The sequence below is a fragment of the Streptomyces luteogriseus genome, from assembly GCF_014205055.1.
Taxonomy (GTDB): Bacteria; Actinomycetota; Actinomycetes; order Streptomycetales; family Streptomycetaceae; genus Streptomyces; species Streptomyces luteogriseus.
This window is the reverse complement of record NZ_JACHMS010000001.1, coordinates 2509215-2566214: the sequence shown is the minus strand read 5'-3', so window position 1 is coordinate 2566214 and position 57000 is coordinate 2509215. Positions and strand designations below refer to the sequence as shown.

Annotated in this window: 51 protein-coding genes and 5 tRNA genes (2 of these 56 running past the window's edge); 38 read left to right on the top strand and 18 right to left on the bottom strand. The window is 71.2% G+C overall.

Translation table 11 applies throughout. The features are described from left to right. The 3 genes from BJ965_RS11160 to BJ965_RS11150 form a co-directional block, all read right to left on the bottom strand. Positions 1-314: the 5' portion of a DUF742 domain-containing protein gene (locus tag BJ965_RS11160; RefSeq protein ID WP_030851927.1), read on the bottom strand. The gene continues 82 nt to the left of window position 1, outside the view; the window shows 314 of its 396 coding nt (coding positions 1-314); the start codon lies at positions 312-314; the stop codon falls past the left edge of the window. Between the two features lie 110 nt (positions 315-424). Continuing rightward, positions 425-838, bottom strand: a complete 414-nt coding sequence (locus BJ965_RS11155) for a roadblock/LC7 domain-containing protein (protein WP_030851929.1) — start codon at positions 836-838, stop codon at positions 425-427. Between the two features lie 9 nt (positions 839-847). Then, positions 848-4729, bottom strand: a complete 3882-nt coding sequence (locus BJ965_RS11150) for a nitrate- and nitrite sensing domain-containing protein (RefSeq protein ID WP_184908509.1) — start codon at positions 4727-4729, stop codon at positions 848-850. A gap of 602 nt (positions 4730-5331) precedes the next feature. Between BJ965_RS11150 and BJ965_RS11145 the strand changes: the two genes are divergently transcribed. The 9 genes from BJ965_RS11145 (at position 5332) to BJ965_RS11105 (ending at position 9483) form a co-directional block, all read left to right on the top strand. After that, entirely contained in the window at positions 5332-5523 is a 192-nt protein-coding gene (locus tag BJ965_RS11145; RefSeq protein WP_030851933.1) for a hypothetical protein, read from the top strand. 172 nt (positions 5524-5695) lie between these two features. After that, entirely contained in the window at positions 5696-6472 is a 777-nt protein-coding gene (locus BJ965_RS11140; RefSeq protein WP_184908508.1) for a fumarylacetoacetate hydrolase family protein, read from the top strand. Beyond that, positions 6465-7949, top strand: coding sequence for a glutamate--tRNA ligase (gene gltX / locus BJ965_RS11135; RefSeq protein WP_184908507.1), 1485 nt, complete (start codon positions 6465-6467; stop codon positions 7947-7949). Before BJ965_RS11140 ends, gltX begins: the two co-directional genes overlap by 8 nt. A gap of 241 nt (positions 7950-8190) precedes the next feature. Beyond that, positions 8191-8922 carry an HAD family hydrolase gene (locus BJ965_RS11130; RefSeq protein ID WP_184908506.1) on the top strand — a complete coding sequence of 244 codons (732 nt, stop codon included), beginning with the start codon at positions 8191-8193 and terminating at the stop codon, positions 8920-8922. 89 nt (positions 8923-9011) lie between these two features. Continuing rightward, positions 9012-9083 (top strand) — tRNA-Gln (locus tag BJ965_RS11125). 21 nt (positions 9084-9104) lie between these two features. Continuing rightward, positions 9105-9177, top strand: a tRNA-Glu gene (locus tag BJ965_RS11120). A gap of 40 nt (positions 9178-9217) precedes the next feature. Beyond that, a tRNA-Glu gene (locus BJ965_RS11115) sits at positions 9218-9290 on the top strand. Positions 9291-9310: 20 nt separating this feature from the next. After that, a tRNA-Gln gene (locus tag BJ965_RS11110) sits at positions 9311-9382 on the top strand. Positions 9383-9410: 28 nt separating this feature from the next. Beyond that, positions 9411-9483: transfer RNA gene (locus BJ965_RS11105), tRNA-Glu, on the top strand. A gap of 184 nt (positions 9484-9667) precedes the next feature. Here BJ965_RS11105 and ndgR read toward each other — a convergent pair. Continuing rightward, complete coding sequence (ndgR, locus tag BJ965_RS11100) at positions 9668-10384, bottom strand: IclR family transcriptional regulator NdgR (protein WP_003993203.1); 717 nt, start codon at positions 10382-10384, stop codon at positions 9668-9670. Between the two features lie 195 nt (positions 10385-10579). Between ndgR and leuC the strand changes: the two genes are divergently transcribed. The 4 genes from leuC (at position 10580) to BJ965_RS11080 (ending at position 13892) form a co-directional block, all read left to right on the top strand. Beyond that, positions 10580-12007 (top strand): 3-isopropylmalate dehydratase large subunit, encoded by a 1428-nt coding sequence (leuC, locus tag BJ965_RS11095; RefSeq protein WP_184908505.1) that lies wholly within the window; start codon positions 10580-10582, stop codon positions 12005-12007. A 6-nt stretch (positions 12008-12013) separates the two neighbouring features. Further along, the gene (leuD, locus tag BJ965_RS11090) at positions 12014-12607 is read left to right on the top strand and encodes a 3-isopropylmalate dehydratase small subunit (RefSeq protein ID WP_184908504.1); all 594 of its coding nucleotides are present in this window, start codon (positions 12014-12016) and stop codon (positions 12605-12607) included. 276 nt (positions 12608-12883) lie between these two features. Continuing rightward, a complete protein-coding gene (locus tag BJ965_RS11085) occupies positions 12884-13114 on the top strand; it encodes an SCO5555 family protein (protein ID WP_030851947.1) in 231 nt (76 codons plus the stop codon). A gap of 136 nt (positions 13115-13250) precedes the next feature. Then, a complete protein-coding gene (locus BJ965_RS11080; protein WP_030851950.1) occupies positions 13251-13892 on the top strand; it encodes an HU family DNA-binding protein in 642 nt (213 codons plus the stop codon). Positions 13893-13964: 72 nt separating this feature from the next. On the opposite strand, the gene BJ965_RS11075 is transcribed toward BJ965_RS11080, so the two are convergent. Further along, entirely contained in the window at positions 13965-14168 is a 204-nt protein-coding gene (locus BJ965_RS11075; RefSeq protein WP_184908503.1) for a hypothetical protein, read from the bottom strand. Between the two features lie 9 nt (positions 14169-14177). Next, positions 14178-14816, bottom strand: a complete 639-nt coding sequence (gene cofC / locus BJ965_RS11070) for a 2-phospho-L-lactate guanylyltransferase (protein ID WP_184908502.1) — start codon at positions 14814-14816, stop codon at positions 14178-14180. 157 nt (positions 14817-14973) lie between these two features. Here cofC and BJ965_RS11065 point away from each other — a divergent pair, with 157 nt between their 5' ends. From BJ965_RS11065 to BJ965_RS11055, 3 genes are read left to right on the top strand one after another with little or no spacing between them, the layout of a single operon-like run. Further along, the gene (locus tag BJ965_RS11065; protein WP_184908501.1) at positions 14974-15771 is read left to right on the top strand and encodes a lysophospholipid acyltransferase family protein; all 798 of its coding nucleotides are present in this window, start codon (positions 14974-14976) and stop codon (positions 15769-15771) included. Then, a complete protein-coding gene (locus BJ965_RS11060; RefSeq protein WP_030851962.1) occupies positions 15768-16778 on the top strand; it encodes an NAD(P)H-dependent glycerol-3-phosphate dehydrogenase in 1011 nt (336 codons plus the stop codon). Before BJ965_RS11065 ends, BJ965_RS11060 begins: the two co-directional genes overlap by 4 nt. Positions 16779-16837: 59 nt before the next feature. Next, positions 16838-17995 (top strand): D-alanine--D-alanine ligase family protein, encoded by a 1158-nt coding sequence (locus BJ965_RS11055; protein ID WP_184908500.1) that lies wholly within the window; start codon positions 16838-16840, stop codon positions 17993-17995. A gap of 18 nt (positions 17996-18013) precedes the next feature. On the opposite strand, the gene BJ965_RS11050 is transcribed toward BJ965_RS11055, so the two are convergent. Both BJ965_RS11050 and BJ965_RS11045 read right to left on the bottom strand, forming a co-directional pair. After that, entirely contained in the window at positions 18014-18532 is a 519-nt protein-coding gene (locus tag BJ965_RS11050) for a DUF3515 domain-containing protein (protein WP_313666792.1), read from the bottom strand. A 20-nt stretch (positions 18533-18552) separates the two neighbouring features. Further along, entirely contained in the window at positions 18553-18786 is a 234-nt protein-coding gene (locus tag BJ965_RS11045) for an Lrp/AsnC family transcriptional regulator (protein ID WP_031106939.1), read from the bottom strand. A 206-nt stretch (positions 18787-18992) separates the two neighbouring features. Between BJ965_RS11045 and BJ965_RS11040 the strand changes: the two genes are divergently transcribed. Both BJ965_RS11040 and thiD read left to right on the top strand, forming a co-directional pair. After that, the gene (locus BJ965_RS11040; RefSeq protein ID WP_030851970.1) at positions 18993-19958 is read left to right on the top strand and encodes a thiamine-phosphate kinase; all 966 of its coding nucleotides are present in this window, start codon (positions 18993-18995) and stop codon (positions 19956-19958) included. Continuing rightward, positions 19955-20746 (top strand): bifunctional hydroxymethylpyrimidine kinase/phosphomethylpyrimidine kinase, encoded by a 792-nt coding sequence (gene thiD, locus BJ965_RS11035; RefSeq protein ID WP_184908499.1) that lies wholly within the window; start codon positions 19955-19957, stop codon positions 20744-20746. Before BJ965_RS11040 ends, thiD begins: the two co-directional genes overlap by 4 nt. A gap of 153 nt (positions 20747-20899) precedes the next feature. Here the strand turns inward: thiD and rpmB are convergent, their stop codons facing one another. After that, positions 20900-21085, bottom strand: a complete 186-nt coding sequence (rpmB, locus tag BJ965_RS11030) for a 50S ribosomal protein L28 (RefSeq protein ID WP_004924906.1) — start codon at positions 21083-21085, stop codon at positions 20900-20902. 267 nt (positions 21086-21352) lie between these two features. Here rpmB and BJ965_RS11025 point away from each other — a divergent pair, with 267 nt between their 5' ends. After that, positions 21353-23110, top strand: a complete 1758-nt coding sequence (locus BJ965_RS11025) for a DAK2 domain-containing protein (protein ID WP_184908498.1) — start codon at positions 21353-21355, stop codon at positions 23108-23110. Between the two features lie 10 nt (positions 23111-23120). Here the strand turns inward: BJ965_RS11025 and BJ965_RS11020 are convergent, their stop codons facing one another. Together BJ965_RS11020 and BJ965_RS11015 are read right to left on the bottom strand one after the other, a co-directional pair. Continuing rightward, entirely contained in the window at positions 23121-26066 is a 2946-nt protein-coding gene (locus BJ965_RS11020) for a tetratricopeptide repeat protein (protein ID WP_184908497.1), read from the bottom strand. Continuing rightward, entirely contained in the window at positions 26063-27901 is a 1839-nt protein-coding gene (locus tag BJ965_RS11015; RefSeq protein ID WP_184908496.1) for an HSP90 family protein, read from the bottom strand. Before BJ965_RS11015 ends, BJ965_RS11020 begins: the two co-directional genes overlap by 4 nt. Positions 27902-28088: 187 nt before the next feature. On the opposite strand from BJ965_RS11015, the gene recG reads away from it, so the two are divergent. From recG to mutM, 8 genes are all read left to right on the top strand, one after another. Continuing rightward, a complete protein-coding gene (gene recG / locus BJ965_RS11010) occupies positions 28089-30308 on the top strand; it encodes an ATP-dependent DNA helicase RecG (protein ID WP_184908495.1) in 2220 nt (739 codons plus the stop codon). Between the two features lie 105 nt (positions 30309-30413). Next, on the top strand, positions 30414-31001 hold the full coding sequence (gene rsmD, locus BJ965_RS11005; protein ID WP_184908494.1) for a 16S rRNA (guanine(966)-N(2))-methyltransferase RsmD: 588 nt from the start codon (positions 30414-30416) through the stop codon (positions 30999-31001). Positions 31002-31027: 26 nt separating this feature from the next. Further along, the gene (gene coaD, locus BJ965_RS11000; protein WP_184908493.1) at positions 31028-31507 is read left to right on the top strand and encodes a pantetheine-phosphate adenylyltransferase; all 480 of its coding nucleotides are present in this window, start codon (positions 31028-31030) and stop codon (positions 31505-31507) included. Positions 31508-31628: 121 nt separating this feature from the next. Beyond that, a complete protein-coding gene (locus BJ965_RS10995) occupies positions 31629-32726 on the top strand; it encodes a cell division initiation protein (protein WP_184908492.1) in 1098 nt (365 codons plus the stop codon). A gap of 128 nt (positions 32727-32854) precedes the next feature. Beyond that, entirely contained in the window at positions 32855-33505 is a 651-nt protein-coding gene (locus BJ965_RS10990) for a YceD family protein (RefSeq protein ID WP_184908491.1), read from the top strand. 2 nt (positions 33506-33507) lie between these two features. Beyond that, on the top strand, positions 33508-33681 hold the full coding sequence (gene rpmF / locus BJ965_RS10985; protein ID WP_003951102.1) for a 50S ribosomal protein L32: 174 nt from the start codon (positions 33508-33510) through the stop codon (positions 33679-33681). A 7-nt stretch (positions 33682-33688) separates the two neighbouring features. Next, a complete protein-coding gene (gene rnc / locus BJ965_RS10980; RefSeq protein WP_184908490.1) occupies positions 33689-34537 on the top strand; it encodes a ribonuclease III in 849 nt (282 codons plus the stop codon). A 105-nt stretch (positions 34538-34642) separates the two neighbouring features. Next, a complete protein-coding gene (gene mutM, locus BJ965_RS10975; RefSeq protein ID WP_184908489.1) occupies positions 34643-35503 on the top strand; it encodes a bifunctional DNA-formamidopyrimidine glycosylase/DNA-(apurinic or apyrimidinic site) lyase in 861 nt (286 codons plus the stop codon). Here mutM and BJ965_RS10970 read toward each other — a convergent pair. Further along, entirely contained in the window at positions 35493-35891 is a 399-nt protein-coding gene (locus BJ965_RS10970) for a winged helix-turn-helix transcriptional regulator (RefSeq protein WP_184908488.1), read from the bottom strand. The two genes, mutM and BJ965_RS10970, sit on opposite strands and share 11 nt — an antisense overlap. Positions 35892-35998: 107 nt before the next feature. On the opposite strand from BJ965_RS10970, the gene BJ965_RS10965 reads away from it, so the two are divergent. Beyond that, positions 35999-36583 (top strand): flavodoxin family protein, encoded by a 585-nt coding sequence (locus BJ965_RS10965; RefSeq protein ID WP_184908487.1) that lies wholly within the window; start codon positions 35999-36001, stop codon positions 36581-36583. Positions 36584-36599: 16 nt separating this feature from the next. Here BJ965_RS10965 and BJ965_RS10960 read toward each other — a convergent pair whose 3' ends face one another. After that, positions 36600-37757 (bottom strand): CAP domain-containing protein, encoded by a 1158-nt coding sequence (locus BJ965_RS10960; protein ID WP_184908486.1) that lies wholly within the window; start codon positions 37755-37757, stop codon positions 36600-36602. 161 nt (positions 37758-37918) lie between these two features. Between BJ965_RS10960 and BJ965_RS10955 the strand changes: the two genes are divergently transcribed. The 4 genes from BJ965_RS10955 to BJ965_RS10940 all read left to right on the top strand — a co-directional run bounded on the left by BJ965_RS10955 (position 37919) and on the right by BJ965_RS10940 (position 44213). Further along, entirely contained in the window at positions 37919-38200 is a 282-nt protein-coding gene (locus BJ965_RS10955; RefSeq protein ID WP_031108009.1) for an acylphosphatase, read from the top strand. A gap of 377 nt (positions 38201-38577) precedes the next feature. Further along, a complete protein-coding gene (locus BJ965_RS10950) occupies positions 38578-38781 on the top strand; it encodes a hypothetical protein (RefSeq protein WP_030852030.1) in 204 nt (67 codons plus the stop codon). Between the two features lie 212 nt (positions 38782-38993). After that, positions 38994-42572 (top strand): chromosome segregation protein SMC, encoded by a 3579-nt coding sequence (gene smc / locus BJ965_RS10945; RefSeq protein ID WP_184908485.1) that lies wholly within the window; start codon positions 38994-38996, stop codon positions 42570-42572. A 222-nt stretch (positions 42573-42794) separates the two neighbouring features. After that, on the top strand, positions 42795-44213 hold the full coding sequence (locus BJ965_RS10940; protein ID WP_030852037.1) for a sugar porter family MFS transporter: 1419 nt from the start codon (positions 42795-42797) through the stop codon (positions 44211-44213). A 111-nt stretch (positions 44214-44324) separates the two neighbouring features. On the opposite strand, the gene BJ965_RS10935 is transcribed toward BJ965_RS10940, so the two are convergent. After that, positions 44325-44570 (bottom strand): hypothetical protein, encoded by a 246-nt coding sequence (locus BJ965_RS10935; protein ID WP_246545879.1) that lies wholly within the window; start codon positions 44568-44570, stop codon positions 44325-44327. Between the two features lie 181 nt (positions 44571-44751). Further along, the gene (locus BJ965_RS10930; protein WP_184908484.1) at positions 44752-45723 is read right to left on the bottom strand and encodes an LLM class flavin-dependent oxidoreductase; all 972 of its coding nucleotides are present in this window, start codon (positions 45721-45723) and stop codon (positions 44752-44754) included. Between the two features lie 151 nt (positions 45724-45874). Here BJ965_RS10930 and ftsY point away from each other — a divergent pair, with 151 nt between their 5' ends. Beyond that, positions 45875-47074, top strand: a complete 1200-nt coding sequence (gene ftsY / locus BJ965_RS10925) for a signal recognition particle-docking protein FtsY (RefSeq protein WP_030852043.1) — start codon at positions 45875-45877, stop codon at positions 47072-47074. Between the two features lie 111 nt (positions 47075-47185). Here the strand turns inward: ftsY and BJ965_RS10920 are convergent, their stop codons facing one another. Next, the gene (locus tag BJ965_RS10920; RefSeq protein ID WP_184908483.1) at positions 47186-47851 is read right to left on the bottom strand and encodes a bifunctional DNA primase/polymerase; all 666 of its coding nucleotides are present in this window, start codon (positions 47849-47851) and stop codon (positions 47186-47188) included. A 445-nt stretch (positions 47852-48296) separates the two neighbouring features. Here BJ965_RS10920 and nsdA point away from each other — a divergent pair, with 445 nt between their 5' ends. From nsdA to ffh, 5 genes are all read left to right on the top strand, one after another. Beyond that, entirely contained in the window at positions 48297-49793 is a 1497-nt protein-coding gene (nsdA, locus tag BJ965_RS10915; RefSeq protein ID WP_184908482.1) for a transcriptional repressor NsdA, read from the top strand. A 338-nt stretch (positions 49794-50131) separates the two neighbouring features. Next, positions 50132-51475, top strand: a complete 1344-nt coding sequence (locus BJ965_RS10910) for an ammonium transporter (RefSeq protein WP_184908481.1) — start codon at positions 50132-50134, stop codon at positions 51473-51475. Then, complete coding sequence (locus tag BJ965_RS10905) at positions 51472-51810, top strand: P-II family nitrogen regulator (RefSeq protein ID WP_030231663.1); 339 nt, start codon at positions 51472-51474, stop codon at positions 51808-51810. The genes BJ965_RS10910 and BJ965_RS10905 overlap by 4 nt, the downstream gene beginning before the upstream one ends. A 38-nt stretch (positions 51811-51848) precedes the next feature. Next, positions 51849-54296 (top strand): [protein-PII] uridylyltransferase, encoded by a 2448-nt coding sequence (locus tag BJ965_RS10900; protein WP_184908480.1) that lies wholly within the window; start codon positions 51849-51851, stop codon positions 54294-54296. Between the two features lie 81 nt (positions 54297-54377). Then, positions 54378-55928 carry a signal recognition particle protein gene (gene ffh, locus BJ965_RS10895; protein WP_030852054.1) on the top strand — a complete coding sequence of 517 codons (1551 nt, stop codon included), beginning with the start codon at positions 54378-54380 and terminating at the stop codon, positions 55926-55928. Positions 55929-56003: 75 nt separating this feature from the next. Here the strand turns inward: ffh and BJ965_RS10890 are convergent, their stop codons facing one another. Together BJ965_RS10890 and BJ965_RS10885 are read right to left on the bottom strand one after the other, a co-directional pair. Then, positions 56004-56606 (bottom strand): hypothetical protein, encoded by a 603-nt coding sequence (locus BJ965_RS10890; protein ID WP_184908479.1) that lies wholly within the window; start codon positions 56604-56606, stop codon positions 56004-56006. Between the two features lie 136 nt (positions 56607-56742). Further along, positions 56743-57000, bottom strand: partial view of a methyltransferase domain-containing protein gene (locus BJ965_RS10885; RefSeq protein WP_184908478.1) — the end only. It continues 597 nt past the right edge of the window; the window shows 258 of its 855 coding nt (coding positions 598-855); the start codon falls outside the window, past its right edge; it ends in the stop codon at positions 56743-56745.

Here is a 57000-nt window from a genome sequence, read left to right as displayed (position 1 = left end):
TGGATCGCGACGAGACCGGCCTCGGCGAGGTCCGCGACCAGGATCCGGGCCACGCCCAGCGGCATGTTGAGCAGCGCCGAGACCTCGGCCACCGACTTCACCTCACGGCACAGGTGGCAGATCCGCTGGTGCTCCGGGAGCAGTCCCATGAGCGCGGCGGGGTCCGCGGTCGTGCTGATCAGTGCCTCGATGGCCAGCTGGTAGCGCGGCCGGGTCCGGCCACCGGTCATGGCGTACGGCCGTACCAGTGGCTGGTCGCCCTCGTCCTCGTACGGCTCCGCGTACGGATCATGAGAGGCGGTGGGCGGGGTCATGGGTCCTCCGGGCGGGACAGCAAGTCGGTCAGCAAGCCGTCTGACGGGGCCTGTGTGGGGTGTGTGGCGGCCGGACGGTGATGTGGTGAGACGGGTGGTGCCGGGGCCGATCAGTGGAGCAGACTGCCTTGGAGCTCAGCGCGCAGGTCCGGGGTGAGGACCGCTCCCGCGCGGTCGACCAGGAGCGCCATCTCGTAGCCGACGAGGCCGATGTCGCACTCGGGGTGGGCGAGTACCGCGAGGGACGAGCCGTCCGAGACGGACATCAGGAAGAGGAAGCCCCGCTCCATCTCCACGACCGTCTGCGCCACCTCACCGCCCTCGAAGATCCGGGAGGCGCCCGCCGTCAGCGACGTCAGGCCCGAGGCGACGGCCGCGAGCTGGTCGGCGCGGTCGCGCGGGAAGCCCTCGGACATCGCCAGAAGGAGACCGTCGGCGGACACGACGACGGTGTGGGACACCCCGGGGGTGTTGTCCACGAAGTTGGTGATCAACCAGTTGAGATTTTGTGCCGCCTGGCTCATCGGACTCAACTAACGCTCCTGCTGGTGAGTGGGCCGTGGGTGGCTGCCGGTCTGGGTGGACCCGGCCTGACGACCCTGTGCGATTCCCCGACGGAGATTGGTCAGCCGGCCGCGCACGTCATCGGGCGCACGCGAGATCTGCGGACCACTCTGGTGGGTTTGCTGCTGAGCCGTGCCCGGGACGAGGTTCGCCCGGGGCACCCGGCGCGGCAGGCCGGAGGTGGTGATACCACCCGCGGCGGGCTGGCGGACTCGCTCGGCCTGGCGGACGAGGTCGTCGTTCGGCGAGGTGCGCCAGCCGGCCGGGGCGGACCGCTGCGGACCGGTGGGTCCCTGCGGTTGCTGCGGGGCGGCCGGAGCGGAGCCGTTGTTCTGCGGCTGCTGCTCCTGCTGGCCGTGGAACCAGTTGGTCTCCAGCGTGTCGTACAGCGGCGTACGACCGTCGCCGGGACCGGACGCCGGCGGCAGGGCCTCGGGCTCCTGCCGGACCGGGCGGGCCTGCGGGGCGGGCGGACGCGGGGCACCGAAGTCGGCCGGGCCCCGGCCACCATTCGCCTGCGGCCCCTCGAACCGGCCCGTGCCCGCCGGGTCGGCCTGCGTGGCCGGACCGGGGAGGGTGGGCCGCCCGGAGCCGTTGTCCTGGCGGGGTGCCGGGTACTGGCCGGTGGAACCGTTGTCCTGGCGGGGCGCGGGGTACTGGCCCGTGGAGCCGTTGTCGTAGGACTGTGGTGCCGGGTACTGACCCGTGGAGCCGTTGTCGTAGGACTGCGGCGCGGGGTACTGGCCCGTGGAGCCGTTGTCGTAGGACTGCGGTGCCGGGTACTGGCTCGACGTGGACGACGGGTCGGGGCGGCCGCCCGGGGTGCCGAAGACGTCCGGGCGGACGAACGAGCCCTGGCCCTGCGGAGCGTTCGCGCCGGGGCCGAACGGGTCCGCCTGCTGAGCGGCGCCGAAGTCGGACGGCGAGCCGAGGCCCTGCCGGTCGTTGTCGCGCGGCACGGCCGGCATCTCGGTCGTCGCGCCCGGGCCCTGCCGGTCGTCGATGCGCGGGAGGGACGACGTGCGGGAGACGTCCTGCTCCTCGTGGCCGCGCGGGGCGTCCAGCGAGGCGCGCGGCACCGGCGGCTGAGCGTTCTCGTCGCTCCAGCTCGGCACGCGGGACGGGGTGTCGCCACCGGGCAGCTCGGCCCGGGGGCCACCGCGCGGCGGAAGCTGCGGCCGGCGGCCCTTGCCCTGCTCGCCGTTGCCGCCCTGCTTCTTCCGGCTGCGGCCACCGCCGAAGGCGTCCTGGCCCTGCGGTCCGTTGGTGCCCGCGGCCTGCAGACCCTGCGGGGCACCCGGAGCCTGCTGGCCCTGCGGGGCGCCCGGCGCCTGCTGACCGAATGCACCGGTGCCGCCCTGAGCCGGACGGCCCTGCGAGGGACCACCCTGCTCGAACGGCGACGTGCCGGGACCCTGCGGTCCGCGTGCACCGCCCGGCGCTCCCGGACGGCCACCGTCCGCGTCGCGCCCGGGCAGCGCGGCCCGCGGGCCCTGACCGGGACCGAGCCGGCCACCGCCGGACGCACCGGCACCGAGAGCACCGCCACCGAAGGCACCACCGGACGCGCCGGCCCCGAGGGCACCGGCGCCCTGGCCGGCCCCGGCGGCACGCCGGGCCGCGGCCGCACCGGCGGCGGCCTGCGCGGCGGCGGGACCGCCGCCACCGACCGGCGGCTGACCGGGCTGCTTGGGCTGGGGCTTGCGGCCGCCCTGGGCGACGTCGACGGGCAGCATGACCAGCGCGGTCGTACCACCGGAGTCGGACGGGCGCAGCTGGATGCGGATGCCGTGCCGCTGGGACAGCCGGCCGACCACGAAGAGGCCCATGCGGCGGGAGACGGAGACGTCCACCGTCGGGGGAGAGGCGAGGCGCTCGTTGATCGCCGCCAGGTCCTCCGGCGACAGGCCGATACCGGTGTCGTGGATCTCGATCAGCACCCGGCCGTCGGGCAGGGCGTGACCGGTGACCTTGACCTTGGTCTGCGGCGAGGAGAACGAGGTCGCGTTCTCCAGGAGCTCGGCGAGCAGGTGCACGAGGTCGTTGACCACGCGGCCGGCCACTTCGGTGGTCGGCACCGAGGCCAGCTCGATGCGCTCGTACTGCTCCACCTCGGACGCGGCGGCGCGGAGCACGTCGACCAGCGGCACCGGACGGGTCCAGCGGCGGCCGGGCTCCTCACCCGCGAGGACGAGGAGGTTCTCACCGTTACGGCGCATACGCGTCGCGAGGTGGTCGAGCTTGAACAGCGAGGACAGCTGGTCCGGGTCGGCCTCGCGGGACTCCAGTTCGGAGATGAGCGACAGCTGGCGCTGGATCAGACCCTGGGAGCGGCGCGAGAGGTTGGTGAACATCGCGTTGACGTTGCCCCGCAGCAGGGCCTGCTCGGCGGCGAGGCGGACCGCCTCGCGGTGCACGTCGTCGAAGGCCGCGGCCACTCGGCCGATCTCGTCCCGGGAGTGCACGCCGACCGACTCCACGGACGTGTCGACGTCCTGCGGGTCGGACTCGGACAGCTGCTTGACCAGCTCGGGCAGACGGTCGGAGGCGACCTTGGTCGCGGTGTCCTCCAGCCGGCGCAGCGAGCGGATCATGGACCGGGCCACGACGAAGGCGCCGACCAGCGACACACCGAGCACGATCAGGATCAGGGCACCGGAGATGATCGCGTCGCGCTCGGTGGCGCTGCGCAGCTCGCGGGCCTTCTGTTCCATCTCCTCGAGCAGCGTGTGCTCGATGTTCTTCATCTGCTGGATCTTGGTGGAGCTGTCGTCCAGCCAGTCGCGGTAGGACCGCTTGTCCTGCTGGGCGAGACCGCTCGCGGAGACCAGGGCGCGACCCGCGTAGGTGTCGGTCGCCTTGATCGTGGAGTTGCCGCCGTCCTCGATCGGCTTCAGCAGCTCGGCGGCGGAGTCCTCGCCGTAGATGCTCTTGAAGCTGCGGAGCTCGGAGTTCTGGCTCTCCAGGGCCGACTCGGCGTAGAGCCGGTCGTTCGGCGAGAGCTTGCCGGTCGTGGTGTTGCTCGCGGGCAGCGCCGCCGCCAGGGCCGCGCGCTGGATCGAGGAGTACTCCTTGGCGGAGGAGAACGCCGCGAGCGCACGCGTGCGCTGGATCATGTCCGGGTTGCTGGTCGCCTCGGCCATGTCCTGGGAGAGGTCGATCAGGTTCTCGATCAGACGGTGGTACGCCTCGATCGTCTGCGTGGAGTTGTCCTCGGTGGCGTAGGCGCCCTTGCGGATCTGCTCCAGGTCGCCCAGCTCGCCGGCGAGCTGGACGAGGTACTCGCGGACGCCCTTGAGGTTGCCGTCCTTGCTGGTGCTGTCGATCTCCTCGGAACTGTCGAGGAAGTTCTTCCTGGCCCGGTCGGTCTTCTCGCGAAGTCCCTTGACCGTGAAGTCGGTGGCCTTGCCGCCGTGGGCCAGCGGGCCGGCGGACTGGTCGCGCTCCTCCTGGAGCGCGGCCGACAGCTCGGTGGCCTGCTTGGTCAGATCCGTCAGCAGCTTCATGTTGTCCAGCTGCTGGATGTTGTCCATGGAGTCGTTGATGCGCAGCGCGCCCAGCGACGTGGCGGCGACCACCGGGAGCGCGAGCAGCGACACCAGGCGGGTGGAGATGCGCCAGTTCCGCAGGGCTATTCGCGGACCGGGGCCCACCGGACCCACCGGCGGCTTCAGACCCTTGGCCGGGCTCGCGGAACCGGAAGCGGTCGGCCCGGAGCGCTCGCCGCCGTCACCGGCAGGGCCCTGGTTCTGGGCGTGCTGGGGCGAGGAGCCGCCATTCATGGGGCCAGTCCCGCCGTGCGGCTCCGGCTCCGCCGAAGCGCTGCCATCCCTCTTGAAACGTCCCTGCACTAGCGTCGCAACCTCTGGACCAGGCACCCCGTCGCCTGAACGGCGGGGCACGGTGTCGGCGTTCTGGGGACGCCCTGAAAAACGCCCCCGTGGTGGTCGTGAGTGACCGGCGCTGGCTCCCCCTTCTCACCGCCGCTCGGCGCGTCTGTGCGCCCCCTGTGCGCCGGCTCGATCCCGCGGCGGTCCGTGAGATTCCAGCACAGCACAGGATCTCCAACAAGGCCCGTAGGCCGACCCGTGATGTAGGTGACACCACGTGAGTGCCGGATCACCGGTCGTAGAAAGAGAGTTCGCCCATTTCGGGCGTAAGTCCGCGAGTCGCCGAGGGTGGTCGGGTGTCCTAGTCGCCATGATCAGGAGCGGAATGATGGCTTCAGTAAGCCAATGTCCGTTTCGTTGGGGTGGGGCGAGGGTCCGAATTGACCGATTCGCCCTCGGATTCGTGAGGAAACTCACATGCCGATCATGGCCCCTGAGCGACCGGGCCGGGGAATCGGATGTTTAGCCTGACGCTTTACAGCGATGGCACAACCGACAACCCGCGCCCGTACGGGGGTTCACACCTCGCCCGGCGCCCGTCACAGGACAGGGTCAAGTAAACAGTGAAGACGACGACGATGTTCCACAAGATCGCCAACCCGCGACGCACGACGCTGGCACACCTGGAAGACGCCGACGAACTGCGGACGCCGGAGCAGCCGGAGCACCCCGTCGACCTGCCGGCCCAGACCGCAAACCCCAAGCGCACCATCCTCATGGAGATCCCCGTCGCGGCCGCCGCGGCCGCGGAGTGACACCAGCAAGTACGCGTGCCGGCCGCCGGATGCTCACGGCGGCAGGACACGGATTTTCCAGGGGCGCCCCCCGTGACGGGGCGCCCCTTCACAATGCGCGGGGCGGGAACACCTCCCCGCGTTAGCCTGGACCGTCAGACTCCAGCCGCTCAGTCAAGGGGCCAAGCAACCCGTGCGCATCGCCAGATTCTCCATCGACGGGAACGTCGCCTTCGGTGCCATCGAGGGCGACCAGCAGGACGAACTCGTCCTGGACATCATCAAGGGCATCCCGTTCGCGGACTTCGAGCTCTCCGGCACCAAGGTGCCGGTGAGCAAGGTCAGGCTGCTGCCGCCGGTGCTCCCCAACAAGGTCGTGGCCTTCGGCCGCAACTACGCCGAGCACGCGAAGGAACTGGGCAACGAGGTCCCCGACGCCCCCTTCGCCTTCTTCAAGCCGTCGACCTCGGTGATCGGCCCCGGCGACGAGATCCAGTACCCCTCCTTCTCCGAGGAGGTGCACCACGAGGCCGAGCTGGCCGTGGTGATCGGCCGGATGTGCCGCGAGGTCCCGCGCGAGCGCGTCAAGGACGTGATCCTCGGCTACACCTGCGCCAACGACATCACCGCCCGCGACGTGCAGCGGCGCGAGAAGCAGTGGGCCCGGGCCAAGGGCTTCGACAGCTCCTGCCCGCTCGGCCCCTGGGTGGAGACGGACCTCGACGCGAGCGACCTCACCATCCAGCTCACGGTCAACGGCCAGCAGCGTCAGCTGGGCCGCACCAGCGAGATGATCCACTCCATCGAGGACCTGATCGTCAACATCTCCGAGGCCATGACGCTGCTCCCCGGCGACGTGATCCTCACGGGCACCCCGGCTGGGGTCGGCCCCCTGAACGTCGGCGACGAGGTCGCCGTCACCATCGAAGGCATCGGCACTCTCACCAACAAGGTTGTCAAGCGTGGCTAGCGCACCAGGCACTCCCGTCCGCGTCCGTTTCTGTCCGTCGCCCACCGGCAACCCCCACGTGGGCCTGGTGCGCACCGCCCTGTTCAACTGGGCGTTCGCCAAGCACCACCAGGGCACCCTGGTGTTCCGCATCGAGGACACCGACGCCGCCCGCGACTCCGAGGAGTCGTACACCCAGCTGCTCGACTCGATGCGCTGGCTGGGCTTCGACTGGGACGAGGGTCCCGAGGTCGGCGGCCCGCACGCGCCGTACCGCCAGTCGCAGCGCATGGACCTCTACAAAGAGGTAGCGCAGAAGCTGCTCGACGGTGGGTACGCCTACCGCTGCTACTGCTCCCAGGACGAGCTGGACACCCGCCGCGAGGCCGCCCGCGCCGCCGGCAAGCCCTCCGGCTACGACGGCCACTGCCGTGAGCTGACCGCCGCGCAGGTCGAGGAGTACCAGGCCCAGGGCCGCGAGCCGATCGTCCGCTTCCGGATGCCCGACGAGACGATCACCTTCACCGACCTCGTCCGCGGCGAGCTGACCTTCACCCCGGAGAACGTCCCGGACTACGGCATCGTCCGCGCCAACGGCGCCCCGCTGTACACGCTGGTCAACCCGGTCGACGACGCCCTGATGGAGATCACCCACGTCCTGCGCGGCGAGGACCTGCTCTCCTCCACCCCGCGCCAGATCGCCTTGTACAAGGCGCTGATCGAGCTGGGCGTGGCCAAGGAGATCCCGTCCTTCGGTCACCTGCCGTACGTGATGGGCGAGGGCAACAAGAAGCTCTCCAAGCGCGACCCGCAGTCCTCCCTCAACCTGTACCGGGAGCGCGGCTTCCTCCCCGAGGGCCTGCTCAATTACCTCTCCCTGCTCGGCTGGTCCCTCTCGGCCGACCAGGACGTCTTCGGCATCGACGAGATGATCGCGGCGTTCGAGATCTCCGACGTGCAGCCCAACCCGGCCCGCTTCGACCTGAAGAAGTGCGAGGCCATCAACGGCGACCACATCCGGCTGCTGGACGTGAAGGACTTCACCGAGCGCTGCCGCCCCTGGCTCCAGGCGCCGTTCGCCCCCTGGGTCCCGGAGGCCTTCGACGAGGCGAAGTGGCAGGCCATCGCGCCGCACGCGCAGACCCGCCTCAAGGTGCTCTCCGAGATCACCGACAACGTCGACTTCCTGTTCCTGCCGGAGCCGGCCGAGGACGAGGCCAGCTGGACGAAGGCGATGAAGGAGGGCTCGGACGCCCTGCTGCGCACCGCCCGCGAGAAGCTGGAGGCCGCCGACTGGACCTCCGCCGAGTCGCTCAAGGAGGCCGTCCTGGCCGCCGGCGAGGCCCACGGCCTCAAGCTCGGCAAGGCCCAGGCCCCCGTCCGCGTCGCCGTCACCGGCCGCACGGTCGGCCTGCCCCTCTTCGAGTCCCTGGAGGTCCTGGGCAAGGAGACCACCCTGGCCCGGATCGACGCGGCGCTGGCGAAGCTGGCCGCGTAACGCGAAGCACCACCACGCGAGGGCGGCGTCCGGTTAGGGCGCCGCCCTCGCCGTGTCCGCCCGACCGTCACCCGGAGTTCGCCTTCCGGGACGACACCACCGACAGCGGCGGCGGCACCACGGGCGGCGCGTGCATCCGGAGACCCACCGCTCACCCTCGCGACGGCCAGGACCCGGCCCTCACGCTGACCGGCACCCTGACCCCGGGCTGAGAGCACACCACGGTGGGTACGGTCGGAGCATGAGCATCCAAGCCGTGGTCTGGGACGTCGACGACACCCTCTTCGACTACACCACCGCCGACCGCCTCGGTATGCGCGCCCACCTCACGGCCGAGGGCCTGCTCGACCGCTACGACAGCGTCGAGCAGGCCCTCGACCAGTGGCGGGAGATCACCCACCTGCAGTGGGCCCGCTTCTCGGCCGGCGAGGCCACCTTCCAGGACCAGCGGCGCGACCGTGTACGGGTGTTCCTGGACCGGGACCTCACCGACGCCGAGGCCGACGCGTGGTTCCAGCGGTACGTCACGCACTACGAGGCGGTCTGGGCCCTCTTCCCGGACGTCCTGCCCGTCCTCGACGCCCTCTCCGCCAGCCACCGGCACGCCGTGCTCTCCAACTCCAGCCTCCACGTCCAGGACCGCAAGCTGCGCACCCTCGGCGTCCACGACCGCTTCGAGACCATCCTGTGCGCGGCCGAGCTCGGCATCTCCAAGCCGGAGGCCGGGGCGTTCCTCGCGGCCTGCGAGTTCCTCGGACTGCCGCCGGACCAGGTCGCCTACGTCGGCGACCACCCGGAGATCGACGGGCGAGGTGCCGCCGACGCCGGACTGCTGTCGGTGTGGATCGACCGCGGCGGCCTGTACGCCACGATCGACCCGCCCGTCGGCCCGCACCGCATCGCCTCCCTCGCCGAACTGCCGTCCCTGCTCGGCTCGGATACTCGTTTTGGAGCCCCGTCCACCTTCAGGTAATGTTCTTCCTGCGCCGCGGGGAGCGGGCCGGAAGGCCGGAACCCCAGGCGCACAGCTAGGACACAGACCCCCCGGGGCTTGCGTTCCAGTGGCCTATGGTGTAATTGGCAGCACGACTGATTCTGGTTCAGTTAGTCTTGGTTCGAGTCCAGGTAGGCCAGCTCGCAGAGCTCATCTGCATCGCCCCCGTTGTGTAGCGGCCTAGCACGCTGCCCTCTCAAGGCAGTAGCGCCGGTTCGAATCCGGTCGGGGGTACTGGTTCCGAGCGATCGACGATCATCTCGGGACTGCTAGGGCCCCCGTTGTGTAGCGGCCTAGCACGCCGCCCTCTCAAGGCGGTAGCGCCGGTTCGAATCCGGTCGGGGGTACTGACTGGTCTAAACCACATTGGTCTATGGTGTAATTGGCAGCACGACTGATTCTGGTTCAGTTAGTCTTGGTTCGAGTCCAGGTAGACCAGCTCGGACCTGCGGAAACGCAGTGTCCAGGCCCCCGTTGTGTAGCGGCCTAGCACGCCGCCCTCTCAAGGCGGTAGCGCCGGTTCGAATCCGGTCGGGGGTACACATCGCATGAGGCCCCTCACTTCGGTGAGGGGCCTCATGCGTATGCCTTAGGGGCGCGGGGAACTGCGCCAACAACCACTGACGGCCCGCACTCGACGACGAAATCGTCCCTGTCGTGGCGCTGAGTCGGGGAAAGCCTGCCGCGGCGTTGAGGCGAGCCCTCCCCGAAACACCTGGTCGCTTCAGCCGGTACGCCGCAACGCCTCGGAGAGGCGCCCGGCGGCGTCGATCACAGCCTGTGCGTGCATCCGACCGGGGTGCCGAGTAAGGCGCTCGATGGGGCCCGACACCGACACGGCGGCAACCACACGGTTCGACGGCCCCCGCACCGGCGCGGACACGGACGCGACACCCGGCTCCCGCTCACCGATCGACTGTGCCCAGCCCCGCCGCCGCACACCTGACAGCGCCGTCGCCGTGAAGCGCGCCCCCTGCAGGCCGCGGTGCAGCCGCTCCGGCTCCTCCCAGGCCATCAGGATCTGCGCCGAGGAGCCGGCCTTCATCGTCAGCGTCGAACCGACCGGGACGGTGTCCCGCAGTCCGGACAGACGCTCCGCCGCGGCGACGCAGATGCGCATGTCGCCCTGGCGGCGATAGAGCTGCGCGCTCTCGCCCGTGATGTCACGAAGATGCGTGAGCACCGGGCCGGCGGTGGCGAGGAGACGGTCCTCACCCGCGGCCGCGGCAAGCTCCGCCAGGCGAGGGCCGAGAATGAAACGGCCCTGCATGTCGCGCGCCACCATGCGGTGGTGTTCCAGCGCCACGGCCAGGCGGTGGGCCGTGGGTCGTGCCAGTCCGGTGGCACCGACCAGACCCGCGAGGGTGGCCGGACCGGACTCCAGAGCGCTCAGGACGAGGGCCGCCTTGTCCAGAACGCCGACGCCGCTACTGTTGTCCATGAAACGATACTCGCGTCTCACTCTGTGAAACGCAAGTTCAAATTTCCGTGGAACGCGCCACCCTGGAATCACGAAGTCACAACGGCCCGTGACATAAGGGCCTGGCGGTGTGTGCCCGGAATCAGGGGTACGGGCACCGCCTCCTCAAGATCTCTAGTTGGGTCGGCGGATCGTCGTCGGCCGGAGGGAACAGCGATGGGTAGGACACTCGCGGAGAAAGTCTGGGACGACCATGTCGTCCGGCGCGCGGAGGGCGAGCCCGACCTTCTCTTCATCGATCTGCACCTGCTGCACGAGGTGACCAGCCCGCAGGCCTTCGACGGCCTCCGCAAGAGCGGCCGTCCCGTGCGACGCCTGGACCTCACCATCGCCACCGAGGACCACAACACCCCGACCCTCGACATCGACAAGCCGATCGCCGACCCGGTCTCCCGGGTCCAGCTGGAGACGCTGCGCAAGAACGCCGCCGACTTCGGCGTGCGCCTGCACCCGCTGGGCGACGTCGAGCAGGGCGTCGTACACGTCGTGGGCCCGCAGCTGGGCCTGACCCAGCCCGGCACCACCGTCGTCTGCGGCGACTCGCACACCTCCACGCACGGCGCCTTCGGCGCCCTGGCGTTCGGCATCGGCACCTCGCAGGTGGAGCACGTGCTGGCCACCCAGACGCTGCCGATGTCCCGCCCGAAGACCATGGCGATCACGGTCGACGGCGAACTGCCCGACGGCGTCACCGCCAAGGACCTGATCCTCGCGATCATCGCGAAGATCGGCACCGGCGGCGGCCAGGGCTACGTCCTGGAGTACCGCGGCGAGGCCATCGAGAAGCTCTCGATGGAGGCCCGCATGACCATCTGCAACATGTCGATCGAGGCCGGTGCCCGCGCGGGCATGATCGCCCCGGACGAGACCACCTTCGCGTACCTCGAGGGCCGCCCGCACGCCCCCGAGGGCGAGGAGTGGGACGCCGCCGTCGCGTACTGGAAGACGCTCAGGACGGACGACGACGCCGAGTTCGACGCCGAGGTCGTCATCGACGCCGCCGCGCTGTCGCCCTTCGTCACCTGGGGCACCAACCCGGGCCAGGGTGCACCGCTTTCGGCGTCCGTCCCCGACCCCGCTTCGTACGAAGACGCTTCGGAGCGCTTCGCCGCCGAAAAGGCCCTGGAGTACATGGGGTTGGAGGCCGGGCAGCCGCTGCGCTCCATCAAGGTGGACACCGTCTTCGTAGGCTCGTGCACCAACGGCCGCATCGAGGACCTGCGCGCCGCCGCCGAGCTCGTCAAGGGCCGCAAAGTCGCCGACGGTGTACGGATGCTGGTCGTCCCGGGCTCCGCGCGGGTCGGTCTCCAGGCCGTCTCCGAGGGGCTGGACGTGGTCTTCAAGGAGGCCGGCGCCGAGTGGCGGCACGCGGGCTGCTCCATGTGCCTGGGCATGAACCCCGACCAGCTGGCCCCGGGGGAGCGCTCCGCGTCCACCTCCAACCGCAACTTCGAGGGCCGGCAGGGCAAGGGTGGCCGCACCCACCTGGTGTCACCGCAGGTCGCGGCCGCCACCGCCGTCCTGGGCCACCTGGCCTCCCCGGCCGACCTGTCCGCCGACGCCCCCACGCCCGCTGGAGTCTGATCAGTCATGGAAGCCTTCACCACCCACACCGGCCGGGCCGTGCCGCTGCGCCGCAGCAACGTCGACACCGACCAGATCATCCCCGCCCACTGGCTCAAGAAGGTCACGCGCGACGGGTTCGAGGACGGGCTGTTCGAGGCCTGGCGCAAGGACGCGTCGTTCGTGCTCAACCAGCCCGAGCGGCAGGGCGCGACCGTGCTGGTCGCCGGTCCCGACTTCGGCACCGGCTCCTCTCGTGAGCACGCCGTCTGGGCGCTGCAGAACTTCGGCTTCAAGGCCGTGATCTCCTCCCGCTTCGCCGACATCTTCCGCGGCAACTCGCTCAAGAACGGCCTGCTCACGGTCGTTCTGGAGCAGGAGACCGTGGACGCGCTGTGGGAGCTCACCGAGAAGGACCCGCAGGCCGAGATCACCGTCGACCTGGAGAGCCGCGAGGTGCGCGCCGAGGGCATCACCGCCGCCTTCGAGCTGGACGAGAACTCCCGCTGGCGGCTGCTGAACGGCCTCGACGACATCTCGATCACCCTGCAGAACGAGGCGGACATCTCCGCGTACGAGGCGAAGCGCCCGACGTTCAAGCCGAGGACGCTCCCGGTCTGACCCGGACACGGCCGGCCGCCTGAGAACAAGGCGACTTTCGGCCACCGCAACACCCCCTCTGTACCCCCGATCAGCCCGATCGGGGGTACAGCCGTGTCTGCACCCGAACGGCCCTGCCCACCCGCTGTTCGGCTGCCAACTTCCCACGTTAAGCAGGTGGTTGCTGGGGTACGCGAGGGGTACAGCCGTGACTTCCACGTGTGCCGGGAAGGCCGTCAGAGGCGGCAGTTGTCCCCTGGGCAGGCGACAACTCGCCCCAGATGGCACAATCTGTGCATGGAACACGACGGCCAACTCGAGCTCTATGCGGCAGTCGCGGACCAACTCAAGGAAGCGCACACAAGAGTGCGCGCACTGCAAGTCCCGGAGGGCGTACGGATGGCGCTGACCCGGAAGCTGCTGGTCATTACGGCCGCGGCCAAGCACGATCTCGCCGACGCGGCAAGACGGCTGGAGCGGTTCACCGCGGACCTCGACGAGGGACGTCTCCCCGACGAGGAACGCTGAACCCTTCGACACCGCCGAGTTCGTTGCGGCACAAGGGTGATAAGCCCGTTTCGTGTTTGATTTGCGGTATATATCTGCCTAACGTGCGAAAAAGCTTGAACACTTTCGTTCTGGCGATGTCTCCGAAGGGGAAGACGTGAACAAGGCGCAGCTCGTAGAAGCGATTGCCGACAAGATGGGCGGCCGCCAGCAGGCGGCCGACGCTGTCGACCATGTCCTGGACGCCATCGTCCGCGCGGTCGTCTCGGGTGAGCGGGTCTCGGTCACCGGCTTCGGTTCGTTCGAGAAGGTCGACCGCCCGGCCCGGTACGCCCGTAACCCCCAGACGGGCGAGCGGGTTCGGGTCAAGAAGACCTCCGTTCCGCGCTTCCGTGCCGGTCAGGGCTTCAAGGACCTGGTCAGCGGCTCGAAGAAGCTCCCGCGTGGCGGCGAGGTCTCCGTCAAGAAGGCCCCGAAGGGCAGCCTGACCGGCGGTGCCGGCGCGACCGTGAAGAAGGCCGCCGCGAAGAAGGCGACCACGAAGTCGGCCGCCGCGAAGAAGACCACCGCCAAGAAGACGACGGCGAAGAAGGCCACCACCAAGACCGCGGCCGCGAAGAAGACCACGGCGAAGAAGGCGCCCGCCAAGAAGACCACGGCGACGTCCAAGACCACCGCCGCGAAGAAGACCACCGCGAAGAAGGCCCCGGCGAAGAAGGCCACGGCCAAGAAGGCGCCCGCCAAGAAGTCGACGGCGCGCAAGACCACCGCCAAGAAGACCACCGCCCGCAAGAAGTAAGGGCGCTGGGGTACTCACGCGCCGGGCCGGACTCCGCATGGAGCCCGGCCCGCGGCGTGTTTCAGCGTGTGATCAGAGGGTCTGCAGGGTCACCAGAGTGATCCGGAGCGCCTCCCGCGCACCCTCCACCTCGATGCGGACCCGCTGGCCCGGGCGCAGCAGCCTGAGGCCCCCCGCGTCGAACGCGGCCGCGTCGAAGGGCACCGGGGTGCCGTCGTCCAGGAGCACCTGCCCGCTGCGGCTTTCGGGGTCGTACGTGTACGCGGTCGCCTGCATGGCCGCAGCCTACTGCCCGGGAATCAGCAACCGCGCGGCGGCCGCGGCCGTATGAGGGCCGACCCCCAGGGCCAGCGCGCTGCGCAGGTCATCGCCGGTGTCCACGTCCTGGCGAACGGAATCCACCGAGGTGAGGGACAGTTCCACCGCCCCGGAGGCGCGGTGCCGGGCCCGGGAATCCGTGCCGAAGGCCGGGCGCAATTCGCGGCCCGGGGCGGCGGCCAGCAGGGTCGTCCCGACAGCGGCCGCGTCCGGGATAAATGCGCGCGGGAATTCAGCGGCGGTATCGAGTACCCGGGACAATTCAATGGGGCGCAGAGCCGGCAGATCGGCGTTGAGCGCGGCCACCGCTCGGGCCGGGCGGGCCGACCGTACGACCCGCGTCGCGTGTGCGAGGGCGGCGTTGAGGCCGCCGCCCGGCTCGTCGGCGATGATCGCGGCGCCCAGTGCGGCCAGCTCGCGGCCCGCCCGGACATCGTCCGTGACGACTGCCACATCCCCCACCGCCGGGCAGGCCAGCGCGGCCGCCACCGTGTCCTGGGCGAAGGCCAGCGCCAGGTCCGGCCGCAGCCCGTCGTCCGCGGTGTCCGCAAGCCTGCTCTTGGCCCGGGCCAGGGGCTTCAGGGGTACGACCAGGGTCCACTGCACGGGTGTTCCGTCCTCCTCTTGTCGCGGTCATTGTCACCCGGGGCCTCGGGCGGGCGGCGTGCCGGGGCGTACGGTGTTCTCGACAGACCGGCGGCCTGGGGCGACACTTGTGCGGCCCCCGTGGCCTCGGCTTCAAGCCCTAGAGGAAGGTGTCCGCGTGCCCCGCCGCAGAATCGGCTTCTGGTACCGCTTCGCCGCGGTGATCTGCAAACCGCCGCTGGTGGTTCTGCTCAAGCGGGACTGGCGTGGAATGGAGCACATTCCGGCAGAGGGCGGATTTATCACCGCGGTGAACCACAATTCGCACATCGACCCCTTCGCTTACGCGCACTTTCAGTACAACACCGGGCGCGTCCCGCGATTCCTCGCGAAGAGCGGGCTTTTCAAGAAGGGATTCGTCGGAGCCGCGATGCGGGGCACCGGACAGATCCCCGTCTACCGCGAGAGCACGGACGCGCTGAGCGCCTTCCGGGCCGCGATCGACGCCGTGGACCGGGGGGAATGCGTCGCCTTCTATCCCGAGGGCACCCTCACCCGCGACCCGGACGGCTGGCCCATGACGGGCAAGACCGGGGCCGCGCGCGTCGCCCTGCAGACCAAGTGCCCGGTGATCCCCGTCGCCCAGTGGGGCTGCAACGAGTTGCTGCCGCCGTACGCGAAGAAGCCGCATCCGCTGCCGCGCAAGACGCACCGCGTGCTCGCCGGGCCGCCCGTGGACCTCACACGGTTCTACGACCGGGAGATGACCGCGGACCTGCTGAAGGAGGCCACGGAGGTCATCATGGCCGCCGTCACCGCACAGCTTGAGCTGATCCGCGGGGAGAAGGCGCCGGAGACGCCGTACGACCCGCGCAGGGAGCGGATCGAGCAGCGGCGCCGTACCCAGACACAGACACAGGCGCAGACGCACCAGAAGTCCGGACAGACCGTGCAGGAAGAGGGGCTGGGCAAGTGAGCAAGCCGGTCAAGGCGGCGGTCCTGAGCGCCGGTTCGTGGGGTACGGCCTTCGGCATGGTGCTCGCCGACGCGGGGTGCGAGGTCACTCTGTGGGCGCGCCGCCCGGAGGTCGCGGAGGCGATCAACTCCACGCGGACCAATCCCGACTACTTCCCGGGCGTCGAGCTCCCGGAGAACGTACGGGCCACCACCGATCCCGCCGAGGCCGCCGCGGACGCCGACTTCACGGTCCTGTCGGTCCCCTCGCAGACCCTGCGCGGCAACCTCGCCGAGTGGAGCCCGTTGCTGGCCCCCGAGACGGTCCTGGTGTCGCTGATGAAGGGCGTCGAACTCGGCTCCGCGATGCGGATGAGCGAGGTCATCGACGACGTCGCCAAGGTCGGCCCGGACCGGATCGCCGTGGTGACCGGGCCCAACCTGGCCCGGGAGATCGCCGCGCGGATGCCGGCCGCGGCCGTGGTCGCCTGCACCGACGAGGCCGTCGCCCAGCGACTCCAGGCCGCCTGCCACACGCCGTACTTCCGCCCGTACACCAATACGGACGTGGTGGGTTGCGAACTGGGCGGAGCCGTGAAGAACGTCATCGGCCTCGCCGTCGGCATCGCGGACGGCATGGGCCTGGGCGACAACGCCAAGGGCTCCCTCATCACCCGCGGTCTCGCCGAGACCACCCGGCTCGGCATGGCGCTCGGCGCCGATCCGCTGACCTTCTCCGGACTCGCGGGCCTCGGCGACCTGGTGGCCACCTGCTCCTCGCCGCTGTCGCGCAACCACACCTTCGGCACCAACCTCGGCAAGGGCATGACCCTCCAGGAGACCATCGCGGTCACCAAGCAGACCGCCGAGGGCGTCAAGTCCTGCGAGTCGGTGCTCGATCTGGCCCGTCGGCACGGCGTCGACATGCCGATCACGGAGACGGTCGTCGGCATCGTGCACGAGGGCAAGCCCCCGGTGGTGGCCCTCAAGGAGCTGATGTCGCGCAGCGCGAAGCCCGAACGACGCTGAGCGACGCGAGGCCGGCGGCGCTTACCAGCGGCCCTACCAACGGGTACTCTCAACCCGATATGAGCACCGAGAACCTCCCCCAGAACCCCGAGCAGCCGCCTCGCAAACCGCGTGTGGCCGTCGTGTTCGGCGGGCGCAGCTCAGAACACGGGATCTCCGTGGTCACCGCCGGCGCCGTCCTCAAGGCCATCGACCGGACGAAGTACGACGTCCTGCCGATCGGCATCACCCAGGACGGGCGTTGGGCGCTCACGGCGGACGAACCGGAGCGGATGGCGATCGTCGACCGGCGCCCGCCGAGCGTCGACCTGCTCGCCGAGACCGCGGAGGGCGCGGTGATCCTCCCGGTCGACCCCGCCAGCCGCGAAGTCGTCTACAGCGAGCCGGGATCGGTCCCCAAGGCGCTCGGCGAGGTCGACGTGGTCTTCCCGGTGCTGCACGGCCCGTACGGCGAGGACGGCACCCTCCAGGGCCTCCTGGAGCTCTCCGGCGTCCCGTACGTGGGTTCGGGTGTGCTCGCCTCGGCCGTGGGCCAGGACAAGGAGTACATGAAGCGGGTGTTCACCTCGTTCGGGCTGAAGGTCGGCCCGTACGTCGTGGTGCGTCCGCGTGAGTGGGAGCAGGGCCAGGCCGCCGCCCGCAAGAAGATCGTCGACTTCGCGGGCGAGCACGGCTGGCCGCTGTTCGTGAAGCCCTCGCGGGCCGGTTCGTCGATCGGCATCACCAAGGTCGACGACCTCTCCGGCCTGGACGACGCCATCGCCGAGGCCCAGCGGCACGATCCCAAGATCCTCGTGGAGGCCGCGCTGCGCGGCCGCGAGATCGAGTGCGGCGTCCTGGAGTTCGAGGACGGCCCCCGGGCCTCCCTCCCCGCGGAGATCCCCTCGCCCGAGACGCACGCGTACTACGACTTCGAGGCCAAGTACATCGACTCCACGCCGGGTCTCGTCCCGGCGCCCCTCACCCCGGAGGAGACGGCCGAGGTCCAGCGCCGGGCGGTCGACGCGTTCGACGCGGCGTCCTGCGAGGGACTGGTCCGCGCGGACTTCTTCCTCACCGAGGACGGCGAGTTCGTGATCAACGAGATCAACACGATGCCCGGCTTCACGCCCATCTCGATGTACCCGCAGATGTGGCAGGCGAGCGGGGTGAGCTACCCGGAGCTGATCGACCGGCTGGTGCAGGCGGCGCTGCGCAGGTCGACGGGTCTGCGCTGAACCCTCAACGCCCGGCGCTCAGGAGGCGATCCCCTTGGGGATCGCCTTCTTCACGGCCGCGGCCAGATCGATCAGCACACCCGAGCTGTCCACGCCCTCCGGCGCCCGGACCTCGACGTACGCCTCGCGGTTGGCCGTGGTGAACCGGTACCCCCCGCCGTCCTGCTGCTCCATCAGCCAGTCGACCCCGTTGACACCCCCGGCGACGGCATCCGGATCCCGCCCCTCCGCCACCTTCGGGTCGACCATCTTCGGCGGCTGCGGCACACCGCAGCGCAGTATGATCGCCGGGCTGCCCCAGCCCGCCGTCAGCGCCGACGCGGGCTCGGGATCCACCCGGCTCTCACCGTCCACCTTCGCGGGCAGTACCTTGTCCAGGTTCCGGCACAGTTCCGCGACCTTCCCGTCCGGACTGGGAACCGCCGCCGACGCGCTGTCGTCTGCTGAGGAGCAGCCCGCAACAGTGATCAACAGTGCGACGGCGGGCAGGCGGAACACGCGGAAGACATAACGGTGCCGGTGACGGAAAGAGTTCACCGGCACAGGGTAGACGGGGGCTACAGATGGACGACCGGGCAGGTCAGGGTGCGGGTGATGCCGTCCACCTGCTGGACCTTGGCGACCACCATGCGGCCGAGGTCGTCGACGGTGTCGGCCTGGGCCCGCACGATGACGTCGTAGGGTCCCGTCACGTCCTCGGCCTGGATGATCCCAGGGATCTTGCTGATCGTCTCGGCGACGACCGAGGCCTTCCCGACCTCGGTCTGGATCAGGATGTACGCCTGTACCACGGAACCTCCAGGGCGGCCACGAGGATCATGTGGGGAAAAGGAACGCCACGGTATCGCGTCGCCGCTCGCCGCGGGGAGACCCGCGGGGACCGGGATGTGCGTGCCGGAGTGCAGGTCCGGAAGAACTTGACGGTCACCTCGACCGTAGCGAGGACCGAGATGCCTCGCGACCGGGCATGGACAGGGACAGAAGGGGAGAAAGGGCAATGAAGGGCACTGTTGGTGAGCTCGGTGAGTTCGGGCTCATCAGGGAGCTCACCTCCCGTCTGACCACCACCCCGGCGGTCCGGGTCGGCCCCGGCGACGACGCCGCCGTGGTGGCCGCGCCCGACCGCAGGGTCGTGGCGAGCACGGACATCCTGGTGGAGGGCCGGCACTTCCGGCGGGACTGGTCGACGGCCTACGACGTGGGCCGCAAGGCGGCCGCGCAGAACCTCGCCGACATCGCCGCCATGGGCGCCGTACCGACCGCGCTGCTGCTCGGGCTGGTCGTTCCGGCCGAGCTGCCGGTGACGTGGCCGAGCGAGCTGATGGACGGCCTGCGTGACGAATGCCAGGTGGCGGGTGCCGCCGTGGTCGGCGGTGACGTGGTGCGCGGCGACTCGATCATGGTGTCGATCACCGCGCTCGGTGATCTGCGCAACCAGGAGCCGGTGACGCGGGCCGGCGCCCAGCCCGGCGACCTCGTCGCGGTGACCGGCTGGCTGGGCTGGTCCGCCGCCGGGTACGCGGTGCTGTCCCGGGGGTTCCGCTCGCCGCGGGCGTTCGTGGAGGCGCACCGGCGGCCCGAGCCGCCGTACCACGCGGGTCCGGCCGCCGCCGGGCTCGGGGCGACGGCGATGTGCGACGTGAGCGACGGGCTGATCGCGGACCTCGGGCACATCGCCGAGGCGAGCAAGGTGCGCATCGACATCCGCTCCGGGGCGATCGACATCCCCTCGCAGATGAACGACATCGGGCAGGCCGTCGGGGTCGATCCCATGCAGTGGGTGCTGACCGGGGGAGAGGACCACGCGATGGTGGCGACCTTCCCGCCGGACGTGAAGCTGCCCGCGCGCTGGAAGGTCATCGGCGAGGTCCTCAACCCGTCGGCGCTGCCCCAGGTGACGGTCGACGGGGCGCCGTGGACCAGCAAGGGCGGCTGGGACCACTTCGGGGACATGGAGTCGTGATCCCCAACGTCCTCACGGTGGCCGGCTCCGACTCCGGCGGAGGCGCGGGCATCCAGGCCGACCTCAAGACGATGCTCGCGCTCGGCGTGCACGGCATGAGCGTCGTGACGGCGGTGACCGCGCAGAACTCCCTCGGCGTGCAGGGGGCTTGGGAACTGCCGGTGGAGGCCGTGCGGGCCCAGTACCGCAGCGTCGTCGACGACATCGGCGTGCAGGCGGTCAAGACCGGGATGCTGGCCTCCGCGGAACTCGTGGAGGCGGTCGCCGAGTTGATCGCGGGGACGAACGCCCCGGCGGTCGTCGACCCGGTCGGCGTCTCCAAGCACGGCGACGCCCTGCTCGCCGCCTCCGCGCTGGACGCGGTCCGTACGAAGCTGCTTCCGGCGGCGACGGTCGCCACGCCGAACCTCGACGAGGTGGCCCAGATCGCCGGCGTGCGGGTCGAGTCGGAGCGGGAGATGCGCGCGGCCGCGGCGGCCGTGCTGGAGTACGGGCCGCGCTGGGTGCTGATCAAGGGCGGGCACCTGCCCGGGGACGCCGTCGATCTGCTCACCGACGGCTCCGAGGAGCACTGGCTGCGGGCGCCGAGGCACGACAACCGTCACACCCACGGCACCGGCTGCACGCTCGCCTCGGCGATCGCTTCCGGGCTCGCCAAGGGGCGGTCCGTGCCGGAGGCGGTGGTGGAGGCCAAGGAGTACGTCACAGGGGCCGTCGCGGCCGGGTTCGCGCTCGGCGGGGGCATCGGGCCGGTCGATCACGGCTGGCGCTTCCGGACGGACGTGTAGCGGCCGGTAGTCACCGGGGGGGCGGTGTCACGGTGCGGTGGCGCGCCCACCGCCGCACCCCGGGGCGGGTCTTGCGGGCACGGCAAAGAGCCGGCCCACCAGAGGTGGACCGGCTCTGCAGCGAACCAGCAGTGGTTGCGCGCTAGCTGAGCGTCAGCGCGAGACCTTGCCGGCCTTGATGCACGAGGTGCAAGCGTTCACGCGCTTCGGCGTCCCGCCCACCACGGTACGCACACGCTGGATGTTCGGGTTCCAGCGACGGGGCGTACGGCGGTGGGAGTGCGAGATGTTGTTGCCGAAGCCCGGCCCCTTGCCGCAGACGTCGCAGTTGGCAGCCACGGGTCACTCCAAAGACTTCAGATGCACTTACGGTTGATCCCGGCAGGCCGGGATCAAGATTCTCGGGCTCCGAGGAGCCGGTCGAAATCTGAGTGGCGTTGCCAGGGGGAAGGCCCGATCAGATCGGGCAACCGGAGCAGCATACAACGGCTGCACCCGTAGAACGAAACTACCATGGCAGCTCAGGGGCCCCGCCCCGCCCTCTTCCGGTCGGCACCGCCCCGGGGTCTACGCTGCGAGCCACGTCCAGCAGCTCAGGGAGGCGTAGTGGCGCAGCTGCCGCAGACATTCTTCGATGCTCTCGCGGTGCGCACCTGGTGCGGTCTCGCGCTCGAGACACTGGGGCGGGCGCGTGAGGAGATCGACGCGATCAACGTCTATCCGGTGGCGGACGGCGACACCGGGACCAATCTGTATCTGACCGTCGAGTCGGCGGTCGCGGCGGTCGAGGCGGTGTTCGCGGGGCACGCGGCGGGGTCCGAAGCCGTGGTGGGGACCGGGGGCTCCGGCGACGGGGGCCCGGGAGAGCCGACGCTCGCCGACGCCGCCCGGGCGATGGCGCACGGAGCCCTCATCGGCGCTCGCGGGAACTCCGGGACCATCCTCGCCCAGCTGCTGCGCGGGATGGCCCAGGTGCTGGCCGACGACGAGACCGCCCGGGCCGACGGCCGGGGCCTGCGGACCGCCCTGCGGCACGCGGCCGACTCCGCCCGCCGAGCCGTCGCCCATCCCGTCGAGGGCACCGTCCTCACGGTCGCCTCGGCCGCCGCCGACGCGGCCGAGGGCGCCGAGGGCGACTGCGGGACCGTGGCCAGGGCGGCCTACGACGGAGCCCGCGCGGCACTCGCCGCGACCCCGGGCCAGCTACCCGTCCTGAAACGCGCGGGGGTGGTCGACGCCGGCGGGCGGGGACTGGTCGCGGTGCTCGGGGCGCTGGTGGAGACCTTCACGGGGGAGAGAGCGAGGTCGGTGACGGGCAGCGCCTGCACCGGGCCTTCCGTGGAGCTCCACGCGCGCGTGGATCCCGCCGAGGGCCTCGCCCCGGTCGACGGCGCCCCGGGCGCGTGCACCGACAGCGCCACCGCCGTGCCCGACCAGGAAGGGCCCGCCTTCGAGGTGATCTACCTCCTGGAGGCCGAGGACGCGGCCGTGGAGCGGCTGCGGGGGCGGCTCGACGCCCTCGGGGACTCCCTCGTCGTGGTGGGCGGCGACGGGCTGTGGAACGTCCACGTCCATGTCGACGACGCGGGCGCCGCCGTCGAGGCCGGCATCGAGGCCGGGCGGCCCCACCGCATCCGCATCACCCACTTCGGCGCCGGCGACGTGCACACCACCGGGGCCGAGCGACCGCCCCGGGAGCGCGCCCAGCGGGCCGTCGTGGCCGTCGTGCCCGGCGAGGGGCTGGCCGGGCTGTACGCCGAGGCCGGCGCGACGACCGTGCTCGCCCGCCCCGGGGAGCCGCCCGCGAGCGGCGAGCTCGTCCAGGCCGTACGGCGGGCCCACGCGCGCGAGGTCGTACTGCTGCCCAACGACGCCGATCTGCGCCACACCGCAGCGGCGGCGGCCGAGCAGGTCCGCACGGAGGGCATCCGGGTGGCCCTGATCCCGACCCGCTCGGCGGTCCAGGGCATCGCGGCGCTGGCCGTGCACGAGCCGGACCGCCGCTTCGACGAGGACGTCGTGTCCATGACCTCCGCCGCCGGGGCCACCCGCTACGCCGAGGTCACCATCGCCGAACACCAGTCCTGGACGATGGCCGGCATCTGCCAGGCCGGTGACGTCCTGGGCCTGATCGACGGGGACGTGGCCGTGATCGGTTCGGACCTCGCGGTGACGGCCGAAACCGTCCTGGACCGCATGCTCTCGGCCGGGGGCGAGATGGTCACCCTGGTCCTCGGCGACGCCGTCCCCGACGCCGTTGCCGACCGTCTGGAAGGACGGGTCCGCGAGGGGTACCTCGCCGTCGACACGGTCGTGTACCGGGGCGGACGGCAGGGGGCCCTGCTCCTCATCGGCGTGGAGTGAGCGGCGGCGATCAGTCCTCCGACGCGACGCGGAGCATGTGCTCCGCCTCCGCTCGCCGGGCCCGCACCGCCGAGCGTTCCTCGCCCTCGGTCTCCGCGTCGGCGCCGGTGCCGGAGCCGACGCGGCCGTCGTAGGCCGACAGCACCAGGCGCGCCCGTGCCCTCGCGCCGGCCGGGCGGTCCAGCTCGATCTCCAGCCAGCCCGCGGTGAGTTCGGCGCCGGTGCGGCTGTGCAGGGCGACCTCCCCGAGTGAGGCGAACACCTCGGCGGCCCGCTGCAGCCGGGACAGGGCCTCCTCGAACACGGCCCGGACGACGGGGCCTTCGGCACCCTCGGAGACGGACCGGGCCAGCAGGTCGGCGAACTGCCGTTGGGTGTCGCCGAGTTCGGCGACGAGCTGCTGCCTGGTCTCCTCGTCGGCCGCCGCCTCCCTTGCCGCTTCGCACGCGCGGATCGCCTCCGTCATCAGCGCACGTGCCCCGGCCGGCCCGCCTTCGGTCTCCAACGCCAGCCAGGCGCGGGCGCGCAGGGAGCGGATCAGGCCGTGGGTGTTGCCGAGCGAGCGCCACAGATCGCCCGCGCGGGCGTAGGCCTGGTCCGCCTCGGCCGCCCGTCCGGCCTGTCCGAGGGACTCCCCGGCCAGATGGGCGAGGGTCGCGTGGTCGTGCTGCTCGGGCCAGTGCCGGGCGATCTCGGCGGCCTGCAGGCGTCGTTCGGCGGCGGCGCGGTGCTCGCCGAGTTCGCTCAGACAGTCGCCGAGCCACCACTGCGTCTGCACGACCGCCCCGTCGCCGTGGGTCTCCGCGGTCAGGTCGGGCAGGGCCGACTCCAGCACCTCCGCGGCCTCGGCCCACCGCCGCTGCCGCAGCAGGAACCCGCCGAGCTGCTGTCGTGCCCAGGCACCCAGCGTCGCCGACTCGCCCGCCTCGTCGGCCCAGTGGGCGGCCTCCAGGGCGTGCTCGGCGGCCTCCACGGCGTCGCCCCGGCCTCCCACGACCTCCGCGAGCTGGAGGTGCAGCTGGGCCCGCCCGGGCGCTTCCAGCTGCCCTCCGCCGTGCTCCAGGGCCGCCCGCAGCGCCCGTTCCGCCCCCGCCACGTCGCCGAGGTGGTGGGCGAGGGAGGCCAGCCGGGCTTCGTACTCCACCGCGAACCACGGCAGCCCCGCCGCGACGAACGCCGCCGCGCCCCGCGCGAACAGCTCCGCGGCCGTCTCCAGATCGCCGGACAACCCCGCCAGCTCCCCGAGCATCGCCTGCGCCTCGGCGACCCGCGCGGCCAGCCGCACGTCCTCCCCCATCCGCCCGTCGACGAGTGCGAGGACCTCCCGTACGGCGGCCTCGGCCTCGGCGAGGACCGCGCCGTCGTCCGCGCCGCCGTGCGCGCGGCGCGTCAGGATCCGCGCCCGGCTCATCACGACGGACGCCGTCTGCCGTATCCCCGTGCCGTCGTCGGCGTAGAGCGCGAGGATTTCGTCGTAGAGGCCGGTCACCGCCAGGGCGGCGCCGTCCACGTCACCCGCGAGCGCGCGGACGTACGCCCCACGCGCGCGTGCCGCCAGGGCCTCGCCCGGGTCGCCCGCCTCCGCGTAGAGGCCGGCGGCCCGTTCGAAGAGATCGGTGCCCTCGGGGCCGAGGGCCATCGCCTCGTGGTCCGCCATCTCGGCGCGGTCCCGTGGGGCCAGCTCCACGCCTTCCGCGGCCTCGGCGGCCGCCGCCCACGCCTCCACGGCGTTCGGCCGCAGGTGGTCCGACAGCCGCCGCGCCTCGGCCAGCAGCGCGGGCAGATCCGGCTGCCCGTCGGCAGGAACCGCGGGCGCGGCGGGAGCGGGCGGGGGAGCCGGCCGTACCGACCGCACTCCCAGCGGCAGCCGCTCCACCAGCGGTTGCCGCGCCATACGCGCGCGTGCCCGCTCGCTCACGTGCGCCGTGCCGTTGCGCTCGTCGAAGCGCGCCGCCAGGGCGAGGGCCTCCTCGCGCGCGTGCGCGGCGAGTTCGCGGGCGGTCCACTGCCGCCCGGCCGGACCCGGCACCTGCCGGTCGCCCAGCCCGAGCACGGTCAGCCGGTTCATGAGCAGGGCCACCACGCTCATGAAGTCCAGCCTGCTCCGCGGCTGCCCGTCGTCCGTGAAGTACGCCGGGCGCTCCGCGAGCAGCTCAAGGCCCCGCGCCTCGTTGCCGGTCAGCGCGCAGAACTCCACGTGGTCCGCGTACGCGCCGCGCATGCTCTCCATCTCCCGGACGAGCCGGAAGCCCCGCAGATGGCAGGACCGTGCCTCGTCCAGGCGCCCCAGCCGCAACAGCGGCACCAGGGAGGAGGCGAGGACCGTGTGCGGCTCGTGGGCGCAGGCGTACTCGCCCTCCAGCACCGGCCGCCACAGCTCCAGCGCCTCGGCGTCCCGCCCCCGCTCCGCCTGCCACCAGCCCTGGCCGTGCAGTTCGCAGGCGTGGCAGTCGGCCATGGTGTCCCGGTCGGCGGCCAGCCACGCGGCGTACGCCCGCTCTGCCCGCGTCACGTCCCCGACATGCGCGGCCACACTGTGCTCGGCGCTGCGCACGGCCCGCTCGGAGTGCCCGGCGAGCCGGTAGCGGTGCTCCATCTCGCCGAGCCACTTCTCGATCGACGCCAGCGGGATGTGCGGCTGGTCGAGCATGCCGGACGAGACCCATTTGAAGACCCAGTGCAGCGAGTGGGTCTCGTACTCGTCGAAGTCCTCGGGCCGCTCGTCCCACATGCGCAGCAGCCGCGCGAAGGGGACGAACATCTTCCCCTTCTCGGAGCTGTAGTTGTAGACCTTCAGCTGGTGCCCGAGCGCCTCGATCACGGCGAGCGGGACGTTCAGCTTCTCGGCCGCCGTCAGCAGCTCCTCCGCGCGCGCGTTGCGGGCCGGCCCCTCCGGCTGCCCGGAGTTCTCCGTCATCGCCCCGCGCAGGGCGTCGAGGTCCGTGATCTCGCTCATGCCCGACCGTCCTCGCTGTGCGTGGCCCACTCCAGGAGACCGATGAACGCGCGGTTGAGCAGTGCCGAGTCGGCCGGCCTCAGCGGCCGCTGCGCCATCAGCAGCGCCTGCCCGTACAGCGACTCCGCGGCGGTGCCGATCAGTTCCGGGTCGGGCAGCGAGCTGATCCGCCGCACGAGCGGGTTGAGATGGTTCAGCACCAGACGCGCGCGGGGTGCGCTGCCGCGCAGGGAGCCGAGGATGCCCGCCCACAGGTCGTCGGCCTGCGCCTCGGCGTCCGCCCGGGCCTGTTCGTGCCGGGCGTCCCGGTCGTCGAGGTGCAGCGCGGGCACGGACAACGGGTGGAAGGCCCGCAGCACGACGTCGCAGCCCAGCGGATCGAGCCGGGCCCGGGCCGCCGCCAGAAAGCCCGACAGGGCCAGCTCCTCGGCCGGATCGACGGCGTCCAGATGCGCGGTGACCGTCTCGGCGTCCAGCTCGGCGACCTCGGTGCCCGGCCGCACCGAAGGCAGCGCCTGAACCAGCTCGCTGTCGTAGGTGTAGCCGCCATTGATCACGCCGATGCCCTGCGCGGACGCGATCGGCGCGACCTGCCGGTACTCCTCGACGGTCCGCGTGAAGTGCACCACCGGGTGCCGCTGCGCGAACTCCTCCAGGGAGATCCGCCCGTCGGTCGTCTCGAACGGCAGCCACGGCAGCATCGTGCGCAGCATCTCCCGGTCGTGCCGGGCCAGCGACTTCACACCCAGGTGGTGCACCGCCAGGAACGCGGCCAGCCGCTCCGGATCACCGGCCGCCAGCCCCGTCAGCCAGGCCCGGATCCGCTCGCCCAGCGCCTCCCGCACCCCGGCCAGCGTCTCGTCCTCGTACAGCGCCTCGCGGGACGCCGTGGGCCGCAGACTGTCCGTGTCGAGCACACAGCGCACGAAGAACGCCCAGTCGGGCAGCAGCTGTTCCGCCCGCTCGGTCAGCAGCATGCCCTTCAGGTGCACCCGGTGACCGGCGCGCTGGGCCGGGCTCACCGCCGACGGCAGCACATACGCCACCCCGCGGATGCCGGCCAGCGGCACGGACAGGTCGATCGTGTCCAGCGGCGTGAAGCCGAACAGGTCGTGGCAGTGCCGGGCGAGGGCGACACGGCGCGCGGAAGGGCCTGGATACGGACGGTCCCAGGGCGCCGGAAGGTCGGTGACCGCCTCGTCGCCGACCCGGACGTCGTACGGCAGCAGCGACCCGAAGTCCCGGGCCAGCGCCGCGACCCGCTCGGGCGCGAGCCACTCCCCGGCCCCCGCCCGGGCCACCAGGTGCACGGTCGTGCCCGGTTCGGGCCGCTCGGCGTCCGGCAGCGTCCGCACCGTGTAGGAACCGTCGTCGGACGCCGTCCACTCCACCGGAGGAGCCCCGGGCGTACGGGCACTGCGGCTGACGACCCGGATCCGCTCGGCGACCACGAAACAGGCCAGCAGTCCGATCCCGAACTGCCCGAGGAAGTCGGACCGGGCCTCCTCCAGGCCCTCGGCGCGCTTGGAACTGCGCCCGATGGTGGCCAGCAGACTGTGCACGTCCGCCTCGGTGAGCCCCACACCGGTGTCCTCGACACGCAGGGCGCCGCCCTCGGCGTGCAGCCGGACCCGGGCAGGGGCGCCGGGTTCGTCCGCGCGTCTGGCCGTGACGGCGTCCACGGCGTTCTGCAGCAGCTCGCGCAGATAGACCTTGGGGCTGGAGTAGAGGTGGTGGGAGAGCAGGTCCACCAGACCACGCAGGTCGACCTGGAACGTATGAGGTGACTGGGGCGAAGGGGAGGGCTGGGATGCCTGTGAGGTCTGGGAGTCCATCTTCACGGCGCCGGTGGGGGACTCGCGACGGCGCGGGGTCGGGCGGTCCCGGTGGGGCGGTGACCGCGAAAGAGGGCCGGGAGCGCGTCATCCTAAGGCCGGAACCAGCCGCCTGACCAGGGGTTTCCGGGATCTTTACGACGATCCGGCCAGAGCCTGGAAGCCATTGTCAGTGGCGTGGTGTGCAATGGATCTCGTGCCCGCACTGGAAGAACCCCTGCGACAACCGCTGAAGTCGGTGCTCGGCCCCGCCACCGCGAAGGTGATGGCCGAGCACCTCGGCCTGCTCACGGTCGGCGACCTCCTCCACCACTACCCGCGCAGATACGAGGAGCGCGGCCAGCTCACCCACCTCGCCGACCTCCCCATGGACGAGCACGTCACGGTGGTCGCACAGGTCGCCGACGCCCGCCTGCACTCCTTCGCCTCCGCCAAGGCCCCGCGCGGCAAGGGCCAGCGCCTGGAGGTCACGATCACGGACGGCAGCGGCCGGCTCCAACTGGTCTTCTTCGGCGCGGGCGTCCACAAGCCCCACAAGGAACTCCTGCCGGGCACCCGCGCGATGTTCGCGGGCAAGGTCTCCGTCTTCAACCGCCGCCTCCAACTCGCCCACCCGGCATACGAGTTGCTGCGCGGCGACCCGGAGGAGTCCGTCGAGACGTGGGCGGGGGCCCTGATCCCGATCTACCCCGCCACCGCCAAGCTCGAGTCCTGGAAGATCGGCAAGGCGATCCAGACGGTCCTGCCCACCGCTCAGGAGGCCGTCGACCCGCTCCCGGACACCCTGCGCGAGGGCCGCGGCCTGGTGCCCCTCCCCGAGGCACTCCTCAAGATCCACCGCCCGCACACCAAGGCCGACATCGAGGACGCCCGCTCCCGCCTCAAGTGGGACGAGGCCTTCGTCCTCCAGGTCGCCCTGGCCCGCCGCCGCCACGCGGACGCCCAACTCCCCGCCGTCCCCCGCAAGCCGGCCCCCGACGGCCTCCTCACCGCCTTCGACGCCCGCCTCCCCTTCACCCTCACCGACGGCCAGCAGCGTGTCTCCCGAGAGATCTTCGACGACCTGGCCACGAGCCATCCGATGCACCGGCTGTTGCAGGGGGAGGTCGGAAGCGGCAAGACCATGGTCGCGCTGCGCGCCATGCTCGCCGTGGTCGACGCCGGGGGCCAGGCCGCCATGCTCGCGCCCACCGAAGTGCTCGCGCAGCAGCACCACCGGTCCGTCGTCGAGATGATGGGCGAGCTGGCCGAGGGCGGCATGCTGGGCGGGGCCGAGCAGGCCACCAAGGTCGTGCTGCTCACCGGTTCCATGGGAGCGGCCGCCCGGCGGCACGCCCTGCTCGACCTCACCACCGGCGAGGCCGGCATCGTCATCGGTACGCACGCGCTGATCGAGGACAAGGTGCAGTTCCACGACCTGGGCCTGGTCGTGGTCGACGAACAGCACCGCTTCGGCGTCGAGCAGCGCGACGCCCTGCGCGGCAAGGGCAAGCAGCCCCCCCATCTGCTGGTCATGACGGCCACGCCCATCCCGCGCACGGTCGCCATGACCGTCTTCGGCGACCTGGAGACCTCCGTCCTCGACCAGTTGCCGGCCGGGCGTTCGCCGATCGCCAGCCATGTGGTGCCGGCCGCCGACAAGCCCCACTTCCTGTCCCGCGCGTGGGAAAGGGTCCGCGAGGAGGTGGAGAACGGCCACCAGGCCTATGTGGTCTGCCCCCGCATCGGCGACGAGGAGGACGACCCCAAGAAGTCGGCCAGGAAGAAGTCCCCGGAGGACGAGGCGGAGAAGCGCCCGCCCCTGGCCGTCCTCGACGTGGCCGGCCAGTTGTCCCAGGGCCCCCTGCGGGGCCTCCGGGTCGAGGTGCTCCACGGCAGGATGCACCCCGACGACAAGGACGCCGTCATGCGCCGCTTCGCCGCCGGCGAGACCCATGTCCTGGTCGCCACCACGGTCATCGAGGTCGGTGTCAACGTCCCCAACGCCACCGCCATGGTGATCATGGACGCCGACCGCTTCGGCGTCTCCCAGCTCCACCAGCTGCGCGGCCGCGTCGGCCGTGGCTCGGCCCCCGGCCTCTGCCTCCTGGTCACCGAGATGCCCGAGGCGAGCCCGGCCCGCCAGCGCCTGGGCGCGGTCGCCTCCACCCTCGACGGCTTCGAGCTCTCCCGCATCGACCTGGAACAACGCCGGGAAGGCGACGTCCTCGGCCAGGCCCAGTCGGGCGCCAGGACCTCCCTGAAGGTCCTCGCCGTCATCGAGGACGAGGAGATCATCGCGGAGGCGAGGGAGGAGGCGACGGCGGTGGTGGCCGCCGACCCGGAGCTGACCCACCTCCCGGCCCTCCGGACGGCTCTGGACGCCCTCCTGGACGAGGAACGGGAGCAGTACCTGGAAAAAGGGTGAGGAATGCCGACCCGGGGGCGCGGGGCGTAATCCAAATGCGGCTACCGCCGCGAGGGCGCGACCAGCCACAATGAACGTGAAGCCGCCCACGACCAAGGACCGCAGATGACCCGCGTGATCGCCGGCACAGCCGGCGGACGTCGACTCGCCGTACCCCCCGGCACCGGCACCCGCCCCACCTCCGACCGCGCACGCGAAGGCCTCTTCTCCACCTGGCAATCCCTCCTCGGCGGCCCCCTGGACGGCGAACGCGTCCTCGACCTCTACGCGGGATCCGGCGCCGTGGGCCTGGAGGCCCTCTCCCGAGGCGCCGGCCACACGCTCCTCGTCGAAGCCGACGCCAAAGCCGTCCGCACGGTCCGCGAGAACGTGAAGAACCTCGGCCTCCCCGGCGCCGACGTCAGATCAGGCAAAGCGGAACAGATCATCCGTACGGCACCCCCGGGCGACCCCTACGACCTCGTCTTCCTGGACCCCCCCTACGCCGTCACGGACGACGATCTTCGGGAGATCCTCCTCACACTCCGCACCGAAGGCTGGCTCGCCGAGGAAGCCCTCGTCACCGTGGAGCGCAGCACCAGAGGCGGTGAATTCCGGTGGCCCGAGGGTTTCGAACCCCTGAGGGCCCGTCGCTACGGCGAGGGAACGTTTTGGTACGGTCGCGCCGCCTCTACGTGCGAAGACGCACGATGACCGGACCGGAGAGCGAGGGATCACAAGTGCGCCGCGCCGTCTGTCCCGGGTCGTTCGACCCGATCACCAACGGACATCTCGACATCATCTCCCGCGCCTCCAGACTGTACGACGAGGTCTACGTCGCGGTGATGATCAACCAGGCCAAGAAGGGCCTGTTCGAGATCGAGGAGCGGATCGACCTGATCCGCCGGGTCACCGCCGAGTACGGCAACGTCCGCGTGGAGGCCTTCCACGGACTGCTCGTCGACTTCTGCAAGCAGCGCGACATCCCCGCCATCGTCAAGGGCCTGCGCGCGGTCAGCGACTTCGACTACGAGCTGCAGATGGCCCAGATGAACAACGGCCTCTCGGGCGTGGAGACCCTCTTCATCCCCACCAACCCCACCTACAGCTTCCTGTCGTCCTCCCTGGTCAAGGAGGTCGCGACCTGGGGCGGTGACGTCTCCCACCTGGTCCCGGCCGAGGTCCTGGACGAGCTCACCGAGCGCCTGAGGAAGGACTGAACCCGCCCCGGGCCTCCCTCAGGAGCCTGACCGCCCGTCACCCGGTGTTCCGCCCGGACCCCATGGCCGTACAGTCGTCCCGTCCGTCTCCAACGCATCTGTAGAGAGTGGCGAGCACACGGTGGACGTGCAGAAGAAGCTCGACGAGATCGTCTCCGCGGTCTCCGGCGCCAGGTCCATGCCCATGTCGGCCTCGTGCGTGGTCAACCGCGCCGAGCTGCTCGCGCTGCTGGAGGAGGTGCGCGCGGCGCTGCCCGACTCCCTCGCCCAGGCCCAGGAGCTGATCGGCGGCCGCGAGCAGATGGTCGAGCAGGCCCGCCTCGAGGCCCAGCAGATCATCGAGAGCGCGCACGCCGAGCGCGGCTCGCTGATCTCCGGCACCGAGGTCGCCCGCCGCTCCCAGGCCGAGGCCGACCGGATCCTCGCCGAGGCCCGCCAGGAGGCCGAGGAGATCCGCGCCGAGGCGGACGAGTACGTCGACTCCAAGCTCGCCAACTTCGAGGTCGTCCTCACCAAGACCCTGGGCTCCGTCGGCCGCGGCCGCGAGAAGCTCCTGGGCACCGGCCCCGGCACCGACGAGCAGGGCTACGAGGACGAGGACGCCCCCGAGCGCAGCCACGACCCGGAGACCCAGCGTCGCAGCGCCGACGAGTACGTCGACGTCAAGCTCGGCGCCTTCGAGGCCGTCCTCGCCAAGACGCTGGAGGCCGTCGGTCGCGGCCGGCAGAAGTTGCACGGCCGGATCGCCAGCGACGACCTCGGCGCCCTCGCCGACGACGCGAGCACCGTCCAGCACTCCAGCGACGCCGACTACCTCGCCGACCTGGCCGCCCTCGCCGAGCAGAAGCCCCCGGCCGGGCAGCCCGCCCACCAGCAGGACTACGCACAGCCGGCGTACGCCCCGACCGCCGGCTACGCCCCGGCCGGAGGCGATCCGGTCCCCCAGCAGGATCCGTACGGCGGCTATTCGCAGCAGGCCTACGCGGCCCAGCAGGACCCCTACGGTTACCAGCACGCCGATCCCTACGCCTACCCGGGCTACGACCCCCAGCAGGGCGCCTACGACCCGAACCAGGCCCAGCAGCAGGCGCAGCAGCAGACTCAGCAGGGCCACCACGCCCAGCAGGAATACGCCCTCGACGAGACCAGCCTCTTCGACACCGGCATGATCAGCGCCGAGCAGCTGCGGGCCTACGAACAGGGTCGCGGCCAGGGCTGAGCCCCGGATTGGGCCGACAGCGAAAGGTCCAGTATCCTGGCTCTTCGGTCGCGTGTACGTCCGCGATCAACGCTGCCCGGGAACACCGAAGGGCAGCGTCCCTCGAGCTCACCAGATCGAAAGCAGGAATGGCTCTGAACGCCCGCCTCGACCACCGCAACCCCCTCGTGTTCGACACACACGAGCTGGGTCGGCGGCCTGGTGCGCTACAGCGCCTGACCCGCACGGTCGACGCTCCCAAGGACCTCGGTATCAAGGGAGTCATCGGAGTGCCGGAAGGCGCCCCGGTGGAGCTCGAACTCCGCCTGGAGTCGGTCATGGAAGGGGTGCTCGTCACAGGCACCGCCCGTGCCGCGGCCAAGGGGGAGTGCGTAAGGTGTCTGGAGCCGCTCGAGCAAGAGCTCGAAGCGGAGTTCCAGGAGATGTTCTCGTACCCTGACGCCGACGACCGGGGCCGCGTGATCGCGGAACCGGGCGACGACGCCGAGGACGACGAGGACACGCTCTACCTCGAGGACGGCCTGTTCGACCTCGAGCCCGTGCTGCGTGATGCGGTGGTGCTCGCACTGCCGATGCAGCCGGTGTGCCGGGAAGACTGCCCCGGTCTGTGTGCCGAGTGTGGCGCGCGGCTGGCGGACGACCCGGACCACCACCACGACGCCGTCGACATCCGTTGGGCGGCATTGCAGGGACTCGCCGGCACCATGAAGGACGGCGAGAAGGACGAGATGAGCGGCGCCGAAGCGGAAGCGGGCGTCGACGAGAAGCAGGAGAAGTAGCCGTGGCTGTTCCGAAGCGGAAGATGTCGCGCAGCAACACGCGCCACCGCCGGTCGCAGTGGAAGGCTGCGGTCCCCACCCTGGTTGCGTGCGAGCGCTGCCACGAGCCCAAGCAGCAGCACATCGCGTGCCCGTCTTGCGGCACCTACAACAAGCGCCAGGTCCTCGAGGTCTGAGCGGCTGGTGAGAGGCACTGTGTCCACGCCAAAGAACAAGTCTTCCCGTGCGAGCGGGAGTGCTCCGGCGGACAACCAGGCCTCGTCCCACACGCTTCTGGAAGGGCGGCTCGGCTACAAGCTCGAGTCCGCCCTTCTGGTACGCGCACTGACCCACCGGTCGTACGCATACGAGAACGGCGGTCTGCCGACCAACGAGCGTCTGGAGTTCCTCGGGGACTCCGTCCTCGGCCTCGTGGTCACGGACACGCTGTACCGCACCCACCCCGACCTCCCAGAAGGCCAACTGGCCAAGCTGCGGGCCGCGGTGGTCAACTCGCGTGCGCTCGCCGAGGTGGGCCGCGGGCTCGACCTGGGCTCCTTCATCCGGCTCGGCCGGGGCGAAGAGGGCACGGGCGGCCGGGACAAGGCATCCATCCTCGCCGACACGCTGGAAGCCGTGATCGGCGCGGTCTACCTCGACCAGGGACTGGACTCGGCGGCGGAGCTGGTGCACCGCCTGTTCGACCCCCTGATCGAAAAGTCTTCGAACCTCGGAGCCGGCCTGGACTGGAAGACCAGTCTCCAGGAGCTCACCGCGACCGAGGGGCTCGGTGTTCCCGAGTACCTGGTCACGGAGACCGGCCCCGACCATGAGAAGACCTTCACTGCTGCCGCCCGCGTCGGAGGCGTCTCGTACGGCACCGGCACCGGCCGCAGCAAGAAGGAGGCGGAGCAGCAGGCCGCCGAGTCCGCATGGCGGTCCATCCGGGCCGCCGCGGACGAGCGTGCCAAGGCGGCGAAGGCCGCCGAGGAGACGCAGACGGCAGCTGCTCAGGCCGTCCGGACGGTCGCCGACGGCCCCGCCGACGGCTGACCGCTGCCGCTCCCTTTCGAGGGCGGCAAGCACGGCGCACCCGAGCGCCCGCCCCTGCCCGGGGCGGGCGCTCGCGTCATCCACAGGTATGTGACGGGGGAACCCATGCCCGAGTTGCCCGAGGTCGAGGTCGTACGGCGCGGTCTCGAGCGGTGGGTCGCCCACCGGACCGTCGCCGAGGCCGAGGTGCTGCACCCGCGCGCGGTGCGCCGCCACCTCGCCGGCGCCGACGACTTCGCGCACCGCCTGAAGGGCCACCGCATCGGCGTCCCCAGCCGCCGCGGCAAGTACCTGTGGCTGCCCCTGGAGGACACGGACCAGTCGATCCTGGCCCACCTCGGCATGAGTGGCCAGCTGCTGGTCCAGCCGCACACGGCCCCGGACGAGAAGCACCTGCGCATCCGGGTCCGCTTCACGGACACGCTGGACACCGAACTCCGCTTCGTCGACCAGCGCACCTTCGGCGGCCTCTCGCTGCACGAGAACACCCCCGACGGCCTGCCCGACGTCATCGCGCACATCGCCCGGGACCCGCTCGACGAGCTCTTCGACGACGAGGCGTTCCATCAGGCGCTGCGCCGCAAGCGGTCCACGATCAAGCGGGCCCTGCTGGACCAGTCGCTGATCAGCGGCGTCGGCAACATCTACGCGGACGAGGCCCTGTGGCGCGCCCGCATCCACTACGAGCGCCCGACCGCCACCTTCACGCGCCCGCGCACCCTGATGCTCCTGGGCCATGTGCGGGACGTGATGAACGCGGCCCTCTCCGTGGGCGGCACCAGCTTCGACAGCCTGTACGTCAACGTCAACGGCGAGTCGGGGTACTTCGACAGGTCGCTCGACGCCTACGGCCGTGAGGGGCTGCCCTGCCGGCGGTGCGGCACGCCCATGCGGCGGCGGCCCTGGATGAACCGGTCGAGCTACTACTGCCCGAAGTGCCAGCGGCCGCCGCGGATCACGCCCTAGCGGAGTCGTAGCGCTCGCGCGCGGCCAGGACCTCGTCCATGCTGCCCTCGACGAAGTGGATCAGGGTGAGCAGCCGCTCGGCCACCTGGCGCCCCAGCGGCGTCAGTTCGTAGTCCACCCGGGGCGGGTTGGTCGGCTGGGCCTCGCGGTGGACCAGGCCGTCGCGCTCCAGGGCGTGCAGCGTCTGGGACAGCATCTTCTCGCTCACCCCGTCGACGCGGCGGCGCAGCTCGTTGAAACGCAGCGACCCCTCGTACAGGGCGCCGAGCGTGAGGCCGCCCCAGCGGCCCATGACGTGCTCCAGTGTGCCGCGCGACGGACAGGCCTTGGCGAACACGTTGTACGGGAGGTCGTCGAGCCCCTCCGCGAGCTCCTGGGTGGTGGTCATGGGCCCAGCCTACGGCAGCACAGCGCTAACCGACAGGTTGCACTAACCAGAAGTTAGTGCTTTCCTTTGGTCATCGTCAGCGACCTGCCTATTTCAGGAGTACTCACGTGACCACCCCTGTCGTGTCCCTCGCCTACCACTCCGGCTACGGCCACACCGCCGTGATCGCCGAGGCCGTCCGTGCCGGTGCTGTCGAGGCCGGCGCCGAGGTGCATCTGATCAAGGTCGACGAGATCACCGAGGAGCAGTGGACGGTCCTCGACCGGTCGGACGCCATCGTGTTCGGCTCGCCGACCTACATGGGCACCGCGTCCGGCGCCTTCCACGTCTTCGCGGAGGCCACCTCGAAGCGCTGGGCCACCCAGGCCTGGAAGGACAAGCTGGCCGCGGGCTTCACCAACTCCGCGTCCAAGAGCGGTGACAAGCTGCACACCCTGCAGTACTTCCAGATCCTCGCCGCGCAGCTCGGCATGCACTGGGTCAACCTCGGTCTGCTCCCGGGCTGGAACAGCAGCACCGGCTCCGAGCACGACCTGAACCGTCTCGGCGTCTTCACCGGCGCGGCCGCACAGACCAACGCCGACGAGGGCCCGGAAGCCGTCCACAAGGCCGACATCGCCACGGCCGAACAGCTGGGCCGCCGCGTGGCGGAGACGGCCAGGGTGTTCCTCAAGGGCCTGGCCGCCGCCTGAGTGTCGCCAGGCGGGCTCAGTAGCCGAAGTTCTGCGTCCACCAAGGGCCGCCGGAGCCGAGCTCGACGCCGACGCCCAGCGTCTTGAAGTCGCAGTTCAGTATGTTGGCGCGGTGGCCGGGGCTGTTCATCCAGGCGTCCATCACGGCCGCGGCGTCGGCCTGGCCGCGGGCGATGTTCTCGCCACCGAGGTTGGATATCCCGGCCTTCTCGGCCCGGTCCCAGGGGGTGCGGCCGTCAGGGTCGGTGTGGTCGAAGAAGCCGCGCGCGGCCATGTCCTCGCTGTAGCTCTGGGCCAGCGCCGTCAGGGCGCTGCCGGCGGCGACCGGGCTGCAGCCCACCTTGGCCCGCTCCTCGTTCACGAGGCTGAGGACCTGGGCCGCCGCGGAGGACTCCCCGGACAGGGCGGCGGAGGCGCCGGGCTTCTTCGGCGCCTCCGTGGCCGTACGCGAGGGCGGGTCGTCCGGCTTCTCGCTCGGAGTGGCCGCCGGCGCCTTCTTCTCCGGGGTCTTCTCCTGCGTCTTCTCCGGCTTCTCCGGAGTCTTCGTCGGCGCGGCCGACGACTTCGAGGCGGACGGCGACGGCGAGCCGGAACGCTCGGCGTCCCGGCTGGTGGGCGCCTCGCCGCGGCTGTCGGCGCTGCCGGAGGTGCCGCCCTGCTCGATCGGGGTGTTCGTCGGGGTGTCCCCGGCCTGGACCTTGTCGGCCCCGCCGCCTCCGCCGAGCTTGTAGTTGTCGAGGCCGGGCACCGCGCCGGTGGCGACCGCGACCGTGCCGAGGGCGACGGCGGCGGAGACACCGAGCAGTCCGGTGCGCATCGGCCGGGCGGTCTTCTTGCGGCGGCGGTGCGAACCGGCGCGCCGGGCACCGCCGTCGGGCGTGAAGCCGTCGCTCGCGAACCCGTCGCTCGCGAACCCGTCGCTCGCGAAGACGGCCGTGTCGTCGAAGCGGTCACCCGCGGCGGACGCCCCCGCCCCGAACAGGTAGGCCTCGGTCTTCGCGTAGCTGCCGGCGTACGCCTCCGGGTTCAGATAGGGCGCGATGCCCATCGTCGGGGCGTCGTCCGCGGTGGGGTACAGCGGATCGTGGCCCTCCGCGAAGCCGTCGGCGTGGGTGATTCCCGTGGCGCGGCCCGTGGCGGCGCGGCCGGCGTCCGAGCGTCGGTGGCGTCCCATGTCCTGGCCTTCCTCGTCCTGGCGGTCGACTCGTCCTCGAGATCAACACCAAACTCACCCGATCGTGTGAGTTTCATATGAGATTCGTTGAGGGGGGACGGTACCGCATGGCGCAAGTGGAGGAAGTGCCCGGAGAGAGATTGGGCGGTTAGGTTGCAGTCATGAGCGAGGATGTGCGACTGGTTGCCTGGGTGCGTGGACGCGTCCAAGGCGTGGGTTTCCGCTGGTTCACGCGGGCCAAGGCTCTGGAGATCGGCGGCCTGAGTGGCTTTGCTCTCAATTTGGGCGACGGCCGGGTCCAAGTGGTCGCCGAGGGCGGGCGTGAGGGCTGCGAAGGCCTGCTGGAGTGGCTCCAGGGTGACGACACGCCCGGACGCGTGGACGGTGTCACCGAGATCTGGGACACACCTCGCGGCGGCTACGACGGCTTCGCCATCCGGTGATCACTACCGCCGGGCGGCCTCCGTGGCCGCCCGCGGACGGATCGCAGGCGGCCCTCCCGGAGGGAAAGTCCCTGGTGATTGCCAGAACCGCTTGCTTTGACCCGCTCCACACGCAAGGATGATCGCCACGCCCCCAGGGGCCCGCAGAAGCCGCAGCATGGCCGTTCCAGGCCGCGCGTGCCCGGGTCACCCCCCAATACGGGGCGTGATCGTGTTGACCGTCAAACTTTTTGGTGAGACGCTGAAAGCCCCGCGCACCTTAGCTGTTTGGCATGGCTGAACGGCAGCACAACTCCAGGCCCTGCCAGACCGCGGGTGCGAATCCCTCACGACCCACACCGCAGCGGTCGGTCACGCATTGTGGAGGACCATCCATCATGGCAAAGGCGCTTCTCGGTTACGTCGGCGGCTCCGACCCTCGACTCCTCGCCGAGATGCGACGGCTCCAGCAGCGCGTCCAGGACCTGGAATCCGAGCTCGGACGAATCCAGGCTGAGAACGAAGCGCTGACGGCTGCCGCTTCTCACGACAGGATCATGGAGAGCGTTGACGCACACCAGGCGGAGCCTGCGCTCACCTGATCACTGCACCGCTCCACAACAGCACAGCAGTGGTTGGGCCGCCCGTCACAACCGCCTAGTTGTAAGAAGTGCAAGGGACGCCCTGTCGGCGTCCCTTCTTTCTTGCCCCCGCATCCTTTCACCGTCTTTAACGTCTGATGTGCCCTGCGCGTTCAACGGCGAAACCGTGGGTTCATGGAGTGAGACCAACCCGAGCGGTAGAGTCCGGCGGCGTGCACCTCAAGGCCCTGACCCTCCGCGGGTTCAAGTCGTTCGCCTCGGCGACCACCCTCCGGTTCGAGCCGGGGATCACGTGCGTCGTCGGACCGAACGGCTCGGGCAAGTCCAACGTCGTCGACGCGCTCAGCTGGGTCATGGGCGAGCAGGGCGCCAAATCCCTGCGCGGCGGCAAGATGGAGGACGTCATCTTCGCCGGCACCACCGGCCGCCCCCCGCTGGGCCGCGCCGAGGTGTCCCTGACCATCGACAACTCCGACGGGGCCCTGCCCATCGAGTACGCCGAGGTCACCATCACGCGGATCATGTTCCGCAACGGCGGCAGCGAGTACCAGATCAACGGCGACACCTGCCGTCTCCTGGACATCCAGGACCTCCTCTCCGACTCCGGCATCGGCCGCGAGATGCACGTGATCGTCGGGCAGGGCCAGCTCGACTCCGTACTGCACGCCGACCCCATGGGCCGCCGCGCCTTCATCGAGGAGGCCGCCGGCGTCCTCAAGCACCGCAAGCGCAAGGAGAAGGCGCTGCGCAAGCTGGACGCGATGCAGGCCAACCTCGCGCGCGTCCAGGACCTCACCGACGAGCTCAGACGGCAGCTCAAGCCCCTCGGCCGCCAGGCCGCCGTCGCCCGCAGGGCCGCCGTCATCCAGGCCGACCTGCGCGACGCCCGCCTGCGCCTGCTGGCCGACGACCTCGTACGGCTCCGGGAGGCCCTCAAGGCCGAGGTCGCCGACGAGGCCGCGCTGAAGGAGCGCAAGGAGTCCGCCGAGCAGGAACTGCGCAGGGCGCAACAGCGCGAGGCCCTGCTGGAGGACGAGGTCCGGCAGCTCACGCCGCGGCTCCAGCGCGCCCAGCAGACCTGGTACGAGCTCTCCCAGCTCGCCGAACGGGTGCGCGGCACGATCTCGCTGGCCGACGCCCGGGTGAAGAGCGCCACCTCCGCGCCCCCCGAGGAGCGGCGCGGCCGCGACCCCGAGGACATGGAGCGCGAGGCCGCCCGGATCCGCGAGCAGGAGGCCGAGCTGGAGGCAGCCCTGGAAGCGGCCGAGCGTGCCCTGGAGGACACGGTCGCCCACCGCGCCGAGCTGGAACGCGCGCTCACCCAGGAGGAACGGCGCCTGAAGGACGTCGCCAGGGCCATCGCCGACCGGCGCGAGGGCCTGGCGCGGCTCAGCGGCCAGGTCAACGCCGCCCGCTCCCGCGCGGCCTCCGCCCAGGCCGAGATCGAACGCCTGGCCGCCGCCCGCGACGAGGCGCGGGAACGTGCCGTCGCCGCCCAGGAGGAGTACGAGGCCCTCAAAGCCGAGGTCGACGGCCTCGACGCCGGCGACGCCGACCTCGCCGAACAGCACGAGGTCGCGAAACAGCAGCTCACCGACGCCGAGGCCGCCCTCACGGATGCCCGCGAGGCCGCCACGGCGGCGGAACGCAAGCGTGCCGCCACCCAGGCCCGGCACGAGGCCCTGGCCCTCGGCCTGCGCCGCAAGGACGGCACCGGAACACTGCTCGCGGCGAAGGACCGCCTCTCCGGCCTGCTGGGCCCTGCGGCGGAACTCCTGACGGTGACGCCCGGCCACGAGGTCGCTGTCGCCGCGGCGTTCGGAGCGGCGGCGGACGCCATCGCCGTCACGACCCCGGCCTCGGCGGCGGACGCGATCCGACTCCTGCGCAAACAGGACGGAGGCCGGGCCACCCTGCTCCTGGCCGGAGATGACGCCCTCGGGGGCGCGGGGAACTGCGCGACCGGCCACGACGCATCCGCAGACGCACGGCACACCCACGCCGCCGACCTGGTAAGCGGCCCCTCCGACCTCATGCCGGCCGTCCGCCGGCTGCTCCACGGCATCGTCGTCGTCAGCACCCTCGAAGACGCCGAAGACCTCGTCTACGCCCACCCCCACCTCACCGCCGTGACCGCAGAAGGCGACCTTCTGGGCGCCCACTTCGCCCACGGCGGCTCCGCCGGCGCCCCCAGCCTCCTCGAAGTACAAGCCTCCGTCGACGAGGCGGCAGCCGAGCTGGAGGAGCTCGCCGTCCGCTGCGAGGAGCTCACCGAGGCGCAGCACGCGGCCGTCGACCGACGAAGGGACGCCGCCGCGCTGGTCGAGGAAGTGGGGGAGCGGCGCCGGGCCGCCGACCGGGAGAAGTCGGCCGTCGCCCAGCAGCTCGGCCGTCTCGCGGGCCAGGCGCGGGGCGCGGCGGGGGAGGCCGAACGGTCCACCGCCGCAGCGGCCCGGGCGCAGGAAGCCCTCGACAAGGCGCTCGAGGAGGCCGAGGAGCTCGCCGAGCGGCTCGCCGTCGCCGAGGAGATGCCGATCGAGGAGGAGCCCGACACCTCCGCCCGGGACCGGCTCGCCGCCGACGGCGCCAACGCCCGCCAGACCGAGATGGAGGCCCGCCTCCAGGTCCGTACGCACGAGGAACGGGTGAAGGGGCTGGCCGGACGGGCCGACTCCCTGGACCGGGCGGCCCGCGCCGAACGCGAGGCACGCGCGCGTGCCGAGCAGCGGCGGGCCCGGCTGCGGCACGAAGCGGCCGTCGCCGAGGCCGTCGGCGCGGGCGCGCGGCAGCTGCTCGCGCACGTCGAGGTCTCCCTGGCCCGTGCCGACCAGGAGCGCTCCGCCGCCGAGGCCGCCAAGGCCCGCCGGGAGCAGGAACTCGCCCGCGCCCGCACCGAGGGGCGCGATCTCAAGGCCGAGCTCGACAAGTTGACGGATTCGGTCCACCGCGGCGAGGTACTCGGCGCCGAGAAGCGGCTGCGCATCGAGCAGCTGGAGACCAAGGCGCTGGAGGAGCTGGGTGTCGAACCGGCCGGACTGGTGGCGGAGTACGGACCGCACCAGCTCGTGCCGCCCTCGCCCCCCGCCGAGGGCGAGGAGCTGCCGGAGGACCCGGAGCACCCGCGCAACCGGCCCCGGTCGTTCGTTCGGGCGGAGCAGGAGAAGCGCCTCAAGGCCGCCGAGCGTGCCTACCAGCAGCTCGGCAAGGTGAACCCGCTCGCACTGGAGGAGTTCGCGGCGCTGGAGGAGCGCCACCAGTTCCTCAGCGAACAGCTGGAGGACCTCAAGAAGACGCGGGCGGACCTCCTCCAGGTGGTGAAGGAGGTCGACGAGCGCGTCGAGCAGGTCTTCACCGAGGCCTACCGCGACACGGCCCGGGAGTTCGAGGGTGTCTTCAGCCGGCTGTTCCCGGGCGGCGAGGGGCGGCTGGTGCTGACCGACCCCGACAACATGCTCACCACGGGCGTGGACGTCGAGGCGCGTCCGCCGGGCAAGAAGGTCAAGCGGCTGTCACTGCTCTCGGGCGGGGAGCGGTCGCTGACCGCGGTGGCGATGCTCGTGTCGATCTTCAAGGCGCGCCCCAGCCCCTTCTACGTCATGGACGAGGTCGAGGCCGCCCTCGACGACACCAACCTCCAGCGGCTGATCCGGATCATGCAGGAGCTCCAGGAGGCCTCCCAGCTGATCGTGATCACCCACCAGAAGCGCACGATGGAGGTCGCCGACGCGCTCTACGGCGTCTCCATGCAGGGCGACGGTGTGTCGAAGGTCATCAGCCAGCGTCTCCGCTAGATAGGTGTGCTCTACACCGGTCTCACCTGCGGCTCTTCACGACTTCAACACTTGAACACACAGCCACCACACTCCTGCCTCAGATCCAAAGTGATTGCCCTATTGACTTCGAAACTTGAAGGCATAGTCTCGGCAACGTTCCTTTTACCTTCAGGTACCTTCAGGTGGACCTCGAAGGGCTGATTCCCTCCGGCAGCGTTGCCGGTGGCCCGAGGAGTACACGTGACCAGCACAGCGCAGGCACCCAAGTCAGGAGCCAGGACGGCTCACCCCGATCATCTCGGGCACGTCATCTTCATCGCGGCGGCGGCCGCGATGGGCGGTTTCCTCTTCGGCTACGACAGCTCCGTGATCAACGGTGCCGTCGAAGCCATCCGCGGCCGCTACGACGTCGGCTCCGCAGCCCTGGCCCAGGTCATCGCCATCGCTCTCATCGGCTGCGCCGTCGGCGCCGCCACCGCCGGCCGCATAGCCGACCGCATCGGCCGTATCCGGTGCATGCAGATCGCCGCGGTCCTCTTCACGGTCAGCGCCGTCGGCTCCGCGCTGCCCTTCGCCCTGTGGGACCTCGCGTTCTGGCGCGTCGTCGGCGGCTTCGCCATCGGCATGGCCTCCGTGATCGGCCCGGCCTACATCGCCGAGGTCGCCCCGCCCGCCTACCGCGGCCGGCTCGGCTCCTTCCAGCAGGCCGCGATCGTCATCGGCATCGCCGTGTCGCAGCTGGTCAACTGGGGTCTGCTGAACGCCGCCGACGGTGACCAGCGCGGCAAGCTGATGGGCCTGGAGGCCTGGCAGGTCATGCTCGGCGTCATGGTCATCCCGGCGATCCTCTACGGGCTGCTCTCCTTCGCCATCCCCGAGTCCCCGCGCTTCCTCATCTCCGTCGGCAAGCACGAGCGCGCCCGGGAGATCCTCGCCGAGGTCGAGGGCAAGGACGTCGACCTGGACGCCCGTGTCGCCGAGATCGAGGGCGCCATGAAGAGCGAGCACAAGTCGAGCTTCAAGGACCTGCTCGGCGGCAGCTTCTTCTTCAAGCCGATCGTCTGGGTCGGCATCGGCCTGTCGGTCTTCCAGCAGTTCGTCGGCATCAACGTCGCGTTCTACTACTCCTCGACGCTGTGGCAGTCCGTCGGCGTCGACCCCGCGGACTCGTTCTTCTACTCCTTCACCACGTCGATCATCAACATCGTCGGCACCGTCATCGCGATGATCTTCGTCGACCGCATCGGCCGCAGGCCGCTCGCGATCATCGGCTCGGTCGGCATGGTCGTCGGCCTGGCGCTGGAGGCCTGGGCGTTCTCCCACCCCCTGGTCGACGGCAGGCTGCCGGCCGCGCAGGGCTGGATCGCCCTGATCGCCGCACACGTCTTCGTCCTCTTCTTCGCCCTGTCCTGGGGTGTGGTCGTCTGGGTCATGCTCGGCGAGATGTTCCCGAACCGGATCCGTGCCGCCGCGCTGGGCGTGGCCGCCGCCGCGCAGTGGATCGCCAACTGGGCCATCACCGCGAGCTTCCCGTCGCTGGCCGACTGGAACCTCTCCGTGACCTACGTGATCTACACCGCGTTCGCCGCGCTGTCGATCCCGTTCGTCCTGAAGTTCGTCAAGGAGACGAAGGGCAAGGCCCTGGAGGAGATGGGCTAGGCCCGTCCCGAGACTCGGGGGGAAGGGCCAAAGTCCCCGCTGCCCCTCTCCCCGTAACCCGCCGCCGCCCCGGTTCGGCCACTGCCCGAGCCGGGGCGGCGGTCTGTCGTCTCACCGGATCAGCACTCCGCGCTCGACCACCCGGGCGGGCGGGGCGGCCACCAGGTTCCGCAGGCGCCGCACCAGCCCCGCCCGGTGCCCGGCGCGTCCGCGCGGTCGCCGCGTGTTCTCGGCGATCGCGTCGAGGTGCTCGCGCGGCAGCGCCACCTCGCGCGGGAACTCCCCGACCTCCCCGGCCTCGATCGCCACGTCGTCGCCGGCCGGAACCGGCAGGAACGGGGCGCCCAGCGCACGCACCGGATCCGATCCCACACCGTCCGGCGCCAGGACTCGAACACGGCCGAGTCGTTGCGCCCTTCGGGGACGTCGAGGATCCGCCGCTGTCCCGTCCGGCTCGCGCGGGAACGCATCGACCGCGAGGCTCATGGCTCCAGTGGATCACCAGGAGCCGCGGCCGACCACGGGATATACGCGCTCGTCAGCCCCTCAGCCGCGGCAGCACCTGCTCGCAGAACAACTGCAGACTCCGCCAGCCCTCCTCCACCGGCATTCCGCCCGCCAGGGGATGCAGGACATAGGAGTCCAGCCCGAGTGCCACGCACGCGTCCGGGGTGAGGATCCGGTACACGCCCTCCGCGCGCAGGTCCTCGACCGTCGTCGCCGCCGACTTCACCGCCGAGCGCACCCCGCCCGACTGCCACGAGGCGTACGTCCGCGCCTCGTGCAGGAAGTGCTGCCCGCAGTGCGCCCAGGCCCGGTCCGGGTCCTCGGCCACATGCAGCAGGGGCGTCTCGGCGGCGGGCATCATCACCCAGCCCTCGGTGCCGTACTCGACGAGCAGCTCCTTGTAGTACGCCTCCAGCTCCGGCAGGTGTGCGCTGGGGAAGAAGGGCAGGCCGAGCCGGGCGGCGCGGCGGGCGGCGGCCCGGGAGGAGCCGCCCACCAGCAGCAGCGGGTGCGGGTCGGTGAAGGGGCGCGGGGTGATGCGGACGGTGCGGCCCCGGTAGGTGAACGGCTCGCCGGTCCACGCCTTCAGCAGGGTCTCCAGCAGCTCGTCCTGAAGCTTGCCGCGCCGGGCGAAGTCCACGCCGAACAGGTCGTACTCCTGGGGCCGGTACCCGATCCCGGCGACCGTCACCAGCCGGCCGTTGCTCAGCAGGTCCAGCACGGCGATCTCCTCGGCCAGCCGCAAGGGGTCGTGCAGCGGGCCGATGATCGCCGAGACGGTGACCGCGACACGCCGGGTGGCGCCGAAGACGGCCCCCGCGAAGACGAACGGCGACGGCAGCCAGTTGTTCACGGCCCCGTGGTGCTCCTCCGTCTGCACGGTGCTCACACCCCGGTCGTCGGCGTACGCGGCCATCTCCAGGGCAGCCCGGTACCGGGCACCGAGCTCGGCGGGGGTCGCCCCGGGAGCGACGAGGTTGAAGCGTGCGACCGTGACGGGCATGGGGGTGTCTCCCTCCACCGGGCGGGTGTCCGGGGGACGTTAGCTGACGATGCGTCAGACATCCAGGGGTGTGGAGATCCGGCGGCCCACGCCCCTCACGCGCGGTGCGAGCAGGGTGACCCGGGGCCCCATGACTGATACTGGACGCGTTATGGACATCGTCATCCTTGCTGTAGTCATCGCCGTGGTCGTGCTCGGCGCGCTCGGCGGGCTCATCGTCGGCAGCCGGCGCAAGAAGCAGCTGCCCCCGCCCCCGCCCGCAGCGCCCGACATCACCGCCCCACCGGCCGAGCCGCACGTCGGCGACGAGGCCGAGACGCCGCGGGAGGAACCGCGGCGCACGATAGAGGAGGTGGATCTTCCGGACGGCTCGGCTCCGGTCGTAGTCGAGGAGCCGCCCGCCGAAGCTCCCGGGATCGAGATCCCGGAACCCACCGCCGGCCGTCTCGTCCGGCTGCGGACCCGGCTCTCCCGCTCGCAGAACGCCCTCGGCAAGGGCTTGCTCACCCTGCTGTCGCGCGAGCATCTCGACGAGGACACCTGGGAGGAGATCGAGGACACGCTGCTCACCGCCGACGTCGGCGTGCAGCCCACCCAGGAACTGGTCGAGCGGCTGCGCGAGCGCGTGAAGGTGCTCGGTACCCGCACCCCCGAGGAACTGCGCACCCTGCTCCGCGAGGAACTGCTCACGCTGGTCGGCCGTGACATGGACCGCGCCGTCAAGACCGAGCCGGAGGACCGCAAGCCGGGCATCGTGATGGTGGTCGGGGTGAACGGCACCGGCAAGACCACCACCACCGGCAAGCTCGCCCGCGTCCTGGTGGCCGACGGCCAGAGCGTCGTCCTCGGCGCCGCCGACACCTTCCGTGCCGCCGCCGCCGACCAGCTCCAGACCTGGGGCGAGCGCGTCGGCGCCCACACCGTGCGCGGGCCGGAGGCCGGCGACCCGGCCTCCGTCGCCTTCGATGCGGTCAAGGAGGGCAAGGAGATGGGCGCGAACGTCGTGCTCATCGACACCGCCGGCCGCCTGCACACCAAGACCGGCCTCATGGACGAGCTCGGCAAGGTCAAGCGGGTCGTGGAGAAGCAGGCCCCGGTCGACGAGGTGCTGCTCGTCCTGGACGCCACCACCGGCCAGAACGGCCTGGTCCAGGCCCGGGTCTTCTCCGAGGTGGTCGACATCACCGGCATCGTGCTGACCAAGCTGGACGGCACGGCCAAGGGCGGCATCGTGGTCGCGGTCCAGCGCGAGCTGGGCGTCCCGGTCAAGCTCATCGGGCTCGGCGAGGGCGCGGACGACCTGGCGCCGTTCGAGCCGGAGGCGTTCGTTGACGCCCTTATCGGAGAGTGAGCTCGGCTCCTGCCGAGGATTCACCCACGAACGTCGTACGTGCACGGCGAAGCGCCCGCTCCCGAGGTCAGGTCGGGGTCGGGCGCTTCGCCGTGTGTGTCTCCGCCGCGGCTAGGCCCGCGACCGATGGGCCACGTACGCCAGTGTGCCCAGCACCAGACGGGCCTCCGGCGGGCGGGACGCCGAGTCCAGAGCGGGGGAGCGGAGCCAGCGCACCGGGCCGAGGCCGCCGCGGTCGGAGGGCGGCGCCGTGATGTGCGCGCCGGGGCCGAGACCGCGCAGGTCGAGGGAGTCCGGGTCGTCCCAGCCCATGCGGTACAGCAGGCCGGCCAGGTCGGCGGCGGCGCCCGGGGCGACGAAGAACTGGGCCCGGCCGTCCGGGGTCGCCGCGACCGGTCCGACGGGCAGACCCATGCGCTCCAGCCGGGCCAGCGCGCGGCGGCCGGCCGGCTCGGCCACCTCGATGACGTCGAACGCCCGGCCGACCGGCAGCATCACCGAGGCGCCGGGGAACTCGCCCCACGTCCGAGTCACGTCGTCCAGCGTCGCCCCGGCCGCGAGCACCGGCGCGAAGTCCAGCGGGTGCGCGCCCGGCGCCGGGCAGTCGTCATGGCCGCAGGAGCAGGCGCCCGCCGAGGCCCGTGCGCCCGGCACCACGTCCCAGCCCCACAATCCGGTGTACTCGGCCACCGCCGTGCCGTCCGACGTACGGCTGCGACGGCGCGCTCCGGTCCGGATGTCGCGCATGCCCCGGCTGATGCCGATCGTGAAGCCCATGCCCCCTCCAACGGGTCCGACGCAGCGCCGGTTACGCTGCGGACGCGATGCGTGACTCTCCGTTTCCGCTTCCCTGGCGGTAGTCGGTTCATTCAGCGCCCGGATGTGCCCAGGGTGGCGTGCCCGACGACGCGCGCCCCCGAGTGCATCACTGCACCCGCTCCTGGTTCTGCTGTGTCAAGTCAATCGCGCGTAGCCGTACGTGAGTTCATTCGATGGGGTGGCGAATGGTGGCGTTTCCGTGTGAGCCGTGGCTGGACGGGTGATCGTAGGATTACTTTGTGTGCACGAGTCCTGGGGGCACATGCAATCGTGGGTATGCCGGAGGCAAGTCGTCATTCCGTTCGAGGGGTGACAAGGGCCGGACGGACGGCCGTACGAACCGGCATGCTGATAGGGCTTGGCGCACTCGGCGACAAGTGGTCTCAGGGATGGGGGCGTTCCAGTGAGCGGCAACGGCGGAGGCGGAACGAACGCTGCGGGCGCGACGCACGCTGACAAGCGCCCGAACGAGCTGCTCACCTCCTGGTTCGTGCGCAGCGGCTGGTCCAAGGGCGAACTCGCCCGCCAGGTCAACCGCAGGGCACGCCAGTTGGGCGCCAACCACATCTCCACGGACACCTCCCGCGTGCGCCGCTGGCTCGACGGTGAGAACCCCCGCGAGCCGATCCCCAGGATCCTGTCCGAGCTGTTCTCGGAGCGCTTCGGCGTCGTCGTCTCCGTCGAGGACCTGGGGCTGCGCACCGCGCGCCAGTCACCGTCCGCGACCGGCGTCGACCTGCCCTGGACGGGCCCGCAGACGGTGGCCCTGCTCAGCGAGTTCTCGCGCAGCGACCTCATGCTGGCGCGGCGCGGCTTCCTCGGGAGCTCGCTGGTGCTGTCCGCGGGCCCGGCCCTCGTCGAGCCCATGCAGCGCTGGCTCGTCCCTTCGCCCGCGGCCCCGAGGCCGGCACCCGAGCCCGCGGGCGGCTCCGGGCGCGCCCGCGGCCGCCTCTCCAAGCCGGAGCTGGACCTCCTGGAGACCACGACGGTGATGTTCCGGCAGTGGGACGCCCAGTGCGGCGGCGGCCTGCGCCGCAAGGCGGTCGTCGGGCAGCTGCACGAGGTGACCGACCTCCTCCAGGAGCCCCAGCCCGAGTCCACCACCCGCCGCCTGTTCAAGGTCGCCGCCGAACTCGCCGAGCTGGCCGGCTGGATGTCGTACGACATCGGTCTCCAGCCGACCGCGCAGAAGTACTTCGTCCTCGCGCTGCACGCCGCCAAGGAGGCGGGCGACCGGCCCCTCGGCTCGTACGTGCTGTCCAGCATGAGCCGCCAGATGATCCACCTCGGACGGCCCGACGACGCGCTGGAGCTGATCCACCTCGCGCAGTACGGCAGCCGGGACTGCGCCAGTCCGCGCACCCAGTCCATGCTGTATGCGATGGAGGCCCGCGCCTACGCGAACATGGGGCAGCCCGGCAAGTGCAAGCGGGCGGTCCGGATGGCCGAGGACACCTTCGCCGAGGCCGACGAGTGGGACGACCCGGACCCCGACTGGATCCGCTTCTTCTCCGAGGCCGAGCTGTACGGCGAGAACTCCCACTCCTACCGCGACCTGGCCTACGTCGCCGGCCGCAGCCCCACCTACGCCTCGCTGGCCGAGCCCCTGATGAACCGGGCGGTCGAGCTCTTCGCCGAGGACGACGAGCACCAGCGTTCGTATGCGCTGAACCTGATCGGGATGGCCACGGTGCACCTCCTCCAGCGTGAGCCCGAGCGGAGCACGCTCTTCGCCACCGAGGCCATGCAGGTCGCCAAGAAGGTCCGCTCCGAGCGCGTCAACACCCGCATCCGCAAGACGGTCGACACCGCCGCCCGCGACTTCGGCGACCTGGGCGAGGTGGTCGACCTCACCGAGCGGCTCGCCGTGGAACTGCCCGAGACCGCCGAGGCGGTCTGAGAAGCCGCACCACCCCCAGAACCCCGGCCGCGGCCGGCCCTCCCGAACTGCCCGACTCGGCTCCCCCATGCCAGGTCATCGGAAGGCCGACCGCGGCCGGTCTGTGTGCCCCCGGCTGTCCGAAAGCCGAAGGTTGCGCCACGATAACGATCGGCTCGCCCGCAATCCGGCAGTTCATCGACGCGTAACACAGAACGCGCCTTCGTCACGGTCGCGAAACAACGAGGGGCTTCGACCGAAACCGCGCTGCGCCAATCTCGTGGCGCATAACCGGCCCGCCCCTCAATCCGCTCGAGGCTTCGCCCGCACGGGGCCGTACACATGACGAGGAGACGCCGATGGCACCAGCCATCACCCTTGCCGCAGAGGCTCCCAAGCTCTCTGCCGCGAACACAGGGTTCATGCTCATCTGTTCCGCCCTGGTGATGCTCATGACCCCGGGCCTGGCCTTCTTCTACGGAGGCATGGTCCGCGTCAAGAGCACCCTGAACATGCTGATGATGAGCTTCATCAGCCTCGGGATCGTCACCATCCTGTGGGTGCTGTACGGCTTCTCCATGGCGTTCGGCACCGACTCCGGCAGCCTCATCGGCTGGAACTCCGACTGGGTCGGCCTCGGCAACATCGGCCTGACGGAGCTGTGGCCCGGCTACACCATCCCGGTGTTCGTGTTCCTGGTCTTCCAGCTGATGTTCGCGATCATCACGCCCGCCCTGATCAGCGGTGCCCTCGCGGACCGCGTGAAGTTCAGCGCGTGGGCGCTGTTCATCGCCCTGTGGGCCACGGTCGTCTACTTCCCGGTCGCGCACTGGGTCTGGGGCGCCGGCGGCTGGGCCTTCGAGATGGGCGTCATCGACTTCGCCGGTGGTACGGCGGTGCACATCAACGCGGGTGCCGCGGCGCTCGGCGTGATCCTCGTCATCGGCAAGCGCGTCGGCTTCAAGAAGGACCCGATGCGCCCGCACAGCCTGCCGCTGGTCATGCTCGGCGCCGGTCTGCTGTGGTTCGGCTGGTTCGGCTTCAACGCCGGCTCCTGGCTCGGCAACGACGACGGCGTCGGCGCGCTGATGTTCGTCAACACGCAGGTCGCCACCGCCGCCGCCATGCTGGCCTGGCTGATCTACGAGAAGATCCGCCACGGCGCGTTCACCACGCTCGGTGCCGCCTCCGGCGCGGTCGCGGGCCTGGTCGCCATCACCCCGGCCGGCGGTGCGGTCACCCCGCTCGGCGCGATCGCGGTCGGCGCCATCGCCGGTGTCCTGTGCGCCATGGCCGTCGGCCTCAAGTACAAGTTCGGCTACGACGACTCCCTCGACGTCGTCGGCGTCCACCTGGTCGGCGGTGTCGTCGGCTCCCTGCTGATCGGCCTCTTCGCCAGCGGCAAGGGCCAGTCCACCGTCGAGGGCCTCTTCTACGGCGGCGGCCTGACCCAGTTCTGGAAGCAGTGCGCCGGTGTCTTCGCGGTGCTGGCCTACTCCCTGATCGTCTCCGCGATCCTCGCCTTCATCCTGGACAAGACCATGGGCATGAGGGTCCCCGAGGACGACGAGATCGCCGGAATCGACCAGGCCGAGCACGCCGAGACCGCATACGACTTCAGCGGCGCCGGTGGCGGTGCCGCCAGGACCGCCGCAGCCGCGGCCGCCGTGGGCGGCGCCGAGAGCAAGAAGGTGGACGCATGAAGCTCATCACCGCCGTCGTGAAGCCGCACCGGCTCGACGAGATCAAGGAGGCCCTGCAGGCCTTCGGAGTACACGGCCTGACGGTCACCGAGGCCAGCGGCTACGGTCGTCAGAGGGGCCACACCGAGGTCTACCGCGGTGCCGAGTACACCGTCGACCTGGTCCCCAAGATCCGCATCGAGGTCCTGGTCGAGGACGACGACGCCGAGCAGCTGATCGACGTGGTGGTCAAGGCGGCCCGCACCGGCAAGATCGGTGACGGCAAGGTCTGGTCGATCCCGGTCGAGACGGCCGTGCGGGTCAGGACCGGCGAGCGCGGCCCCGACGCGCTCTGACAGCCCTCTGGGCAGGCGAACGGAACAGGAGCCACTGGGTGACGGGTACGGACGTGCAGAAGGAAGCAGAGGACTCGGGACCCAGCGGCTACGCGGCGGCCCGGCTGCGCCTCCTCACCGAGGAGGCGCGGTCCGGGCCGCCGCGCCGTGCGGCCCTGGCCGATCTCACGGACGAATGGCTCAGCGGCCTGTTCGCCGCGGGCGCCGAGGGGCTGCGCGGAGCCTCCCTCGTCGCCGTCGGCGGCTACGGACGGGGTGAGCTGTCCCCGCGCAGCGACCTCGACCTGCTCCTGCTGCACGACGGCACCGACACCAAGGCGGTCGCCGCCCTCGCCGACCGGCTCTGGTACCCCGTGTGGGACCTGGGCCTGGACCTGGACCACTCGGTCCGCACGCCTGCCGAGGCCCGCAAGACCGCCGGCGAGGACCTCAAGGTGCAGCTCGGCCTGCTGGACGCCCGGCACATTGCCGGCGACCTCGGCCTCACCGCGTCACTGCGCACGGCGGTGCTGGCCGACTGGCGCAACCAGGCGCCCAAACGTCTCCCCGAACTCCAGGAACTGTGCGCCGAACGCGCCGAGCGCCAAGGCGAGTTGCAGTACCTGCTGGAGCCCGACCTGAAGGAGGCCCGCGGCGGGCTGCGGGACGCCACGGCGCTGCGGGCCGTCGCCGCCTCCTGGCTCGCCGACGCCCCGCGCGAGGGCCTCGCCGACGCCCGGCGCCGGCTCCTCGACGTCCGGGACGCCCTGCATCTGACCACCGGGCGCGCCACCGACCGGCTCGCCCTCCAGGAACAGGACCAGGTGGCCGCCGAGCTCGGCCTGCTCGACGCGGACACACTGCTGCGCCAGGTCTACGAGGCCGCGCGGCTCATCTCGTACGCCAGTGACGTCACCTGGCGCGAGGTGGGGCGCGTCCTGCGGTCACGCGCCGTACGGCCCCGGCTGCGCGCCATGCTGGGCGGCGGGAAACCGGCCGGTGAGCGTTCCCCGCTGGCCGAGGGCGTGGTGGAGCAGGACGGTGAGGTGGTGCTCGCCCGTGCCGCGCGCCCCGAGCGCGACCCCGTGCTGCCCTTGCGTGCCGCGGCCGCCGCCGCGCAGGCCGGGCTCCCGCTCTCCCTGCACGCCGTACGGCGCCTGGCGGCCACCGTGCGCCCGGTGCCCACACCCTGGCCGGCCGAGGCCCGCGAGCAGCTCGTCACCCTGCTCGGCTCGGGACACCCCACCATCGAGGTGTGGGAGGCGCTGGAGGCCGAGGGGCTGATCACCCGGCTGCTGCCCGACTGGGAGCGGGTCCGCTGCCGCCCGCAGCGCAACGCCGTGCACCTGTGGACCGTCGACCGGCACCTCATCGAGACCGCCGTGCAGGCCTCCGAGTTCACCCGCCAGGTCAGCCGGCCCGACCTGCTGCTGGTCGCCGCGCTGCTGCACGACATCGGCAAGGGCTGGCCCGGCGACCACTCCGTGGCGGGCGAGATCATCGCCAAGGACGTGGCCGCCCGCATCGGCTTCGACCGCCACGACGTGGCCGTCATCGCCACCCTCGTACGGCATCACCTGCTGCTCATCGACACCGCCACCCGGCGCGACCTGGAGGACCCGGCCACCGTGCGCTCCGTCGCCGAGGCCGTCGGCTCCCAGGGCACTCTGGAGCTGCTGCACGCGCTCACCGAGGCCGACGCCCTCGCGACCGGCCCGGCCGCCTGGTCGTCCTGGCGCGGCTCGCTCGTCGCCGACCTGGTCAAACGGGTCTCGGCGGTGCTCGCGGGCGACGCCCCGGACGACCCCGAGGAGGCCGCGCCCACCGCCGAGCAGGAGCGGCTCGCCCTGGAGGCGGTGGCCACGGGCAGCCCGGTGCTCTCGCTGCGGGCCCAGACCGAGCCGCCCGCCGGGCAGGAGCCGTCCGGCGACCCCGAGCCGCTCGGCGTGGAGCTGCTCATCGCCGTCCCCGACCAGCCCGGGGTGCTGCCCGCGGTGGCCGGTGTCCTCGCGATGCACCGGCTGACCGTACGCACCGCCGAGCTGCGCTCCCTGCACCTCCCGGACGGTGTCGACGGCTCCGTCCTGCTGCTGGACTGGCGGGTCGCCGCCGAGTACGGCTCGCTGCCGCAGGCCGCCCGGCTGCGCGCGGACCTGGTCCGGGCCCTGGACGGCTCCCTGGACATCGCCGGCCGCCTCGCCGAACGGGACGCGGCCTATCCGCGCCGCCGGGGCGTGGTCGCCCCCGCGGCCCGGGTCTCCGTCCACCCGGCCGCCTCCCGGCTGGCCACGGTCATCGAGGTCCGCTCCCAGGACGCCCCCGGCCTGCTCTTCCGTATCGGCAGGGCCCTGGAGGACGCGAGCGTGCGGGTGCGCAGCGCGCATGTCTCGACCCTCGGTGCCAACGCCGTCGACGCCTTCTACGTGACCGGCCCCAAGGGCGCGCCGCTGCCCGGGGACGAGGCGGCGTCGGTGGCGCGGAAGCTGGAGGAGACACTGCGGGGGTGAGGCCGACCCGGCGACTTGTCACGCCGGGATACCCTGGAGGGCGATTCCCTGTAGCCACCAACCCTGAGGACCGCGAGCGCCGTGTTCGATACTCTTTCCGATCGCCTCTCAGCGACCTTCAAGAACCTGCGCGGCAAGGGACGGCTCTCCGAGGCGGACATCGACGCCACGGCGCGCGAGATCCGGATCGCGCTCCTCGAGGCGGACGTGGCGCTTCCCGTCGTCCGGACGTTCATCAAGAACGTCAAGGAGCGCGCCCTCGGCGCCGAGGTCAGCAAGGCGCTGAACCCCGCCCAGCAGGTCCTCAAGATCGTCAACGACGAGCTCGTCACCATCCTCGGCGGCGAGACCCGGCGGCTGCGCTTCGCCAAGCAGCCGCCGACCGTGATCATGCTGGCGGGTCTGCAGGGTGCCGGTAAGACCACCCTCGCGGGCAAGCTCGGCCGCTGGCTCAAGGAGCAGGGCCACTCGCCGCTGCTGGTCGCGTGTGACCTCCAGCGCCCCAACGCCGTCAACCAGCTCAGCGTGGTAGCCGAGCGGGCCGGTGTCGCGGTCTACGCCCCCGAGCCGGGCAACGGCGTCGGTGACCCGGTCAAGGTCGCCAAGGACTCCATCGAGCACGCGAAGACCAAGGTCCACGACATCGTGATCGTGGACACCGCCGGCCGCCTCGGCATCGACCAGGAGATGATGCAGCAGGCCGCGGACATCCGCGACGCCGTCTCCCCGGACGAGATCCTGTTCGTCGTCGACGCGATGATCGGCCAGGACGCCGTCAACACCGCCGAGTCCTTCCGCGACGGCGTCGGCTTCGACGGCGTGGTGCTCTCCAAGCTCGACGGTGACGCCCGCGGTGGTGCCGCCCTGTCGATCCGGCAGATCACCGGCAAGCCGATCATGTTCGCGTCGAACGGCGAGAAGCTCGACGACTTCGACGCGTTCCACCCTGACCGGATGGCCTCCCGCATCCTCGACATGGGTGACCTCCTCACCCTGATCGAGCAGGCGGAGAAGACGTTCAGCCAGGAAGAGGCCGAGAAGATGGCCTCCAAGCTGGCGTCCAAGAAGGGCCAGGACTTCACCCTGGACGACTTCCTGGCCCAGATGGAGCAGGTCCGCAAGATGGGCTCCATCTCCAAGCTGCTCGGCATGCTCCCGGGCATGGGCCAGATGAAGGACCAGATCAACAACCTGGACGAGCGGGACGTCGACCGCACGGCCGCCATCATCAAGTCGATGACCCCGGCCGAGCGCCAGGAACCGACGATCATCAACGGCTCGCGCCGCGCCCGTATCGCCCGGGGTTCCGGCGTCGAGGTCAGCGCGGTCAAGAACCTGGTCGAGCGGTTCTTCGAGGCCCGCAAGATGATGTCCCGCATGGCCCAGGGCGGCGGCATGCCCGGGATGCCCGGCATGCCGGGCATGGGCGGCGGCCCCGGCCGTAGCAAGAAGCAGCCGAAGAAGGCCAAGGGCAAGCAGCGCTCCGGCAACCCGATGAAGCGCAAGCAGCAGGAGCAGGAGGAGGCCGCCCGCCGGGCCGCCGCGGCCGAGGGCGGCGGCGCCTTCGGGCTGCCCCAGCAGGGCGGCAAGGACTTCGAACTCCCCGACGAGTTCAAGAAGTTCATGGGCTGACGTCCCGTCCGACCGCGCTGAGGGCGCCCCCCTTGTCCGGGGGGCGCCCTCAGTGGTGTGTCGGTGGCTCGCGGGTCAGCCGTTCGGGAACTTCCAGATGTACGGCTCGCCGTCCTCCTCGGCCCAGTGGACCTCGACGCTCTTCGCGTTCGCCGGGATCACGTACGTCTCGCAGAAGACATGGCTCTCGCCCTGCTTCCAGCTGTCGACGTCGTAGGGGTCCTCGCAGCCCGCCGCGTCCTCGGAGGCGCCGATGAGGACGCTGCCGCGCTGCCCGTCGGCGAAGACCGTGGCGCCGTCGTGCACATCGGAACCGTCGGTGAGGGCGGGCCCGCTCTGGTGCGTGTACTTCAGGTGCGCGACGGCCAGCACCTTGCCCTTGACCTTGTCGGGCTCCGAGACGGCCTTCGCCGCCTCCGCCTCGGTGCCCACCTCGACCTTCTGTGCCAGGACCTGGTAGGTGACCTCGCCCGGGTCCTCCGCGACCTTGCCTGTCGCGCTCTCGCCGCTGCCCATCCCGCCGCCGGAGGTGGGCTCCGGAGACGGTGAGGCCTCGGCCCGGGCGGTGCCCGTGCTCTTCGCGTCGGCGGTGTCGTCGCCGCCCCCGCAGGCGGTGAGCGTCAGAGCGAGGACGGCGACGGGCGCGACGAGGCGCAGCGCGGTCTGGTGGTGCGGCACAGCAGCTCCTGTATGCAGATGTGTAGGTCCCACAAGCGGTGGATCACATTAAGCGTTCTTGATCCACTTGGTGAAACCAAAAGCACCCCATGGCGCCTTCTTCACACTGTTCACACCTGCATCGGAAACGCGTTCGTCAGGGTGTCCTGGCGATCAGATACCGGAACACGTTCGGCATCCACACCGTCCCGTCCTGCCGCTGGTGCGGATGCAGGGCCTCGGTCAGCTCCTTGTCCACCTGCGCCTGGTCCGTAGCCGTCATCGCCGCGTCGAACAGGCCCGTCGACTTCAGGCCGCGTACCGCGCTGTCCACGTCGGCGTATCCGAAGGGGCACGCCACCCGCCCCGACCCGTCCGGTTCGAGGCCGGCCCGCTGGGCGACGTCCTCCAGGTC

What these genes read in the sequence shown, in the direction of transcription:
- ndgR (WP_003993203.1), bottom strand. Translation starts at nt 10,384, where the DNA reads ATGGACAACAGTAGCGGCGTCGGCGTTCTGGACAAGGCGGCCCTCGTC.
- BJ965_RS10905 (WP_030231663.1), top strand. Translation starts at nt 51,472, where the DNA reads ATGAAGCTCATCACCGCCGTCGTGAAGCCGCACCGGCTCGACGAGATC.
- ftsY (WP_030852043.1), top strand. Translation starts at nt 45,875, where the DNA reads ATGGACATCGTCATCCTTGCTGTAGTCATCGCCGTGGTCGTGCTCGGC.
- BJ965_RS10930 (WP_184908484.1), bottom strand. Translation starts at nt 45,723, where the DNA reads ATGCCCGTCACGGTCGCACGCTTCAACCTCGTCGCTCCCGGGGCGACC.
- BJ965_RS10910 (WP_184908481.1), top strand. Translation starts at nt 50,132, where the DNA reads ATGGCACCAGCCATCACCCTTGCCGCAGAGGCTCCCAAGCTCTCTGCC.
- recG (WP_184908495.1), top strand. Translation starts at nt 28,089, where the DNA reads ATGGATCTCGTGCCCGCACTGGAAGAACCCCTGCGACAACCGCTGAAG.
- BJ965_RS10960 (WP_184908486.1), bottom strand. Translation starts at nt 37,757, where the DNA reads ATGGGACGCCACCGACGCTCGGACGCCGGCCGCGCCGCCACGGGCCGC.
- leuD (WP_184908504.1), top strand. Translation starts at nt 12,014, where the DNA reads ATGGAAGCCTTCACCACCCACACCGGCCGGGCCGTGCCGCTGCGCCGC.
- BJ965_RS11020 (WP_184908497.1), bottom strand. Translation starts at nt 26,066, where the DNA reads ATGAGCGAGATCACGGACCTCGACGCCCTGCGCGGGGCGATGACGGAG.
- BJ965_RS10990 (WP_184908491.1), top strand. Translation starts at nt 32,855, where the DNA reads ATGGCTCTGAACGCCCGCCTCGACCACCGCAACCCCCTCGTGTTCGAC.
- BJ965_RS10920 (WP_184908483.1), bottom strand. Translation starts at nt 47,851, where the DNA reads ATGGGCTTCACGATCGGCATCAGCCGGGGCATGCGCGACATCCGGACC.
- BJ965_RS11075 (WP_184908503.1), bottom strand. Translation starts at nt 14,168, where the DNA reads ATGCAGGCGACCGCGTACACGTACGACCCCGAAAGCCGCAGCGGGCAG.
- BJ965_RS11130 (WP_184908506.1), top strand. Translation starts at nt 8,191, where the DNA reads ATGAGCATCCAAGCCGTGGTCTGGGACGTCGACGACACCCTCTTCGAC.
- BJ965_RS11015 (WP_184908496.1), bottom strand. Translation starts at nt 27,901, where the DNA reads ATGGACTCCCAGACCTCACAGGCATCCCAGCCCTCCCCTTCGCCCCAG.
- BJ965_RS11085 (WP_030851947.1), top strand. Translation starts at nt 12,884, where the DNA reads ATGGAACACGACGGCCAACTCGAGCTCTATGCGGCAGTCGCGGACCAA.
- BJ965_RS10970 (WP_184908488.1), bottom strand. Translation starts at nt 35,891, where the DNA reads ATGACCACCACCCAGGAGCTCGCGGAGGGGCTCGACGACCTCCCGTAC.
- mutM (WP_184908489.1), top strand. Translation starts at nt 34,643, where the DNA reads ATGCCCGAGTTGCCCGAGGTCGAGGTCGTACGGCGCGGTCTCGAGCGG.
- BJ965_RS11040 (WP_030851970.1), top strand. Translation starts at nt 18,993, where the DNA reads ATGAAGGGCACTGTTGGTGAGCTCGGTGAGTTCGGGCTCATCAGGGAG.
- BJ965_RS11055 (WP_184908500.1), top strand. Translation starts at nt 16,838, where the DNA reads ATGAGCACCGAGAACCTCCCCCAGAACCCCGAGCAGCCGCCTCGCAAA.
- BJ965_RS11155 (WP_030851929.1), bottom strand. Translation starts at nt 838, where the DNA reads ATGAGCCAGGCGGCACAAAATCTCAACTGGTTGATCACCAACTTCGTG.
- BJ965_RS10950 (WP_030852030.1), top strand. Translation starts at nt 38,578, where the DNA reads ATGGCAAAGGCGCTTCTCGGTTACGTCGGCGGCTCCGACCCTCGACTC.
- BJ965_RS10955 (WP_031108009.1), top strand. Translation starts at nt 37,919, where the DNA reads ATGAGCGAGGATGTGCGACTGGTTGCCTGGGTGCGTGGACGCGTCCAA.
- leuC (WP_184908505.1), top strand. Translation starts at nt 10,580, where the DNA reads ATGGGTAGGACACTCGCGGAGAAAGTCTGGGACGACCATGTCGTCCGG.
- rsmD (WP_184908494.1), top strand. Translation starts at nt 30,414, where the DNA reads ATGACCCGCGTGATCGCCGGCACAGCCGGCGGACGTCGACTCGCCGTA.